The organism is Massilia sp. SYSU DXS3249, assembly GCF_053668055.1.
On record NZ_JBSIPX010000012.1, the window covers coordinates 110,563 to 162,668 of the forward strand.

The 52,106-nt window shown below is 64.7% G+C and carries 50 protein-coding genes and 1 riboswitch (1 of these 51 running past the window's edge); of the genes, 17 read left to right on the forward strand and 33 right to left on the reverse strand.

The window, feature by feature from the left end:
* Together ACWCIA_RS15210 and ACWCIA_RS15215 are read left to right on the forward strand one after the other, a co-directional pair.
* Window positions 1-119 carry the 3' portion of a homoserine kinase gene (locus ACWCIA_RS15210; protein WP_454164608.1) on the forward strand. Its footprint begins 847 nt before the window's first position, so only the last 119 of its 966 coding nucleotides appear in the window; the start codon falls outside the window, past its left edge; the stop codon is at window positions 117-119.
* Window positions 120-124: 5 nt separating this feature from the next.
* Window positions 125-895 (forward strand): BPSS1780 family membrane protein, encoded by a 771-nt coding sequence (locus ACWCIA_RS15215; RefSeq protein ID WP_454164610.1) that lies wholly within the window; start codon window positions 125-127, stop codon window positions 893-895.
* Window positions 896-1,016: 121 nt separating this feature from the next.
* On the opposite strand, the gene ACWCIA_RS15220 is transcribed toward ACWCIA_RS15215, so the two are convergent.
* A complete protein-coding gene (locus ACWCIA_RS15220) occupies window positions 1,017-3,332 on the reverse strand; it encodes a UvrD-helicase domain-containing protein (RefSeq protein WP_454164612.1) in 2,316 nt (771 codons plus the stop codon).
* Between the two features lie 447 nt (window positions 3,333-3,779).
* Between ACWCIA_RS15220 and ACWCIA_RS15225 the strand changes: the two genes are divergently transcribed.
* A complete protein-coding gene (locus ACWCIA_RS15225; RefSeq protein WP_454164614.1) occupies window positions 3,780-4,328 on the forward strand; it encodes an SRPBCC family protein in 549 nt (182 codons plus the stop codon).
* 82 nt (window positions 4,329-4,410) lie between these two features.
* Here ACWCIA_RS15225 and ACWCIA_RS15230 read toward each other — a convergent pair whose 3' ends face one another.
* Complete coding sequence (locus ACWCIA_RS15230; protein WP_454164616.1) at window positions 4,411-6,489, reverse strand: M13 family metallopeptidase; 2,079 nt, start codon at window positions 6,487-6,489, stop codon at window positions 4,411-4,413.
* A 140-nt stretch (window positions 6,490-6,629) separates the two neighbouring features.
* Between ACWCIA_RS15230 and ACWCIA_RS15235 the strand changes: the two genes are divergently transcribed.
* Window positions 6,630-6,965 carry a YnfA family protein gene (locus ACWCIA_RS15235; RefSeq protein ID WP_454164618.1) on the forward strand — a complete coding sequence of 112 codons (336 nt, stop codon included), beginning with the start codon at window positions 6,630-6,632 and terminating at the stop codon, window positions 6,963-6,965.
* 15 nt (window positions 6,966-6,980) lie between these two features.
* Here the strand turns inward: ACWCIA_RS15235 and ACWCIA_RS15240 are convergent, their stop codons facing one another.
* Window positions 6,981-7,187 carry a hypothetical protein gene (locus tag ACWCIA_RS15240; protein ID WP_454164620.1) on the reverse strand — a complete coding sequence of 69 codons (207 nt, stop codon included), beginning with the start codon at window positions 7,185-7,187 and terminating at the stop codon, window positions 6,981-6,983.
* Window positions 7,188-7,391: 204 nt separating this feature from the next.
* Between ACWCIA_RS15240 and ACWCIA_RS15245 the strand changes: the two genes are divergently transcribed.
* On the forward strand, window positions 7,392-7,985 hold the full coding sequence (locus ACWCIA_RS15245; RefSeq protein WP_454164622.1) for a PEP-CTERM sorting domain-containing protein: 594 nt from the start codon (window positions 7,392-7,394) through the stop codon (window positions 7,983-7,985).
* On the opposite strand, the gene yidC is transcribed toward ACWCIA_RS15245, so the two are convergent.
* A complete protein-coding gene (gene yidC, locus ACWCIA_RS15250; protein ID WP_454164624.1) occupies window positions 7,986-8,621 on the reverse strand; it encodes a membrane protein insertase YidC in 636 nt (211 codons plus the stop codon).
* 156 nt (window positions 8,622-8,777) lie between these two features.
* Here yidC and ACWCIA_RS15255 point away from each other — a divergent pair, with 156 nt between their 5' ends.
* Window positions 8,778-10,550: a DUF885 domain-containing protein gene (locus ACWCIA_RS15255; protein ID WP_454164625.1), complete on the forward strand. Its 1,773-nt coding sequence runs from the start codon at window positions 8,778-8,780 to the stop codon at window positions 10,548-10,550.
* 42 nt (window positions 10,551-10,592) lie between these two features.
* On the opposite strand, the gene ACWCIA_RS15260 is transcribed toward ACWCIA_RS15255, so the two are convergent.
* Window positions 10,593-11,246: a hypothetical protein gene (locus tag ACWCIA_RS15260; RefSeq protein ID WP_454164627.1), complete on the reverse strand. Its 654-nt coding sequence runs from the start codon at window positions 11,244-11,246 to the stop codon at window positions 10,593-10,595.
* Window positions 11,247-11,364: 118 nt separating this feature from the next.
* Window positions 11,365-12,471, reverse strand: coding sequence for an S-(hydroxymethyl)glutathione dehydrogenase/class III alcohol dehydrogenase (locus ACWCIA_RS15265; protein WP_454164629.1), 1,107 nt, complete (start codon window positions 12,469-12,471; stop codon window positions 11,365-11,367).
* Window positions 12,472-12,823: 352 nt separating this feature from the next.
* Here ACWCIA_RS15265 and ACWCIA_RS15270 point away from each other — a divergent pair, with 352 nt between their 5' ends.
* On the forward strand, window positions 12,824-14,380 hold the full coding sequence (locus ACWCIA_RS15270; RefSeq protein ID WP_454164631.1) for a S8 family serine peptidase: 1,557 nt from the start codon (window positions 12,824-12,826) through the stop codon (window positions 14,378-14,380).
* Window positions 14,381-14,612: 232 nt separating this feature from the next.
* Here the strand turns inward: ACWCIA_RS15270 and ACWCIA_RS15275 are convergent, their stop codons facing one another.
* The 9 genes from ACWCIA_RS15275 to ACWCIA_RS15315 form a co-directional block, all read right to left on the reverse strand.
* Entirely contained in the window at window positions 14,613-15,275 is a 663-nt protein-coding gene (locus ACWCIA_RS15275; protein WP_454164633.1) for an ion channel, read from the reverse strand.
* Window positions 15,276-15,407: 132 nt separating this feature from the next.
* Window positions 15,408-15,884, reverse strand: a complete 477-nt coding sequence (locus ACWCIA_RS15280; RefSeq protein WP_454164635.1) for a chemotaxis protein CheW — start codon at window positions 15,882-15,884, stop codon at window positions 15,408-15,410.
* Between the two features lie 108 nt (window positions 15,885-15,992).
* Complete coding sequence (gene thiE, locus ACWCIA_RS15285; protein WP_454164637.1) at window positions 15,993-16,610, reverse strand: thiamine phosphate synthase; 618 nt, start codon at window positions 16,608-16,610, stop codon at window positions 15,993-15,995.
* Between the two features lie 9 nt (window positions 16,611-16,619).
* Window positions 16,620-17,366, reverse strand: coding sequence for a bifunctional hydroxymethylpyrimidine kinase/phosphomethylpyrimidine kinase (gene thiD / locus ACWCIA_RS15290; protein ID WP_454164639.1), 747 nt, complete (start codon window positions 17,364-17,366; stop codon window positions 16,620-16,622).
* Window positions 17,363-18,145, reverse strand: a complete 783-nt coding sequence (locus tag ACWCIA_RS15295) for a thiazole synthase (protein ID WP_454164641.1) — start codon at window positions 18,143-18,145, stop codon at window positions 17,363-17,365. The genes thiD and ACWCIA_RS15295 overlap by 4 nt, the downstream gene beginning before the upstream one ends.
* A gap of 13 nt (window positions 18,146-18,158) precedes the next feature.
* Complete coding sequence (gene thiS, locus ACWCIA_RS15300; RefSeq protein ID WP_454164643.1) at window positions 18,159-18,362, reverse strand: sulfur carrier protein ThiS; 204 nt, start codon at window positions 18,360-18,362, stop codon at window positions 18,159-18,161.
* Between the two features lie 2 nt (window positions 18,363-18,364).
* The gene (gene thiC / locus ACWCIA_RS15305) at window positions 18,365-20,278 is read right to left on the reverse strand and encodes a phosphomethylpyrimidine synthase ThiC (RefSeq protein WP_454164645.1); all 1,914 of its coding nucleotides are present in this window, start codon (window positions 20,276-20,278) and stop codon (window positions 18,365-18,367) included.
* Between the two features lie 66 nt (window positions 20,279-20,344).
* Window positions 20,345-20,448, reverse strand: a riboswitch (TPP riboswitch).
* A gap of 92 nt (window positions 20,449-20,540) precedes the next feature.
* Complete coding sequence (locus ACWCIA_RS15310; RefSeq protein WP_454164647.1) at window positions 20,541-20,954, reverse strand: hypothetical protein; 414 nt, start codon at window positions 20,952-20,954, stop codon at window positions 20,541-20,543.
* 7 nt (window positions 20,955-20,961) lie between these two features.
* A complete protein-coding gene (locus ACWCIA_RS15315) occupies window positions 20,962-23,010 on the reverse strand; it encodes a hypothetical protein (protein WP_454164649.1) in 2,049 nt (682 codons plus the stop codon).
* Window positions 23,011-23,398: 388 nt separating this feature from the next.
* On the opposite strand from ACWCIA_RS15315, the gene ACWCIA_RS15320 reads away from it, so the two are divergent.
* Window positions 23,399-26,197, forward strand: coding sequence for a valine--tRNA ligase (locus ACWCIA_RS15320; protein WP_454164651.1), 2,799 nt, complete (start codon window positions 23,399-23,401; stop codon window positions 26,195-26,197).
* Window positions 26,198-26,259: 62 nt separating this feature from the next.
* Here ACWCIA_RS15320 and ACWCIA_RS15325 read toward each other — a convergent pair whose 3' ends face one another.
* Entirely contained in the window at window positions 26,260-26,787 is a 528-nt protein-coding gene (locus ACWCIA_RS15325; protein ID WP_454164653.1) for a PEP-CTERM sorting domain-containing protein, read from the reverse strand.
* A 169-nt stretch (window positions 26,788-26,956) separates the two neighbouring features.
* On the opposite strand from ACWCIA_RS15325, the gene ACWCIA_RS15330 reads away from it, so the two are divergent.
* The 6 genes from ACWCIA_RS15330 to lldD all read left to right on the forward strand — a co-directional run bounded on the left by ACWCIA_RS15330 (window position 26,957) and on the right by lldD (window position 31,283).
* Window positions 26,957-27,325, forward strand: coding sequence for a VOC family protein (locus ACWCIA_RS15330; RefSeq protein ID WP_454164655.1), 369 nt, complete (start codon window positions 26,957-26,959; stop codon window positions 27,323-27,325).
* Between the two features lie 83 nt (window positions 27,326-27,408).
* Window positions 27,409-27,855 carry a DUF2147 domain-containing protein gene (locus ACWCIA_RS15335; protein ID WP_454164656.1) on the forward strand — a complete coding sequence of 149 codons (447 nt, stop codon included), beginning with the start codon at window positions 27,409-27,411 and terminating at the stop codon, window positions 27,853-27,855.
* 59 nt (window positions 27,856-27,914) lie between these two features.
* Entirely contained in the window at window positions 27,915-28,256 is a 342-nt protein-coding gene (locus ACWCIA_RS15340) for an SMR family transporter (RefSeq protein ID WP_454164658.1), read from the forward strand.
* Between the two features lie 164 nt (window positions 28,257-28,420).
* On the forward strand, window positions 28,421-28,882 hold the full coding sequence (locus ACWCIA_RS15345) for a hypothetical protein (protein WP_454164660.1): 462 nt from the start codon (window positions 28,421-28,423) through the stop codon (window positions 28,880-28,882).
* A 14-nt stretch (window positions 28,883-28,896) separates the two neighbouring features.
* Window positions 28,897-29,592: a hypothetical protein gene (locus ACWCIA_RS15350; RefSeq protein ID WP_454164662.1), complete on the forward strand. Its 696-nt coding sequence runs from the start codon at window positions 28,897-28,899 to the stop codon at window positions 29,590-29,592.
* A 545-nt stretch (window positions 29,593-30,137) separates the two neighbouring features.
* Window positions 30,138-31,283 carry an FMN-dependent L-lactate dehydrogenase LldD gene (lldD, locus tag ACWCIA_RS15355; RefSeq protein ID WP_454164664.1) on the forward strand — a complete coding sequence of 382 codons (1,146 nt, stop codon included), beginning with the start codon at window positions 30,138-30,140 and terminating at the stop codon, window positions 31,281-31,283.
* Window positions 31,284-31,331: 48 nt separating this feature from the next.
* On the opposite strand, the gene ACWCIA_RS15360 is transcribed toward lldD, so the two are convergent.
* A complete protein-coding gene (locus ACWCIA_RS15360) occupies window positions 31,332-32,276 on the reverse strand; it encodes a DMT family transporter (protein WP_454164666.1) in 945 nt (314 codons plus the stop codon).
* 59 nt (window positions 32,277-32,335) lie between these two features.
* On the reverse strand, window positions 32,336-33,112 hold the full coding sequence (locus tag ACWCIA_RS15365; RefSeq protein WP_454164667.1) for a helix-turn-helix domain-containing protein: 777 nt from the start codon (window positions 33,110-33,112) through the stop codon (window positions 32,336-32,338).
* A 146-nt stretch (window positions 33,113-33,258) separates the two neighbouring features.
* On the opposite strand from ACWCIA_RS15365, the gene ACWCIA_RS15370 reads away from it, so the two are divergent.
* Entirely contained in the window at window positions 33,259-35,280 is a 2,022-nt protein-coding gene (locus ACWCIA_RS15370) for an ATP-binding protein (protein WP_454164669.1), read from the forward strand.
* A 32-nt stretch (window positions 35,281-35,312) separates the two neighbouring features.
* Here the strand turns inward: ACWCIA_RS15370 and ACWCIA_RS15375 are convergent, their stop codons facing one another.
* The 15 genes from ACWCIA_RS15375 to tyrS form a co-directional block, all read right to left on the reverse strand.
* Window positions 35,313-35,876, reverse strand: coding sequence for an MgtC/SapB family protein (locus ACWCIA_RS15375; RefSeq protein WP_454164700.1), 564 nt, complete (start codon window positions 35,874-35,876; stop codon window positions 35,313-35,315).
* A gap of 161 nt (window positions 35,877-36,037) precedes the next feature.
* On the reverse strand, window positions 36,038-36,643 hold the full coding sequence (locus ACWCIA_RS15380; RefSeq protein WP_454164671.1) for a response regulator: 606 nt from the start codon (window positions 36,641-36,643) through the stop codon (window positions 36,038-36,040).
* Window positions 36,640-37,686 carry a sensor histidine kinase gene (locus ACWCIA_RS15385; protein ID WP_454164673.1) on the reverse strand — a complete coding sequence of 349 codons (1,047 nt, stop codon included), beginning with the start codon at window positions 37,684-37,686 and terminating at the stop codon, window positions 36,640-36,642. Before ACWCIA_RS15385 ends, ACWCIA_RS15380 begins: the two co-directional genes overlap by 4 nt.
* 101 nt (window positions 37,687-37,787) lie before the next feature.
* Window positions 37,788-39,581: a CIA30 family protein gene (locus ACWCIA_RS15390; protein ID WP_454164675.1), complete on the reverse strand. Its 1,794-nt coding sequence runs from the start codon at window positions 39,579-39,581 to the stop codon at window positions 37,788-37,790.
* A gap of 116 nt (window positions 39,582-39,697) precedes the next feature.
* Complete coding sequence (locus ACWCIA_RS15395) at window positions 39,698-40,153, reverse strand: YaiI/YqxD family protein (RefSeq protein WP_454164702.1); 456 nt, start codon at window positions 40,151-40,153, stop codon at window positions 39,698-39,700.
* Window positions 40,154-40,161: 8 nt separating this feature from the next.
* On the reverse strand, window positions 40,162-41,223 hold the full coding sequence (ruvB, locus tag ACWCIA_RS15400; protein WP_454164677.1) for a Holliday junction branch migration DNA helicase RuvB: 1,062 nt from the start codon (window positions 41,221-41,223) through the stop codon (window positions 40,162-40,164).
* A 24-nt stretch (window positions 41,224-41,247) separates the two neighbouring features.
* Window positions 41,248-41,826, reverse strand: coding sequence for a Holliday junction branch migration protein RuvA (gene ruvA / locus ACWCIA_RS15405; protein ID WP_454164679.1), 579 nt, complete (start codon window positions 41,824-41,826; stop codon window positions 41,248-41,250).
* A gap of 15 nt (window positions 41,827-41,841) precedes the next feature.
* Window positions 41,842-42,378, reverse strand: coding sequence for a crossover junction endodeoxyribonuclease RuvC (gene ruvC / locus ACWCIA_RS15410; RefSeq protein WP_454164681.1), 537 nt, complete (start codon window positions 42,376-42,378; stop codon window positions 41,842-41,844).
* Between the two features lie 268 nt (window positions 42,379-42,646).
* On the reverse strand, window positions 42,647-44,233 hold the full coding sequence (purH, locus tag ACWCIA_RS15415) for a bifunctional phosphoribosylaminoimidazolecarboxamide formyltransferase/IMP cyclohydrolase (protein ID WP_454164683.1): 1,587 nt from the start codon (window positions 44,231-44,233) through the stop codon (window positions 42,647-42,649).
* Between the two features lie 87 nt (window positions 44,234-44,320).
* Complete coding sequence (locus ACWCIA_RS15420) at window positions 44,321-44,554, reverse strand: helix-turn-helix domain-containing protein (protein ID WP_379747209.1); 234 nt, start codon at window positions 44,552-44,554, stop codon at window positions 44,321-44,323.
* 99 nt (window positions 44,555-44,653) lie between these two features.
* Window positions 44,654-45,679: a tRNA dihydrouridine synthase DusB gene (gene dusB, locus ACWCIA_RS15425; protein ID WP_454164685.1), complete on the reverse strand. Its 1,026-nt coding sequence runs from the start codon at window positions 45,677-45,679 to the stop codon at window positions 44,654-44,656.
* 363 nt (window positions 45,680-46,042) lie between these two features.
* The gene (locus ACWCIA_RS15430; RefSeq protein ID WP_454164687.1) at window positions 46,043-46,693 is read right to left on the reverse strand and encodes a histidine phosphatase family protein; all 651 of its coding nucleotides are present in this window, start codon (window positions 46,691-46,693) and stop codon (window positions 46,043-46,045) included.
* A gap of 68 nt (window positions 46,694-46,761) precedes the next feature.
* Entirely contained in the window at window positions 46,762-47,427 is a 666-nt protein-coding gene (locus ACWCIA_RS15435; protein ID WP_454164689.1) for a YbhB/YbcL family Raf kinase inhibitor-like protein, read from the reverse strand.
* Window positions 47,428-47,480: 53 nt separating this feature from the next.
* The gene (gene dtd, locus ACWCIA_RS15440) at window positions 47,481-47,939 is read right to left on the reverse strand and encodes a D-aminoacyl-tRNA deacylase (RefSeq protein WP_454164691.1); all 459 of its coding nucleotides are present in this window, start codon (window positions 47,937-47,939) and stop codon (window positions 47,481-47,483) included.
* A complete protein-coding gene (gene tyrS / locus ACWCIA_RS15445; RefSeq protein ID WP_454164692.1) occupies window positions 47,936-49,204 on the reverse strand; it encodes a tyrosine--tRNA ligase in 1,269 nt (422 codons plus the stop codon). Before tyrS ends, dtd begins: the two co-directional genes overlap by 4 nt.
* 150 nt (window positions 49,205-49,354) lie before the next feature.
* Here tyrS and ACWCIA_RS15450 point away from each other — a divergent pair, with 150 nt between their 5' ends.
* Window positions 49,355-50,716 (forward strand): peptidoglycan DD-metalloendopeptidase family protein, encoded by a 1,362-nt coding sequence (locus ACWCIA_RS15450; RefSeq protein ID WP_454164694.1) that lies wholly within the window; start codon window positions 49,355-49,357, stop codon window positions 50,714-50,716.
* 133 nt (window positions 50,717-50,849) lie between these two features.
* Window positions 50,850-51,956: an anhydro-N-acetylmuramic acid kinase gene (locus ACWCIA_RS15455; protein ID WP_454164695.1), complete on the forward strand. Its 1,107-nt coding sequence runs from the start codon at window positions 50,850-50,852 to the stop codon at window positions 51,954-51,956.
* The last annotated feature ends 150 nt before the right edge of the window (window positions 51,957-52,106 follow it).

Genomic DNA, 52,106 nt, shown 5'->3' on the forward strand with positions numbered 1-52,106 from the left:
ACGACCTGCACGTGCCGCGTGCCGCAGAAATGCTCACGCCCCACGATCCGACCCATTTCGAGCGCATCCTGCGCGACCGCATTGCCAACCCGGCGCCGGGCTTGGCCCACCACGAATGAATAACATGCCCGCAATTACCGGCTGGAACTGGCTAAAGGAAGGCACCGGCCTGTTCCGCAAACAGCCTGCCGCGCTGACCACCCTGCTGTTCGCCAATATCCTGATCAGCCTGCTGGTCAGCGCCGTGCCCCTGCTCGGCCCGATGCTCGCCTTCATCCTGATCCCCTCGTTCTCGATGGCCTTCATGAAAGCCTGCCTGATGATCGAGAACGGCGAACGCGTGACGCCGGTCGTGCTGATGACCGGCTTCCGCAAGCCGGTACTGGCGCAATTGTGCAAGATCGGCCTGATCTATCTGGGCGTGTCGGTACTGCTGACCCTACTCGCGCGCGCCTCGATCGACCTCGAACTGATGCGCCAGGTGGCCCAGCCGACCGACCCGAAGAACGTGCCGCAGGTAGCCGGATGGGAATTCGTCAAGATGTTCGCCCTGTCCGCCCTGAACGTGAGCGTGCTGATCGCCCTCTCCTTCGCCGCGCCGCTGATCTACTGGCAGAAAATGGTGCCCGGCAAGGCGATCTTCTACAGCTTCTTCGCCGTCCTGCGCAGCGCGCGTGTGTTCCTGGTGCTCCTGCTGAGCTGGTTCGGCATCCTGCTGGTGCTGGCCATCGTGGTCGCCATGCTGATGGGCGGCTCGGTGCTCGGGCGGGTGCTGGTGATGTGGCTGATCTTCCTGTTCATCCTGCTGCTGCAGTGCGCGATGTATGCGGGGTACAGGCAGATTTTCGGGAAGCCGGTCGAGAATGGAAACGGGCGCGTGAATCTCGAGAAGTGACGTAGGGTGGGGCCATGGATGCTGGGGGCATCCATGGCAACCCCACGCGTTTGCGCCGTGTGCGTAGCGTTGACGCTAACAATGCTCACCATTCCGCGTGGGGTCAGGACCCCACCCTACATCATCGGCTGACTCGCTCGAGTTTGGCGACGGACAAATCCAGCACCTTGATCCCCGCCGGGCCGAAATTGATCTGCGCCCGCGCGGCCCCTGCCCCGCCTTCGATATTCACGATCACGCCCTCGCCGAACTTGGCGTGCGCCACGGTTTCGCCGATGCGCCAGCCGGAGCTGCTACTGGCAGATTTATTGGTGATCTGCTGGGCGATCTTGTTGTCGCTGCCGGCGTTGCGGAAGGCGGCGTCGTCCCAGGCGTTGGGCGCCTTGTTCTTGGCGAACCAGTGGCTCTGCACGCGCGGCGACAGCCATTTCAGGGCTTCCTCGGGCAGTTCGTCGAAGAAGCGCGACTTCATGTTGTAGCGCGTCTGGCCGTGCAGCATGCGCTGCTGGGTAAAGCTCATGTACAGGCGTTTGCGGGCACGGGTGATCGCCACGTACATCAGGCGCCGCTCTTCGTCGACGCCGTCGAGTTCGCGCGCACTGCTTTCGTGCGGGAACAGGCCTTCTTCCAGGCCGGTGATGAAGACGGCGTCGAATTCCAGGCCCTTGGCCGAGTGCACCGTCATCAATTGCATCGCGTCCTGACCGGCCTGGGCTTGCGCGTCGCCCGCTTCCAGCGAGGCATGCGACAGGAAGGCCGACAGCGGCGACATGACCGAGGCCAGCGGCGCGTCGGCGTCCATGATCTCGATGCCGTCCTGGTAGACGACCGCGTCGCCCGCCTGCGCCTGGGACGGCGGGCCCAGATGGGCCGGGGCGAACTGGCCAAAACCTTCTTCCTGCACGAACTGGGTCGCGGCGTTGACCATCTGCTCCAGGTTTTCGATGCGGTCGGCGCCTTCTTTTTCGTTGGCGTAATGCGTCAGCAGGTTGCTGCGCTCGAGCACGACACGCACCATTTCCGGCAGCGCCAGCTGCTGGGTTTCGAAACGCGCGCCTTCGATGAGCTTGACGAAGCCACCCAGCGAGCTGCCGGCCTTGCCGGTCATGTAGGGCACCGCTGCATACAGCGAGACGCCGTAGGTGTCGGCGGCCATTTGCAGCTGCTCGATCGAGCGCACGCCGATGCCGCGCGTCGGGAAATTCACCACGCGCAGGAAGGCCGAATCGTTGTGCGGGTTGTCCATCAACTGCAGGTAGGCGATCGCGTGCTTGACCTCGGCGCGCTGGAAGTAGCGCAGGCCGCCATAGACCGTGTAGGGAATGCCGGCCGAGAACAGCGCATGCTCGATGACGCGGCTTTGCGCGTTCGAGCGGTAGAGGATGGCGATTTCGCTGCGCGGCAGGCCCTCGGCCATCAGGCTCTTGGCTTCCTCGATGATCCACTGCGCTTCCTCGAGGTCGGACGAGGCTTCGTAGACGCGCACCAGCTCGCCCTGCCCCGCATCCGTGCGCAGGTTTTTACCCAGGCGCTTGGTGTTGTTTGCAATCAGGTAGTTCGCGCTGTCGAGGATGTGGCCGTGCGAGCGGTAATTCTGCTCCAGCTTGATCAGGTTTTTCACGCGGAAATCGCGCTCGAAGGCCTGCATGTTGCCGACGTTCGCGCCGCGGAAGGCATAAATGCTCTGGTCGTCGTCGCCGACGGCGAAGATCGCGCCGCCGACCTGCTCGCCATGGCCGGCCAGCAGTTTGAGCAGGTTGTATTGCAGGTCGTTGGTATCCTGGAACTCGTCGACCAGCACGTGCTTGAAGCGCATCTGGTAATGCTGGCGCAGCGGCGCGTTGCGCGACAGCAGTTCGTAGGCGCGCAGCAGCAGTTCGGCGAAATCGACCACGCCTTCGCGCTGGCATTGCTGGTCGTAGAGCTCGTAGAGCTCGACCATCTTGCGCTCGATCGGGTCGTATGCCTCGACCTTGTTGGCCCGTAGCCCCTGGTCCTTGGCATTGTTGATGAAGTACATCAGGTTCTTGGCCGGGTACTTTTCGTCGTCGACATTGGCCGCCTTGAGCATGCGCTTGATCATCGACAGCTGGTCTTGCGAGTCGAGGATCTGGAACGACTGCGGCAGCGCGGCGTCGCGGTAGTGCGTACGCAGCAGGCGGTTGCACAGCCCGTGGAAGGTGCCGATCCACATGCCGCGCGTGTTCACCGGAAGCATCGTCGACAGGCGCGTCAGCATCTCCTTCGCCGCCTTGTTCGTGAACGTGACCGCCATGATGCCGGCCGGCGATACTTGCCCGGTCTGGATCAGCCAGGCGATACGGGTCGTCAGCACACGGGTCTTGCCCGAGCCGGCACCGGCCAGGATGAGGGCGCTTTGCGACGGCAGCGTGACCGCGGCCAATTGTTCGGGATTGAGGTTGTGAAGGAGATTCATGCGGCCATTATACCGCCGTGATTTACTGTATGCCCATCCAGTCTCGTCATCGAACTGGAGAGATGCGACAGAATATTTCATGACGATGCTGCTCCTGAAATATTATTTCACGCCTTGCGATACGCAGATTGCTCAATTCGACGGCCCGACGCCACCGCATCCGCTGTCTGGATGACACGCCAAACCCAAGTCGAATAAAACATTTCCGCCACTAAAAGTTGCGGTCTGGACGACATCTTTCAGCAACTTCGTTTAACTCATCAGTATCAGCGCGCAACTCTCCCGCGCGCCACCTGTCCAGAAATTCGCTTAACTTAACGACAAATACGCGAACCATTGCGTGGCCCGCTTCGACCCAACCATTTTCAAGCCCTCGGGCCTGTACGCGCTCCGGGTCGGGCCTTTTGTTTTAAAGCGTACAGGTCAACATTGCCAAAGGAGAGACACATGATGCTAAATCGCGTGGTTACTGTCGCCGCACTCGCAGTCGGCGGAATGATGCTGTCGAAAAAAATGAAGCAAAAAGGTAACTCGAATGGCGAGTCGTCGGTCATCGAATCGATCGAGGTCAACGTGCCGGTTCGCACTGCCTACAACCAGTTCACCCAGTTCGAAGACTTCCCGCAGTTCATGAAGAGCGTGAAAGAAATTCGCCAGCTCGACGACAAGCGCCTGCACTGGAAAGCCAATGTGGCCGGTGAAGACAAAGAGTGGGACGCGGAAATCACCGAGCAGATTCCGGACAAGCGCATCGCCTGGCGCAGCATCGGCGGCGTGCACAACGCCGGCGTGGTGACCTTCCACAAGATTTCCGACACGGTCACCCGCGTCACGCTGCAGATGGACTACCAGCCTGAAGGCGTGCTGGAAGCCATCGGCGACGCCCTCGGCGCCGTGCGCATGGAAACCCGTTCGAACCTGTCGAACTACAAGGAAATGCTGGAAAAGCGCGGCTCGGAAACGGGTGCATGGCGCGGCAAGATCAACCAGCACTAAGCAGTGCCGCCGGCGGCCTGCCCGTCTGCTTTTACTCCATGCCGCCCGGCCTTCCGGGCGGCATTTTCACGTCAGGAGCTCGTTACCAGACGCGGCAGCGCTTGGCCGCCACCATGGGCTGGCCCTTCTTGCACTGGAAGGCCTGCTCGAACTCCGGCATGTTGATGACGACGCCATTGACCCGGTACTTGCCCGGCGAGTGGGGATCGGTCACAGCCGTCACGCGCAGGTTTTCCGGGCGGTCGTTTTCGCAGGCCCATTGTGCGTAGCCGACGAAGAAACGCTGCTCCGGGGTCAGGCTGTCGCGCTTCGGCTGGGCCTGCTGGGGCATGCTCGCCATCTGCGTCTTCCAGGCCATCCAGCCGAGGATCAGGCCGCCCAGGTCCGCCACGTCCTCGCCCAGGGTCAGCTTGCTGTTGATCTTGATGTCGTCCACCACCGTGTAGCCGGCATACTGGTCGGCGATGCACTGGGCGCGCTCGTTGAAGGCCTGGCCGTCCTTCTTGGTCCACCAATCCTTCAAATTCCCTTTCGCATCGAACTGGCGGCCCTCGTCGTCGAAGGCGTGGGTCAGTTCGTGGCCGATGGTGCCGCCGGTGTTGCCGTAGTTCGGCGCGTCGTCCATCTTCGGGTCGAACAGCGGCGCTTGCAGCACGCCTGCCGGGAAATTGATGTCGTTCATCTGCGGGTTGAAATAGGCGTTCACCGTCGGCGGGCTCATCAGCCATTCGCTGCGGTCGAGCGGCTTGCCGATCTTGGCCAGCTGGCGCCGGTTCTCGAACAGCGTGCCGCGCACGACGTTGCCGGCGAAGTCGTTGGCACGCACTTCATACGCGCTGTAGTCGCGCCAGGTGTCCGGATAGCCAATCTTGTTGACGATGGCGTCGAGCTTTTCGCGCGCACGCTCCTTGGTCGACTGGCTCATCCAGTCCAGCGAGTCGATGTCCTTCGCCATCGCCTCTTCCACCTGGCGCGTCATGTGCAAGGCCTTGGCTTTGAGTTCCGGCGAGAATGTGCGGCTGACGAATTCCTGGCCCAGCGCTTCGCCCAATTGGTGGTCGACCATCTGCACGCAGCGCTTCCAGCGCGGCTGCTGGCGCTCGATGCCGCGCAGGGTCTTGCTGAAGAAGGCGAAATGCGGCTCGTCGAACTGCGGCGACAGGGCCGGCGCCATGGCCTCCAGCACATGCCAGCGCAGGTAGGTCTTGATGGCGGCCAGGTCGTTCGTGCGCAGCTGGCGCGCAAAAGCCGTGAAGAACCTGGGCTCGGTAACGTTGACGGTGTCCAGGCCCGGCTGGCCGATCTCGGCCAGGTAGGCGTTCCAGTCGAAGCCCGGCGTCATCCGCTGCAGGCGCTTCATGTCGACCTTGTTGAACAGTTTATAGGGATCGCGCTTCTCGACCCGGGTCAGGGTGGCGCGCGCCAATGCCGTCTCGATGCGCATCACGGTCGTCGCCGAACGCTTCGCCACCCGCGGCGACTCGCCGGCCAGGCGGAACATGGTCGCCATGTGGGCCAGGTACTTGGCCCGGATGACTTTCGAGCGCGCATCCGTCTTGAGGTAATAGTCACGGTCCGGCAGGCCCAGGCCGCCGCCGCCGGCAAAGGCGATCACGCGGGTCGAGTCGCCGAAGTCCTGGTTCGACGTGAAGCCGAAGAAGAAGTCCTCGCTCGACAAGGTCAGTTGCAGCGCGGCCAGCAGGCGCGGCAATTCGCGCTTCGACTGCATCGCATCGATCTGGTCCAGCCAGGGCTTTAACGGGGCGCCGCCGCGCTGCGCGATCGCGCCCTCGTCCATGCAGGCGCCGAAGTAATCGCCGATCTTTTGCTGGGCGGCGTTGCGGCCTTCCCGCTGCCGCGCCAGGCCATCGAGGATGCCCCACAGGTAGCGCTGGTTGTCCTGCGCCAGCTTGCTGTAGACCGACCAGCGCGCCTGGTCGGCCGGCACCGGATTGTTCTTCATCCAGCCGCCGCAGGCGTACTGGTAGAAATCGACGCAGGGGTCGGCGCTCCTGTCCATCGCGTTCACGTCCAGGCCGGGCGTGTAGGGGAAAGAGGTGGCCGGGCGTTCGGTGGCGGCGGGGACTGGGGTCTGTGCGGAAGCAAGGCTTGCGGCGCCGAACATGGCGGCCGACAGGGCAAGGCGGGCGAATGGAAGCATGGGATGGCGTCTGAAAGTGATTCCTCATGCTGACATACAAATATTGTCGAGGCAATATCGTTCGCCTGGCGCGGCTGCCCTCCCCCTTGCCGGCGGCAAAGGTTTGATAAGCTGCGCCTGTCCTTCAATCCGGAAACACGATGCCTGAACTGATCAAACTCGCCGCCCTGTTCGGCCTCACGGCGCTGGCCGAAATCGTCGGCTGCTACCTGCCCTGGCTGGTACTGAAGGCAGGCAAGCCGCTCTGGCTGCTGCTGCCGGCCGCCCTGTCGCTGGCCCTGTTCGCCTGGTTGCTGACCCTGCACCCGGCCGCGGCCGGCCGCACCTACGCGGCCTACGGCGGCATGTACATCGCCGTGGCCCTGCTGTGGCTGCGCTTCGTCGACGGCATCGAACTGAGCCGCTGGGACCTGGCCGGCGCCGCGCTGGCGCTGGCGGGCATGGCGGTGATTGCCCTGCAGCCGCGCGGCGTTTAGCAGTTCCGTGCAGTCTTAGTCGCCCGGCCCTTCGCCTGGCATCGTATCTGCCATCAGGCGCAATTCTTCCGGGGTCAGGTCTTCCGGTTTCTTGTCCTTCAGGCCGTCCGTCGTGTCATCACTGGAGCGGTCAGGCTGCTGCTGCCCGGCCGCGGGCTGCGCGTTCTGCTGGCTTTGCTGCTGATCCTGCGTTTGCTGTGTCTGCTGCTGGTCGTTTGCCATGTTCTGCTCCTGCTGCGAAATCGGAAATCCAGTGTGACACAGCGCGGTTTTCGGCGGCGTCCGCCATCGGCATGACTGTCGGTACACTTTACATCGAGCACTCCATTTAACATTCAAAAAGGAAACAAACTCTTCCTGTTCAAGTACTTACATTGTTGGCTTGAAACTTGCATAGATTCAAGTGTCAAATCCAGGAGACCAACAATGAATGTCAAATCGTGCCTCGCCGCCCTGAGCCTTTGCCTGCTCCCGCTTGTCAGCCAGGCCGGTGTCATCTACGAATGGCGCGCGTTGAATAACGAAACGCCGCGCGGCATTACCCTGCAACTTGAATTCGAGCAGAGCACGATAGACAGCGGCGCATTCAGCTACGTCTTCCAGCAGGATTTCGATTTCGAAACCCCGCTTCCTGGTTCCGGCCTCCTCGGTCTGCACTATGCCTTTCCCGGCGTGTCCGAAGAAATGCGCTATTCCTGGCAAAAAGGATTCGATAACCAGCTCGGATTCCTCGAAATGGAACTGAGCTTCGACAAGGGCGGTTTTTTGAGCGGGTATATCTACGCGAATAACACCCAGCACCATTTCATGATGAGCTCGACCGGTAATCGCTTCACGGTCCTCGACGCCAACAGCGACGAGGGCATGCCGGGCGCCGAGTGCGGCTGGACGGTCGGCATCGACTGCACCGGCGCAGTGGGCCAGATCCGCCGCGCCGACATTCCCGAGCCGGGTTCGCTGGCCCTGCTGGGCATCGGCCTGCTGGGCGCGGCCAGCCTGCGCCGCAAGACGGTGCGCTGATCAGGCAGCCGTCACAGCGGCCATGCGGCGGCGTTCGTGGCGCACAACAAAGGTCTGGACGGCGCCAACCGCTGACGAGGCCAGCCAGTACAGGCCCATGGCCGCCGACAGTTTCCACAGGATGAAGGCGGTTACCAGCACCTGCACCACGATCATGAACAGCGCCGGGCCGCCGGCCGCCGAAGGGAAGTAATATGCCGAGACGGCGGTGAGCAGGAGGACGATGGCGGTCAGCGCGGCGTCCGGCGTGGCCAGGCTTTTCATCCACAGGAAGGGACCGCTTCCCGAACCGGCGCTGCCGATTGCCTTGTAGAGCAGGCCGAAGACCGGCAACTGCACCAGCAGCCCGGTCAGGCTGGACCGATCCATGATGCGCGCGCCGTTCGCCTTGTATAAAGCCGAGATGGCCGCGAACATCTCTTTCGGATTATCGGCGAGCCGCGCCTTGATGGCGTCGACCTGCGGTTGCAATTGCTGGATTTTCTGCTGGTTCGCCAGCATGCCGCGCGACAGGCGCAGGGTCAGCGGCAATAACACCAGCCGCACCGACAAAGCCAGGACCAGAATCGCCCAGCCCATGCTGCCGTCGAACAGCAGGGAAAACTGCAGCATTGCCGACGCCAATATCTCGTTCATTTCGCTCTCTTTCATTGATTAACAAAGAATTATTGGTCATGATTCTACTTAGGTATTGCTACGTAAAAACATGCAATTCCCGATGAGTTACTTCGGTTTTTCGGAAGTAAATACGGAACTAGCTAAATAAAGCCTCTTTAACTAAAAAGGAATCGAATGCTGCCCGCCCGTCCTTTCGCCCGCACCTTATTGAGCGGCCTGATCGTTGCCGCCCTGTCCCTGCCCGCCGCTGCCGCCGAGCCGGCCTGGGTCACGAAGAGCAATACGAATGCCAAGGTCCTGCTCAACGTCCTCGCCAAGTACTCGCCCGAAAGCGCCAGCAACCTCGGTGTGGAAGGCTATGACGAGCAGATCGTCGACCTGTCGCGCGACCAGTTCGAGGCGACCAACCGCGACATGCGCGCCGCCATCGCCGAACTGCAAAAGCGCCTGCGCGTGGAAACCGACAGCAAGGTCAAGCAGGACCTGCAGATCCTGATCGACAAGGCCCAGGACCAGCTCACCTCGAGCGCCCTCGAGCGCAAGTACTTCATGCCCTACCTCGACCTGACGCGCATGATGTTCGGCGTGGTGCGCTCGACGCTCGACCCGCGCATCCCGAAAGCGCGCCAGCAGGCGCTGCTGGCGCGGCTCGACAAGTACGCGGGGCTGGCCAAGGGCTACCGGCCGGTGACGGAACTGGCGCAGGAGCGCCTGCAGGAACGCCTGAAAGCGAACAAGAACCTGCTCGGCCCCTACAAGGGCGAGGTCGAGCAGGCGCTCAACGACGGCCCGACGCTATTGAAAGGCATGCGCGAGCTGCTGGCCAAGAGCGAGCTGAAAGGCTGGGAGAGCCGCTTCGACGTGCTGGAGAAGCAGCTCACCGCGTATAACGCGCGCATGAAGACCGAGATGCTGCCGCGCGCACGCGCAGACCACCGCCTGCCGCCGGAAGTCTATGCGGACAACCTGAAGAACTTCGGGGTCGACATCAGCCCGCAGGAGCTGATCGCCAAGTCGCTGACCTCGTTCGCGGAAATCCGCAACCAGATGCAGATCACCGCCAACCTGATCGCCCGCGAGCGCGGTTTCAAGGACAGCGACTACCGCGTCGTCATGGCCGAGATCAAGAAGCAGCAGATCCCGACCGAACAGGTGATGCCGCTGTACGCCGAGCGCCTGGCGGCGCTGGAAGCGGCGGCGCGCACGCACAACGTGGTGACCCTTCCGGAGCGTAAAGCCGTGATCCGCCTGGCGACGATGGCCGAGAATGCGGCCCAGCCGGCTCCGCACATGAGCCCACCGCGCCTGATCGGCAATACCGGCGAGTACGGCGAGTTCGTGCTCACCACCGGCATGCCGCCCGACGCCAGCGGCAAGCGCCTGGTGTTCGACGACTTCACCCACCAGGCCGGCACCTGGTCGATCACGGCGCACGAGGCGCGCCCGGGCCATGAGATGCAGTTCGCGAAGATGATCGAGACCGGCGTCTCCACCGCGCGCGCGGTGTTCGCCTTCAACAGCGTCAACGTCGAAGGCTGGGCGCTGTATGCGGAAGCGGAAATGCAGCCCTACGAGCCGCTCGACGGCCAGCTGTTCGCCCTGCAGGCGCGCGGCATGCGCGCGGCGCGCGCCTTCCTCGACCCGATGGTCAACCTGGGGGAAATAACGCCAGAGGGCGTGAAGGCCTTCCTGATGCAGGACGTCGGCCTGTCCGAAGGCATGGCGACGCAAGAGGTGCAGCGCTACACCTTCCGCGCGCCGGGCCAGGCCACTTCCTACTTCTACGGCTACCAGCGATTGATGGAGACGCGCCAGGCCGCCGAAGTCGCCCTCGGCAGCCGCTTCGACCGCCGGAAGTTCAACGACTTCGTGCTGGCGCAGGGGCTGGTGCCCCCAAGCCTGCTGCGCAAGGCGGTGATGGAAGAGTTCGTGAAGGGACAGAAGTAAACCGTAGGGTGGACGGGGAACCCGTCCACCCCACAAGAACGATCACCCGCGCCGTGGCGCCGGCCGCGCCGTCCCGTTCGCGAGCGACTCGGCGATGATGCCGCGCGTCGCCCGGTCGGCAATCGCGTGCTCCGCCTCCATCTGCTTGCCCAGCACTTCCATCTTCTTGCCGACCGCCTCCATCGGCTTGCCGGCTTCCTCCATCTTCTTGCCGATGGCTTCCATCTTGGTGCGGTTCAGGGTCACGGCGGCCAGCGCCATGTCGGTACCGAAGGAGCCCATCGTCTTGCCGTGGCGGCCCATTTCCTCGCCGTGCTTGCCCATCTCGGCGCCCAGTTTGTCGACCGGGGCCCAGGCGTTGCGCACGCGTTCCAGGGTGGCCGCGTCCTGCACGATGTATTCCTTGCCGTCCTTGCGGAACCAGAAGAATTCGCCGCGCACGCTGTCCTTGATCTCGTCCATGTCAGCGCTGCTGACCCGGTTCCCGACGCGCAGGTCGCCGCGCGCGCCGCCACGCACCAGGGCGTAGGGCTCGCCGTTCTCGAAGCGATGCATGTTGCGCACCTGTTCCAGGCCGTCGCCCGGCGGCGACGCGTGGACGGCCAGCAGCGGCGCGGCGCAGGCGGCAGCGGCGGCGCTCAGCAGCAGTGCGTGTTTGATCGTGCGGGATGCGAAAGGAAAGCGGGTCTGCTGCATGATGTCCTCCATGGCGTGAATGGCAATGGAGGCACTGTAGAAGAAGGGAACGCCGCCCGCCCGCGCCGTGCGACAGACGGGCCGTTTTGCGGAACAGGCGGCGAAATACGGCAGTGGATCAGTAAACGACGACCGAGCGGATCGACTCGCCCGACTTCATCAGATCGAACCCTTCGTTGATGCGGTCGAGCGGCAGGTGGTGGGTGATCAGGTCGTCGATGTTGATCTTGTTTTCCATGTACCAGTCGACGATCTTCGGCACGTCGGTACGGCCGCGCGCGCCGCCAAAGGCCGAGCCCTTCCACTCGCGGCCCGTCACCAGCTGGAACGGCCGGGTCGAGATTTCTGCGCCCGCTTCGGCCACGCCGATGATGATCGACTGGCCCCAGCCCTTGTGGCAGCACTCGAGCGCCTGGCGCATGGTCTTGACGTTGCCGATGCATTCGAAACTGTAGTCGGCGCCGCCGTCGGTGATCTGGACGATGCTGTCCACCACGTTCTCGACCTGGGTCGGGTTGACGAAGTGGGTCATGCCGAACTTGCGCGCCATGCTTTCCCTCGCCGGGTTGATGTCGACGCCGATGATTTTATCGGCGCCGACCATCTTCGCCGCCTGGATCACGTTCAGGCCGATGCCGCCCAGGCCGAACACGACGACGTTGGCGCCCGCCTCGACCTTGGCCGTGAAGATCACGGCGCCGATGCCGGTGGTGACGCCGCAGCCGATGTAGCAGATCTTGTCGAAGGGAGCGTCGGAACGCACCTTCGCCAGCGCGATTTCCGGCACCACGATGTAGTTCGAGAAGGTCGACGTGCCCATGTAGTGGTAGATCGGCTGGCCGTCGAGCGAGAAGCGCGACGTCGCGTCAGGCATCAGGCCGCGGCCCTGGGTCGAGCGGATCGCCTGGCACAGGTTGGTCTTCTGCGACAGGCAGAATTTGCACTGGCGGCATTCCGGCGTGTAGAGCGGGATGACGTGGTCGTCGCGCTGGAGCGAAGTGACGCCGGGGCCGACGTCGACCACCACGCCCGCGCCTTCATGGCCGAGGATGGCCGGGAACAGGCCTTCCGGGTCGGCGCCCGAGAGCGTGTAGTAATCGGTATGGCAAATGCCGGTGGCCTTGACTTCGACCAGCACTTCGCCCGCCTTCGGGCCTTCGAGGTCGACTTCTTCGATCGTCAGCGGCTGGCCCGCTTTCCACGCAATCGCTGCCTTGGTTTTCATGAGGATTCCTGTCAATGAGTTGGAGCGGTTGCCATCATACCAAGCCACCGTAAACCGCGCCGCGTCATGCAGGATGCACAGCTTATGCAAGGCGCAAAAATGCTGCATATGCACAAGGCTGAGGGCCAAAAATATAACACCGAAATGAACGAACCATACTGTTTTCAACTGTGCGTATGTGCAACATTGCAACACAGCTGAGCACGATTGATTTGTCAATTGCTTACGGACAGTGTTCGTGCATACACTGAGTTCAGCCGTCAACACGGCGATGAAATCGTTTTTAAAAAAACGTGCACGCGATCAGAGACATCGCGGCATATCGATAGGCTTTTATACGGAGAAGTAAAAAATGACTCGTGCTTCAAAAAAGACGTTCAGCCTGTGCCTGGCCGCTGCTGCGGTCGGGATGCTCTGCAATGCCGCCCAGGCGGCAGCTCCTGACACCACCCGTGTCATCGTCGCATTCAAACCGGGCGCGAAAGCGGCCATGAAGTCCGCCGTCGCCGCAGCCAAGGGCTCGGTGAAGCACGAAATCTTCGGCATGAACGCCATGGCAGTCGAGGTGCCGGTCACCGCCCTCAAAGGCCTGGAAAACAACCCGAACGTCGAATACGTCGAGGAAGACGCGATCCGCAAGCCGCTGGCGCTGACCTCGCCGTCGACCGGCACGCCGTATGCAACCGGCCAGCTGGTCCCTTACGGCATCAAGCTGGTCCAGGCCGACCTGCTGAGCGACTCGGCCGCCGCCAACCGCAAGGTCTGCATCATCGACTCGGGCTATGACCGCAACCACGAAGACCTGTCGACCAACGTCGTCACCGGCGAATACGACAGCGGCACCGGCTGGTGGTACACCGACGAAAACCACCACGGCACCCACGTGGCCGGCACCATCGCCGCCGTCAACAACAGCGGCACCGGCGTGGTCGGCGTCAACTCGAACAAGCAGCTCAAGCTGCACATCGTGAAGGTCTTCGGCGCCGATGCCTGGGCCTACTCGTCGACCCTGTCCTCGGCCGCCAACAAGTGCAAGGCAGCCGGCGCCAACGTGATCTCGATGTCGCTGGGCGGCTCGATCTCGAACAACACCGAGAAGAACACCTTCGCCTCGCTGGAAGCGGCCGGCATCCTGAGCATCGCCGCCTCCGGTAACGACGGCAACACCCGTGCTTCCTACCCTGCCGGCTACGCCAGCGTGGTCTCGGTCGGCGCACTGGACGAGAACAAGCAGTGGGCCACCTTCTCGCAGTACAACAGCAAGGTCGAGCTGTCCGGTCCTGGCGTCGGCGTGCTGTCGACCGTCCCGATGGGCGCCGGCCAGGAAGCCGTCCTGACCGTCGGCTCGAGCACCTACGCTCCGGGCGCGATGGAAGGCTCGCCGGTCAAGACCGCAACCGCACCGCTGGCCGACTTCGGCATCGGCGACGCTGTCAACACCGCCGTGTCGGGCAAGGTCTGCCTGATCCAGCGCGGCAGCGTGGACTTCGCCGTCAAGGTCTCGAACTGCGAGAAGAGCGGCGGCGTCGGTGCCGTGGTGTACAACAACGTGGCAGGCGCCTTCGGCGGCACGCTGGGCACCACCGTGACCAACATCCCGTCGGTCACCGCGACCGACACCGATGGCACCGCGATGAAGGCGCAGCTGGGCCAGAGCGCCACCGTCGGCATCAAGGCTTCGAACTACGCCTACTACGACGGCACCTCGATGGCTACCCCGCACGTGTCGGCCGTCGCCGCCCTGGTGTGGAGCTACTTCCCAACCTGTACCGCTGTCCAGATCCGTTCGTCGCTCGGCAAGAGCGCACTCGACCTGGGCACCGCCGGCCGCGACACCAAGTACGGCTTCGGTCTGGTCCAGGCGAAAGCTGCCTACGACCGCATCAAGTCGCTGGGCTGCGGTAACTAATCCTGCCGCTGCATGAAAAAAGGACGCTTCGGCGTCCTTTTTTTCGTCCGGGGTTTTTGTAGGGTGGGCACTTGTGCCCACGCGGGCTCACCTTGAACAAACCAGCGGCATCGTTCGCAACCATGGAACCGAGGTCAGTCCTGCCTTCGGTATGAACAGAGCGCTATGGTCTCAACCCGTGAGACCGCGTGGGCACAAGTGCCCACCCTACGCACTCTGAAGAGCAACGCTCCTACTTCGGTTGCATGGTCAACCCGATCAGCCTCGCCACCACCGCCGCCAGGTACATCAGGCCGGCGAACATTTCGATGCTGGCCAGCGAGCGTGCGTGCACGGTGAGCGGGATCACGTCGCCGATGCCGGTCGAGGACAGCAGCGCGAAGCTGAGGTAATTCAGTTCGGTCCAGCTGCGCGGCAGCTCGGGGTTGACGGCGGCGGCAAACGACCCCGGCGCCAGCGCCTGCACCACCAGGTACAGGTGGGTGAAGCCCCAGGCCAGCAGGGTGAAGGTAGCGCCGGCGGCGAACAGCTCGTCGGTGGTCACGCGCCGGTCGGACAGCATGTAGAGGATCAGGCTGCCGGCCGCATAAAAATAGAACAGCGCCTCGAGCCCCGAGGACCAGGGCTGCAGGTGGGGCAGCTGGAACAGCATCTGCGCCGACAGCAGCGCGATGATCGGCACCGCCATGGCGACGCTGATCCAGGTGTGGCCCGGCGTGCGCCGCACCATCCGGATGGTGAAGGTCAGGATCACGATGCCGAAGGCGTTGAAGGCGATGTGGCCGTACTTCGTCTGCTCCAGGAAGGGGTACAGGATCATGCCGAGCAGCTGGGCCAGCAGCAGGATGGCGGACGGGTGACGCCGGGTGTGGACGATCAGGCGGAGCAGGCGCATCGTTTTCTCTGGGGTGGATGTCGATGCCGCTATTGTAGGCAAAATCGCCACGAACGCAGCCGCAGCGTGCACGCCGTGCAGGCAATAAAAAACCCGCCTCGCGGGCGGGTCGGGCCGGGACGGCGGCGGCGCTCAGGCGGCGACGCCGTCGATGACGCCCATTTCCTCGGACGACATCAGGCGGTCAATGTCGACCAGGATGATCATGCGTTCGTCGACCGTGCCCAGGCCGACCAGGTAGTCGGTGTTGAGCGCGCCGCCCATGTCCGGCGCCGGCTTGATCTGGTCGGCCGTCAGCGAGATCACGTCCGACACCGAATCGACCACCATGCCGACCACGCGGTCCTGGATGTTCAGGATGATCACGACGGTGAACTGGTTGTAGGTCGGCTCGCCGAGCTTGAACTTGATGCGCATGTCGACGATCGGGACGATCGTGCCGCGCAGGTTGACCACGCCCTTGACGTGCTCGGGGGCGCTGGCGATGCGGGTGACCGATTCGTAGCCGCGGATTTCCTGTACTTTCAGGATCTTGATGCCGTATTCCTCGTTGCCGAGCTTGAAAGCCAGCGCTTCGTACACGCCGTCGTTCATCGAGGTATTGTCCATATGCGTTCCGTTGGGTCAGAAAAAAAAGAATGGCCCATTATATGATTTTGCCGCACGGCAATAAACTATGGCGGCAATTCAGCCGCCCGGACTGTCTCGCCGGCACAACTAGCCCGCCATGCCGAACAGGGCCCGGAAGCGCCAGGCGGCCTCTTCCGGCGCCGGGTCGCCGTAGACCGCGGTGATCGCCGCGACCATGTCCGCCCCGCGTGCGAGCAGCGGCGCGGCGCGGCTTGCGGTCATCCCGCCGATCACGACGACAGGCAGCGACAGCGCCGCCCGCGCCTCTTCCAGCAGCGAGGGCGGCGTGACGAATGCATAGCGCTTGACCGTGGACGGGTAGAAGCCGCCGAAGGCCACATAGCTGGCGCCTGCTGCCTCGGCAGCTTGCGCCAGCTGCATGTCGCCGTAGCAGGACGCGCCAACGATCTTGCCGGCCCCGAGCAGCGCCCGTGCCTCGGCCGGCGCCAGGTCGGTGCCGCCCACATGTACGCCGTCGGCATCGAGCCGGCGGCACAGTTCCACATGGTCGTTGACGATGAGCGGGCGGCGGTGGCGCCGGCACAGCGCCAGCAGCGCGCCGGCCTGCTCGAGGCGCAGCGCCTCGCCGGCCGTCTTGTGGCGATACTGCACCATGGCCGCGCCGCCGCGCAAACCCGCTTCGGTGGCGGCCAGCAGCCGTTCGGTGTCGTCCCAGTCGGGGGTAATCAGGTACAAGCCTCGCATTTTGGCCTTTCAAGTGAAGGGGTGGAACCGATTCGGGATGCGTTGCCCCGGAGCGATCGCGAACGACTGCGCCAGCGCCGCATGGCAATACGCCTGGGCTGCGTCGAGCGCCTGGAACATGCCCTCGCCCAGCGCCAGCCGTCCCGCCAGCGCGGCCGCCAGCGTGCAGCCGCTGCCGTGGAAGGCGCCGGCCAGGCGCGGCCAGTGCCATTCGCGCAGCAGCTGGCCGCCCGCGTGCCAGCGATTGGTGACTTGGGCGCCGCCGCCGTGGCCGCCGGTGACCAGCATCTGGGCGCAGCCCAGGTTCGGGAGGCGCTGTGCCTCCAGCCCGTTCGGCAGCGCGATGGTGGAGAGGGCCAGCAGCGGCGCGAGCGCCTCCAGCGGATCGCCCTCTCCCAAGGCATCGCCATGGCCGCTCGCCAGCACCGGGTCGAGCACCACCGGCAGCCGCGGATCGCGCGCAAGCAGTTGCTCCAGCACGCCGGCGATGGCCAGCGCGTTGGCCCGGCTGCCGGGAGCGCCGATCTTGACCGCCTTGACGGCGCAGCGGGCGACGACGGCCTCGGCCTGGCGCAGCACGAAGGCGGCATCGACCGGTGCCGCCGCATGCACCCGGTCGTTGTCCTGCGCCGTGAGCACGGTCGCCACCGGCAGCGCGTGCGCGCCCTGGGCGGCGATCGCCAGCACGTCGGCGGCCAGGCCCGCGCCGCCGCTGGGATCGAGCCCGGCGAAGACCAGTACCGAGGGCACCGTCATGCCACGCGCCCCTCGGCGGGCGACGAGGGCGAGGCCATGAAACGCTTGGGCATGCGCCCGGCCAGCCAGGCTTCGCGCCCGGCGCGCACCGCCAGCTTCATCGCCCCAGCCATGCGCACCGGATCGCGGGCGCAGGCGATCGCGGAGTTCATCAGCACGCCGTCGCAGCCCAGCTCCATGGCAATGGCCGCATCCGACGCCGTGCCGACGCCCGCGTCGACCAGTACCGGCACCGTGGCCTGTTCGACGATCAGGCCGAGGTTCCAGGGGTTGAGGATGCCCATGCCGGAGCCGATCAGCGAGGCCAGCGGCATCACCGCGACACACCCGATCTCCTGCAGGATTTTGGCCTGCACCGGATCGTCGCTGCAGTAGACCATCACCTCGAAGCCGTCGCGCACCAGGGTCTCGAGCGCCGCGATCGTCTCCGGCATGTGCGGAAACAGGGTCTTTTCGTCTCCCAGCACCTCGAGCTTGACGAGCTTGTGCCCGCCGAGCAGTTCGCGCGCCATCTGCAGCGTGTAGACGGCGTCGCGCGCGTTGTAGCAGCCGGCCGTATTCGGCAGGATCGTGAACCGGTCCGGGGGCAGCACGTCGAGCAGGCTCGGGGCATGCGGGTCCTGGCCGATGTTCACGCGGCGGATCGCCACCGTCACGATCTCGGCCTCGGCCGCCAGCGTGGCTTCCCGGGTTTCGATGAGGTCGCGGTACTTGCCGCTGCCCACCAGCAGGCGCGAGCGGTAGGCCTTGCCCGCGATGGTTAAAAGGTCGTCGTTCATGTCTGTCTCCTGGTTAGCCGCCGCCGATGGCGCGCACGATGTCCACCCGGTCGCGCGGCAGCAGCGCGCGCCCGTTCCATTGCTGGCGCGGCACCACCTCGCGGTTGACCGCCAGCGCCACGGCCTGCTGCCCGATGCCGAGCGCGCGCACCAGGTCGTCGAGCGTCTGCCCGGCCGGCAAGCGGTAGGGTTCGCCGTTGAGTTCGATGTCGAGCATGCTCATACCTCCCGATAGAGCCGGGCGCCGCCGCGCACGAATTCGACGGCCTTTTCCTGCATGCCCTGCGCCAGCGCCTGCCCTTCCCCGACGCCGCGCTCGGCCGCATACGCGCGTACCTCCTGCGTGATCTTCATCGAACAGAAATGCGGGCCGCACATCGAGCAGAAGTGCGCGACCTTGGCCGATTCCTTGGGCAGCGTGGCGTCGTGGAAGGCGCGCGCCTTGTCCGGGTCGAGCCCGAGGTTGAACTGGTCTTCCCAGCGGAACTCGAAGCGCGCCTTGGACAGGGCGTTGTCGCGGATCTGGGCGCCGGGATGGCCCTTGGCCAGGTCGGCGGCATGCGCAGCGATCTTGTAGGTGATGATCCCGTCCTTGACGTCGGCCTTGTCGGGCAGGCCGAGGTGTTCCTTCGGCGTGACGTAGCACAGCATCGCGGTGCCGTACCAGCCAATGGTGGCCGCGCCGATGCCGGACGTGATGTGGTCGTAGCCGGGCGCGATGTCGGTCGTCAGCGGGCCCAGGGTGTAGAACGGCGCCTCCCGGCATTGCGCCAGCTGGAGGTCCATGTTTTCCTTGATCAGGTGCAGCGGCACGTGGCCGGGACCTTCGACCATGGTCTGCACGTCGTGCTGCCATGCGACTTGCGTCAGTTCGCCGAGGGTCTTCAGCTCGGCCAGCTGCGCTTCGTCGTTGGCGTCGTAGATCGAGCCGGGGCGCAGGCCGTCGCCCAGGCTGAAGGCGACATCGTAGGCTTGCATGATGGCGCAGATCTCGTCGAAATGCGTGTACAGGAAGGACTCGCGATGGTGCGCCAGGCACCACTTGGCCATGATCGAGCCGCCGCGCGAGACGATGCCCGTCAGGCGCCTGGCCGTCATCGGCACATGCGCGAGGCGCACGCCGGCGTGGACGGTGAAGTAGTCGACGCCCTGCTCGGCCTGTTCGATCAGGGTGTCGCGGTAGATGTCCCAGGTCAGTTCCTCGGCCTTGCCGTGGACCTTTTCGAGTGCCTGGTACAGGGGCACGGTCCCGATCGGTACCGGGCTGTTACGGATGATCCATTCGCGCGTCTCGTGGATGTGCTTTCCGGTCGAGAGATCCATCACGTTGTCGGCGCCCCAGCGGATCGCCCAGGTCATCTTTTCCACCTCTTCGCCGATCGAGGACGTCACGGCCGAGTTGCCGATGTTGGCGTTGATCTTGACCAGGAAGTTGCGGCCGATGATCATCGGCTCGCTCTCCGGATGGTTGATGTTGGCGGGGATGATGGCGCGCCCGCGCGCGACTTCGGAACGCACGAATTCGGGCGTGATCTCTCCCGGGATCGAAGCACCGAAGGACTGGCCCGGATGCTGGCGGCCCAGCAGCGCGGCCGTGCGCTGCCCCATCGGACCGGACGCCTCCAGCTGCGCCAGGTATTCCCTGCGCTGCAGGTTCTCGCGCAGGGCCACGAATTCCATTTCGGGCGTGACGATGCCCTGGCGCGCGTAATGCATCTGGGTGACGTTGGCCCCGGCTTTCGCGCGGCGCGGCTTTCTCTGCAGCTCGAAGCGCAGCGCGTCCAGGCCGGGATCGAGCAGGCGTGCGGCGCCATAGGTCGAGCTGGGACCGGGCAGCTGCTCGGTGTCGCCGCGCCCGGCGATCCAGCCGGCGCGCAGGGGATGCAAGCCGCGCCGGATGTCGATGCGCGCGGCCGGATCGGTATAGGGGCCGGAGGTGTCGTAGACGAAGACCGGCGGGTTGGCCTCGCCGCCGAAGCTGGCGGACGTGGGGCTTTGCGCGACCGAACGCATCGGCACCCGGATGTCGGGGCGGCTGCCTTCGATGAAGACCTTGGTCGAATTCGGGAAGGGGGCGATCGCCGCCGTGTCCACCGTGGCGGTGGCGGCGTTGAAGTCTAGCGGGGCATTCATGTGGCTCCTTTGCGTGAGGAGCCAGCAAAGGAGGCGAAAGATGTGCAGGCGCGTGCGTGTGCACGACCGGACTCTCGGAAGCTTCCCTTCGCTGGCATTATCCAGATCAGGTTCAGAGGGTATTTCTCACCCGCGCACCGTATCGATGCGCAGGACCCCTAGCGTGTGCTGCCAAATCGGCAACGGACGGATTATAGCCCATCTGTCCTGCGCCATGCGTCCCTGCCCTTGGGCCTCGGCGGGAGCGCCTGCCGCAGCGGCGTCACATCATCGGCGACTCCTCGTTCATCGGGTGCAGTTCCAGCACGCCGCTCACCAGGCGCACCTCGACGAAGGGCGTCTGCCCCGGCACGATCTCCTTGACCGCCGTCGGCCCGCCCTCGACCGCCACTTCCAGCTGCACGGGAGCGGCCGCCTCGGTTTTCACTTCGAGCGAGTCGGCCCGCGAGATGGTCCAGTCGGTGCTGACGCCCGATTTTTGAAAGACCTGCTCGCCGTTGATCCGCACGCTCACGGTATTGTTCTGGAAGCCCTCTCCCAGCCTGACACGTAACATCATGACCCTCCCCGGGTTATCGGTTTTTGCCACAGGAATACCGGACAGGCCGCGGTGTTCGCAAGCCTGCCCGGCCAGTACCAGCACCAGCGCGAGCGCCGTCAGTACCCGCAGCACCATGGGTGCCTCAGGCCTTCCGGATGTCCCGTGCCGGCGACTCCATCAGCGTGGTCTTCGCCCCCTCTTCGTCCCCGATCTCGCGCTGGGCAAAAGCGAGGCAGGACATCGCCTCCCCGGTCGAGACCGGGTCGAGCACCTGGGCCGACTTCACGCTCGAGAGCAGCGCGATGCTGTCCTCGGCTTTCGGCGCCCGCACGCTGACGATTTTTTCGTCCGCGCCGTCGATGCTCTTGAACGCGCGGGCGGCGTTGACCCCCTTGATCATCCTGACATAGGTGGCCATCGGATGCTCCTGGTAGCGGTCCAGCACCTCGTCGAAGGCATCGTTACCCGAGCGCAGGGAGGCGTTGTCGGAGCCCTTCAGGTACAGCAGCGCGCCCTGGTCCGCGCCCATGAAGAGGTCGGCCAGCCTGTCGTCGTCCTCGCTGACCGGGTAGCGCACCCGGATCGTCAGGATATCCGACAGCACCTGCGAGCCGTCCAGCGCGGCATAGGCGGCGCGCACCCGGTATTGGCCCGGCTGGTCGAAATAGAAGCCGCCCTTGCCGTAGCCGATATAGGCGCTGTCCATGATCTCGTCCTTGATGCCGAGGACGGTCTGGCGATCCCCGACCAGGTGGTCGATCAGCGGTTCGTACGCGCACACTTCCCCGCTCGGCTTGCTGATCACGACCTTGACCAGGCCGTAGTTCGGATGCAGCCAGGTATGGGCGCGGCGTCCGCGCGTGTCGGTCGCCTTCAATGTGAGCTCCAGCACGACCGGCTCGCCGAGCGCGAAGCTGCGCTGGTGGGTCGAGATCGCCAGCACCAGGCCCGACTCGTCGGAGATCGGGTCGGCCATCACCTCGCGGCCCAGCGATGCGCCCACGGCGAAATTGCTCCCGCCCATGACGACATCGTTGCGGAAGCCATGGCGCAGGTGGATCAATTCCTCGTCGTCGAAACGGAAATCGAAACTGCTCCAGAAACCCGCCGGCCCGCCGCTCGGATAGGCCCAGGGGTAGTTCATCCAGGACAGCGAGTCCGGGCGGTTCGGCTTCGGCGGCGAGGCATACTGTTTCTGCCACGAGTGCATCAGGTTGAAGCAGTGCCCGAGCTCGTGCACATAGGTGTAGAGCTGGAGGCGCAGCTTTTCGGCCGTGGTCCCGCCGATGCCGCCGTGGAATACCGCACAGCCCTGGCGCTGCCTGCCCTCCTGGTCGAACATGATGCCGTACAGGCTGGGCCCGAGGTCGTGTTTCTGGGCGACCAGCAGCCAGACGCACCATTGCGGCAGGTCGCGCCACAAGGAGAAGTGGTTTTGCATCGCCGCATGCATCTCGGCATTGCTCCAGCTGGCGCCTGTTCCGGCCTCGCTGGCGTCGATGATGTTGTTGCCCGCGGTCGGCACCATGCCGATCCCCGCTTCGGCGAAGGAACTGACCACGCTCAGCGTGCGCGGCGCTCCGCCCGAGGGCAGCGAACCGGTGTTATAGCTGGCGAACGGCGGTGTCGCGAGGTCCGACACGCAGTCCGTTTCGATGCGCACCGTGCGGAAGTGCAGCGAAGTGAAGGGGCAGTGGTAGGAGGCCCCCGGCGTGTTCGAGACGGTAAAGAATTGCAGGGTCGCCGGAGCCTGGGGCTGGAACAGGCTCACCCGCGGTATCGTCACCTGCACCACCGGGGCGCCGGCCGCGAAGGTGAAACGGCCCTTGCCTTTTGCGACAATCTGCGTCGGGCTCGCCGTGATGACCGGGCTGTCCACGATGAAGGAGCCCACGTAGGACACGGTCTTGCCCAGGGTCTGGTAGAAATCCCCGCTGATCCGCTTCATCGCGCGGACGCGGTCGACGTCGACCCGCAGTTCGATCTGGAAGGCGCCCAGCGCGCCCCCGTAGCAGCCGCTGACCGCCTTCTTGATGACGGGGAGCGGCGGGATCGGAATCTTCGGAATCGGCAGTGGCGGCACCTTCGGCACCGGCGCCAGGTCGGGCGCGGCGCCGGTCGGCCCGGCATCATGCGGCTCGGCAATACCGAGCTCGCCGTTGGACAGGCTGGACACTTCTTCGTAACTCATTTGTCCAATCTGCTGTCCATTGTTCTCCACAAGGGGTTCGTCGCTTGCATTCTCGACCCCGGTTGGATCCAGTTGTGACATGTTCTTCTCCCCGAAACGGCCATCGTTGCGCGCAGCCTGTACGGCGGCGCTCCCTGCTTGCGCAGCTGCCCGGATCAATGGAAACAGGCATCCTGGTTAGACCTTCGGGGCGAAATGTTCGATTCGTCGAGGCCGCCGCTATTCGGGACCAAGGCGAACGCGTTTAGAGACAGATCAAGTAAGGAGCAGAAGCCGGGGCGCGCGGGCACAGCGGCGCGGGCCGGCGTTCCGGCGATGCTCGCGGGATATGCTCGCGATTCAAGGTGACCTATAATGGTTCTTTCGCAAATTCAAACGCCATCACATCATGGAATTAGCCAAGTCTTTCGAGCCAGCCGACATCGAACAATACTGGCGTGCCGAGTGGGAACAGCGCGGGTACTTCGCCGCCACCCTCGACGCCGACAAACCGTCGTTCAGCATCCAGCTGCCGCCGCCGAACGTGACTGGCACCCTGCACATGGGCCACGCGTTCAACCAGACCGTGATGGACGGCCTGACCCGCTACTACCGCATGCGCGGCCATAACACGGCCTGGATCCCGGGCACCGACCACGCCGGTATCGCGACCCAGATCGTGGTCGAGCGCCAGCTCGACGCCCAGAAGATTTCGCGCCACGACCTCGGCCGCGACGAATTCATCAAGAAGGTCTGGGAGTGGAAGGAACAGTCGGGCAACACCATCACCGGCCAGATGCGCCGCATGGGCGCCTCCGCCGACTGGCAGCGCGAATACTTCACGATGGACGAGACCCGCTCGAAGACCGTCTCCGAAGTCTTCGTGCGCCTGTACGAGCAGGGCCTGATCTACCGCGGCAAGCGCCTCGTGAACTGGGACCCGAAGCTGGGCACCGCCGTCTCCGACCTGGAAGTCGACTCGGTCGAGGAAGACGGTTCGATGTGGTACATCCGCTATCCGCTGGCCGACGGCAGCGGCAGTCTGACGGTTGCCACCACCCGTCCTGAAACGATGCTGGGCGACGTCGCCGTCGCGGTCGACCCGACCGACGAACGCTATACCCACCTGCACGGCAAGATGCTCAAGCTGCCGTTGACGGGCCGCGAAGTGCCGGTCATCGCCGACAGCTACGTCGACAAGGAATTCGGCACCGGCTGCGTGAAGATCACCCCGGCCCACGATTTCAACGACTACGCGGTCGGCCAGCGCGCCGGCCTCGCCCCGCTCAACATCTTCACGCTCGACGCGAAGATCAACGAGAACGCCCCAAGCCAGTACCAGGGCCTGGACCGCTTCGCGGCGCGCAAGCAGATCGTCGCCGACCTGGAAGCGCAAGGCTTCCTGCAGGAAGTCAAGCCGCACAAGCTGATGGTGCCGCGCGGCGACCGCACCGGCGTCGTCATCGAGCCGATGCTGACCGACCAGTGGTTCGTCGCCATGACGAAACCTGCGCCGGAAGGCACCTTCAATCCGGGCAAATCGATCACCGAAGTCGCACTCGAAAAAGTCGCCAGCGGCGAGATCAAGTTCGTGCCGGAGAACTGGACGACCACCTACAACCAGTGGCTGGGCAACATCCAGGACTGGTGCATCTCGCGCCAGCTGTGGTGGGGCCACCGCATCCCGGCCTGGTTCGACGAAAGCGGCAACATCATCGTCGCCCGCGACGAGGAAGAAGCCAAGGCCAAGGCGGCCGCGCAAGGCATCACCGGCGCACTGCGCCGCGACGAGGACGTGCTCGACACCTGGTTCTCCTCGGCCCTGGTGCCCTTCTCGACCATGGGCTGGCCCGAGCAGACGAAGGAAATGGACATGTTCCTGCCGTCGTCGGTGCTGGTGACCGGCTTCGACATCATCTTCTTCTGGGTCGCGCGCATGGTCATGATGACCGCGCACTTCACGGGCAAGGTGCCCTTCGAGACCGTCTACGTGCACGGCCTGGTGCGCGACTCGCAGGGCCAGAAGATGTCGAAGTCGAAGGGCAATACGCTCGACCCGATCGACCTGATCGACGGCATCGACGTCGAGTCGCTGGTGGCGAAGCGCACCGCCGGCCTGATGGACCCGCGCGCCGCCGAGAAGATCGCGAAAGCCACGCGCAAGGAATTCCCGGCCGGGATCCCGGCCTTCGGCACCGACGCCGTGCGCTTCACGATGGCGAGCTACGCCTCCCTGGGCCGCAACATCAATTTCGATCTCGGCCGCGCCGAGGGCTACCGCAACTTCTGCAACAAGCTGTGGAACGCGACCCGCTTCGTGATGATGAACACGGAAGGGAAAGACTGCGGCGAGCCGAACGAGGCCGACCTGTCGCCGGCCGACCGCTGGATCATCTCGCTGATGAACCGTGTCGAACTGGAAGTGGCGAAAGGCTTCGAGGACTACCGCTTCGACAACATCGCCTCCGCGATCTACAAGTTCGTCTGGGACGAGTACTGCGACTGGTACCTGGAAGTGGCCAAGGTCACGGTCCAGCAAGGCAGCGAGGCGCAGCAGCGCGCGACGCGCCACACCCTGCTGCGCGTACTCGAGGTGATCCTGCGCCTGGCGCATCCGATCATTCCGTTCGTGACCGAAGCGCTGTGGCAGGCGATCGCGCCGATGGCCGGCAAACAGGGCGACTCGATCATGCTGCAGCCCTACCCGGTCGCCAACGAAGCCCTGATCAACGAAGGCGCCGAAGCCTGGATGGCCCAGCTGAAGGACCTGACCAACGCCACCCGCAACCTGCGCGGCGAGATGAAGCTGTCGCCGTCGGTGCGCGTGCCGCTGATCGTCGAGCCGGGTGCCGACGCCGACCGCGCCAGCATGGCCGGCTTCGCCCCCTTCATCCAGTCGCTCGGCAAGCTGGCCGAGGTGCAGATCGTCGACGCGCTGCCGGAGTCCCCTGCGGCCGTGTCGATCGTCGGCACCACCAAGCTGATGCTGAAGGTCGAGATCGACGTCGCCGCCGAACGCGAGCGCCTGTCGAAGGAGATCGCGCGCCTGGAAGGTGAAATTGCGAAAGCCAACGGCAAGCTGTCGAGCGAAAGCTTTGTTGCCCGCGCGCCGGCGGCGGTCGTCGCCCAGGAGAAGGAACGCCTGGCGAACTTCTCGGCGACGCTGGCGAAGATGCAGGAGCAGCTGGGCAAACTGGCTGCATCCTGATGCAGTAAAAACGGTATGGCGCACGCTGCGCCATACCGCCCCTCCCTCTCATTTGCCGGCACTTACTTCGTGCGTGCGCGCCGGGCCGCCACCAGGGCGGCCAATCCCAGTCCCAGCATCCCCGCATGCGCCGGTTCCGGCACCGGCGGCACCCGCGTCACGATATTGTCGATGCGCCCCCATTCCTCGCCATAGATATCGTCCGGATCGGGCGTGGTCATGTACCAGTTGACGTAGTTGATGTTCTGGAAGCTGGCCGGCAGCTCGACAAACGTCAGCGGCACTTCACCCAGGATGTTGAAGGTCGCGCCCGTATCGGCAATGAAGGTCGAATCGCCGCCGAGGTACTCGAAGCCGAGCAGGTCGAAATTCATGCCGTCCTCGCGCCGGATCTGGTAAGGCGAGGAGCCGACCTGGCTGTGCAACCAGAGGTTGCCGCCGCCGGGGTGCAGGTGCGGGCCGCCTTCGGCCGGGGTCGCAAGCGAGGTGAAGACGTAGCCGGACTCGCTGTAGGAGTCGATGTAGATGCCTTCGATGTCGTCGAAGTCGATGACCACGATGGCGCTCGAGGCGGTGGCGGCGGCCAGCATGAAAGCGGATCCAGCGATAAGCTGCCTCATCAATTTGGAAATGTTCATGGTTTTCCTCAATGTTTGGGTTGAGAAAACGCAAAGATTTTGCGTCCCAGGTCCAGCATATGGACGAGCACCGCGTGTATATTGATGTGTTTCAAAGTGCGCACGGGCGCAGGAGAAAACCATGATTCGCGATCACATGTACGTACTGGCCGTGCACGACCTCGAACGCTCGGCCGCCTTCTACCGCGACGCCCTCGGCTTCGCCGTCCACGACATGGGCGACCCGGGCTGGCGCCTGTTCGAGCGCGACGGCTGCCGCATCATGGCCGGCGCCTGTCCCGACGCCATGCCGCCCGCCGACACCGGCGACCATTCGTATTTCGCTTATTTGTCGGTGGACGACGCCGACGCCTGGCATGCGCAGGCGCTGGCCGCCGGCGCCGAGATCACCAAGCCGCTCAGGGACGAACCCTGGGACATGCGCGAGTTCGGCCTGCGCACGGTGGACGGCCACCGGCTGATGGTCGGACACGAGTTGCCGCGTACTTGAAACATCCAGCAACTTTTTTATCGCCAACTTTCGTACCGGGTTTGCTACACTGCCCCCAGCGTAACTACAACAACGGAGACCCCATGCGTACCCTGATCAAAACCGGCCTGCTGGCCACCATGCTGCTCACCTCCGCCGCCTGGGCGCAGAACAACTCGGCCGTCGGCCTGTGGAAGACCATCGACGACGAGACCGGCAAACCGAAGGCGCTGGTGCGCGTCACCGAGGAAAACGGCGCCCTGCAGGGCAAGATCGAAAAGCTGTTCCGCGGCCCGAACGAAGACCAGAACCCGAAATGCACCGAGTGCACCGACTCGCGCAAGAACCAGCCGATCATCGGCATGACGATCGTCTCGGGCCTGAAGAAGGAAGGCGACGAGTACACCGGCGGCGAAATCCTCGACCCGGCCAAGGGCAAGGTCTACAAGAGCAAGGCCACCCTGCGCGACGGAGGCCGCAAACTGGAAGTGCGCGGCTACATCGGCGCACCGATGTTCGGCCGTTCGCAGGTGTGGCAGCGCGAAGGCTGATACTGTCCTGTTTCACCCGAAGCGGCCCGCAGGGCCGCTTTTTTATTCCCTGATCCACCATGACCCTTACCCAGAGCTACCTCTTCCTCGGCCTCGCCATCATCGTCGAAGTGATCGGCACCACGGCCCTGAAGGCCACCGACAACTTCACCCGCCTGTGGCCGAGCGTGCTCACTGTCGTGTGCTACGCCGCCTCCTTCTACCTGCTCACCTTCAGCCTGCGCGTGCTGCCGACGGGGATCGCGTATGCGATCTGGTCGGGCGTCGGGATCGTGCTGATTTCGGCGGTGAGCTGGGTGGTGTACAAGCAGAGCCTGGATTTGCCGGCGCTGATCGGGCTGGGAATGATCATTGGCGGGGTGCTGGTGATTAATCTGTTTTCGAAGAGCGTGGGGCATTAGACGCTGGTTTGGTGACAGTACACCCTTCTAGCAGCTCTGCTAGTATTAAACGAGAAACTTTATGTTCCAATAATGCGTCATCAGATCAATTTCCTTACCTAATGCCACTTCACGACTGCCCCCATACGTTCCAAGAGCTTGCTGCAGCCGTGCTTCCGGCGAAAATGACCAGCATGTACGCTGCCAAGGCGAATCCGCTCGATATGAGCCTCTTTGCCAGACCTAGGGTCGGAACAGGCCGGCTGCTGAAGGAACTTCACTTTCGCCAAGACTTCTCCGGTTGCTACGTCTTGATCGACGCGGGCACGCCAATTTATGTCGGCATTTCACGAAAAGTTATTGGCCGGCTTCGGCAACACGTCTTTGGAAAAACACATTTCGATGCAAGTTTGGCATTTCGCATAGCGATGGCTAGGCACCCGGACAGGGCCATCGCCCGTGTAACTAGGGAAAAGGCGATGCAAGACCCCCTCTTCGGTACGTCGTTTGCGGAGGCCCAAGCCTACTTATGTTCATTGCAGGTTGCATTTATCGCGATTGAGAACCCACTTGAACTTTATGTTTTCGAGGCCTACTGCGCGCTGGAGTTAGATACACAGCAATGGAACTCGTTTGAGACACACTGAAATAATTTTTTAAAATGAAAAATCTTTTCGCGAAGAAAAATAGAGGGGAATTTAAAGATGAGCCTTTGTACCCGCATCTACATGCAGATGGAACTTATGTAGCCACGAACTCGAAGTTCAAAGCGGATTACATCAGGGTTGACTCGCTGTCGGAACTGGCGGCACTCGTCAGCGCTGGATATGGCGCAAGGATGTCTAACCCCGCGACCGGACAGGCGCCTTCCTATATTTCTCACAAAAACATTACGATTGCTGGACAAGAAAAACTAGGAATATCATTAAAGCAGTTTCTCTCATCGTTTGTAGAAGGCAACGAGCTCGACCGAACGACAATGGCTAGATATAGAAAGGAACAAACATTCTTGCGGACTTACCTACTAAAGGGAAAACAAAATGGCCAGTGTACGCTGTGTGGATGGGATCTCCCGGCAGAACTTTTAATTGCTGCCCACATTAAACCTCGCTCGACATGCAGTCATGCGGAGAAACTGGATTTTGATAATGTCGCGACCCTGATGTGCGCGCTGGGCTGCGATAGTCTCTTCGAAGAAGGTTTTATTCTTGTACAGGACGGTGTGATAAATAAAAACTCAAAAAGAAAAAACACATTGGCGCTTAGTGCATCCATTGATCGAATTGCTGGAAGAACAGTCCCTAACTGGCCAGCCAGTTCTGTGTATTACCAAGCTCATGCTAAAGCGTTCAGTTAAAGAGCTAATCATTACATTCAAAGGATAGCGGTTAAGCCTGCTTAGGCGTCTTGTGCACCGCCGCGTAGGACGCCACCCCGGCCACCAGCAGCACCAGCGCCCCGTCTCGACCCCACGTCGGTCAGCGCGCCTCCCACAGGAAGCCGTACAGCGCGGCGAACAGCGTCTCGAACACGATACATCTGCCCCATCAGCGTCAGCGGCAGCGCGCGGCTGGACGTTCCACAGGCCGTTGCCGACGATCGAACACAAGATGGCGATGCCGGTCACGATGGCGGCGAAATAGCCTCAGTCCCAGGCGACTTGATGCGAGGCCGTGAACACGCAACTTGGGATCAGGTCTGGCATTCAGACACGGCCTCGACAATTCGCTTGAACTAAAGTAGAGCTCGTGTCCGAATGTCAGACCTGACCCCAGCTTTTTCTTGGTGCGGGACACCGTCCTGCTAGCCAGCCAGTTCGCAAATAGTGCACCCTGCACTATTCGGCCAATCAAATGTTCCGCTGGTGCATACTGATCACCCGACCATTGCCGATCCGTCGCCGTGCTCATTTCCTCCGCCACCGATTTCCGCGCTGCGGCGCAGCGCGTCCTGCCACCCTTCCTGTTCCATTACATCGACGGCGGCGCCGGCGCGGAGGGCACGATGCGTGCGAACGTCGATGACCTGCAAGCCGTCAAGCTGCGCCAGCGCGTACTGCGCGGCTCGGAGGCGCTCGACCTGGGCGTCGAGTGGTTCGGCCAGCGTTATGATTTGCCGATCGCACTCGCCCCGGTCGGGCTGACCGGCATGTATGCGCGGCGCGGCGAAGTGCAGGCCGTGCGTGCCGCGGACCGCTGCAACATTCCCTTTATTCAGTCGACAATGTCGGTGTGTTCGCTGGCCGAAGTCGCGGCCCAGGCCTCGAAGCGGCAGTGGTTCCAGCTCTACGTGCTGAAGGACCGCGGCTTCATGCGCGACGTCATGCAGCGCGCCAGCGACCTGGGGGCATCGACCCTCGTGTTCACGGTCGACACGCCGTTGCCGGGCGCGCGTTACCGCGATGCGCACAGCGGCATGAGCGGCCCGAACGCCGGCATGCGGCGGATGCTCCAGGCCATGCTGCGTCCGCGATGGGCTATCGACGTGGGTCTGTTCGGCCGCCCCCACGATCTCGGCAATATTTCGGCCTACCTCGGCGGCGCAACCGGGCTCCAGGACTTCATGGGCTGGATCGGCGCGAATTTCGATCCCGGGATCAGTTGGCAGGATCTCCAATGGATCCGCGACGAGTGGAAGGGAAACCTGGTCATCAAGGGCATTCTCGATGAGGACGATGCGCGGGATGCGCTGGCGTTCGGCGCCGACGGTATCGTCGTGTCGAACCATGGCGGACGGCAGCTCGATGGAGCGCTGTCGACAGCCCGGGCGCTGCCATCGATCGCCGCCGCCGTCAAAGGCCGGATGACGGTCTTCGTCGACGGTGGCGTCCGTACCGGCACCGATGTATTCCGCATGCTCGCGCTGGGCGCCGACGGTGTCCTGATCGGCCGTGCCTTCGTGTACGCCCTGGCGGCGCAAGGGCAGGCCGGCGTCGAACGCCTGCTGGCGATCATGGAGAAGGACATCCGCACGAACATGGTGCTGACCGGCGTGAAGTCGCTACGGGATGTCGGGCCCGATGTGCTGGCCGTATCTGCTGGCGCCTGAACCGTCCCGACAGACTTGGGGTCAGGTCTGGCATTCGGGCACGGCTTCTTATGCGATAGCGTTACGAGCAGCCTCCTTTGGCACCCTGTGCACCGCCGCGCAGGACGCCACCCCAGCCACCAGCAGCACCAGCGCCGCCGTCTCGAGCCCCGTCGGCCAGCGCGCCTCCCACAGGAAGCCGTACAGCGCGGCGAACAGCGTCTCGAACACGATCATCTGCCCCATCAGCGTCAGCGGCAGCGCGCGGCTGGCGACGTTCCACAGGCCGTTGCCGACGATCGAACACAGGATGGCGATGCCGGTCACGATGGCGGCGAAATAGCCCCAGTCCGATGCGGCGTGGTTCGAGGCCGTGAACAGGAAGGCGGGCAGCGCCAGCACCAGGGCCTGGGCGCCGGTGACGACGCCGGTCAACAGGCTCCATTCGTGGGCCGAGACGGTGTGCAGTTTCGCCAGCCAGCGGCTGTTGCCGACCGCGTAGACCGTCCATGACACGAGGGCGCCGATCGCGCACAGCAGGCCGAAGAGCGAGCCCTGCCCCTGCCCTGTCCCGGCCAGCGATTGCCAGCTGATGCACAGCAGGCCCGCCACGCCGAAGGCGAGCGACGGAACCAGCCGCCGCAGCGGCACCGCGTGCCGCTCGCGGCTGCCGACCAGGGTCACGGCCAGCGGCAAGAGGCCGATCACGAGCGAGGCCATGGCCATCCCGCCGGCCTGCACGGCGCTGGCGAGGAAGACGTAGTAGACGATGTTGCCGCACAAGCTCAGCCAGATCAGGCCGCGCCACTCCTTCCAGGTCAGCGTGCTCGATACCCGCTTCCAGGCCGGCGCGATCAGGATGGCGGCCACCAGGCCGTAGGCCAGGTAGCGGCCCGCCGACAGCTGCAGCGAGGTGAAGCCGGACGTGAGTTCGGGCGCGAGGAAGACGAGGCCCCAGCAGGCGCCCGCGAGGACGCCGGCGCCGAGCCCGAGCCAGGAATGTTGGACCACCATGTTCAGCCTCCAGAAAACATCGATTCTGGAGGAGCCGGCGCGTAAATTCTTGGCGCGGATTACTGCGTTTTTGGCGGAGTCTCTTGCAGGTGCTGCCTGCTGCGGCGCCGGTAGGCGGCCGGCGTCGTGTCGAGCTGCTGGCGCATCGCGCGCGTCAGGGCGCTCTGGTCGGAGAAGCCGGCCTGCAGCGCCACCTCGGCGATCGCCTGGTTCGTCCCGGCGAGGCGGCGGCAGGCGTACTCGATTCGCTGCCGCTGCAGCCAGGCATGCGGGCTGGTGTCCAGCTCCGCGCGAAACAGGGCGTGCAGCCGGCTCGCGCTGAGGCAGGCGTAGCGGGCCATCGATTCGCTGTTCCAGGGATGGCCGGGCTGTGCCCGGACCTGCGCCAGCAGGGCGGCCAGGCGCGAGCGCTCCTGGGGCGCGTCCAGCACCAGCGTATCGAGCAGCAGCGGCACCCAGCCCTGGACCAGCGCCGGCGGGAGCGCCGGCTGGGTGCGCATGAGTTCCATGTAGTCGATCAGCTTGCGCGCGGCCGGGCCGATGGCGGTGAAGGGGCGTTCCGCCAGCCGGGCCAGGGCATCGTGCGCCATGGCGGCCTCGTCGAGGTCGAGGATGAAGGAGCGGTTCATGCGCTCGCTGTACTGGGAGTGCCAGGCGCCGGGCACGACCAGGGCGCCGTGCAGCGGATCGAGGCGGCCCGTTTCGCCTTCGATCTCGAGCTGCAGTTCGCCGGACAGGGGCAGCACGAGCTGGGCCCAGGCATGCCGGTCCCCTTCCGGCTGTTGCGGATAGGTGCGGATGTCGAGGTCGACGAACAGGGTCTCGAAGCTGGGCACGGGGAAGTCCGGGAAGGATGGCACTGAAAGTCTAGCATGCCTGCCCTGCGCGGGTTGCCGCGTCGGCCATCCGCTTGCTGGCGAAAACACGGGCAATCGTGCTACGTGTTACATTCCCCGAAAGCAACCAGACGCCCCACCCCAGAATGCCTGAATCACCTCCCAGCCCGCTCGGCGAACTCGACATGTACCGATTCCTGCTGGCGCTGGACGACGCGATGCGTCCCCTGTTCGCCCCTCAGGACATCACCCAGACCGCCGCCGCCATGCTGGGCGACTTCCTCGGGGTCAACCGCTGCGCCTACGCCCACGTCGACGACCAGATGGGGATATTTGCCGTCACCGGCGATTACACGGCGGGCGTGCACAGCATCGTCGGCCGCTACCGCACCGAGGACTTCGGCGCCGAATTCGTGCGCCTGAGCCGGCTCGGCATCACTTATGTCGTGGAGGACGCCGAGACCGATCCGCGCGCCGCCGAGGTGCTCGGCGCCTACCGGCAGGCGCAGATCCGCGCCGTGATCAGCGTGCCCGTGCTCAAGGCCGGGCGCTTCGTCGCCGGGATGGCCTTGCACCAGGCCCGGCCGCGCGCCTGGCAGCCGCAGGAAATCAAGCTGGTCGAGCTGGTCGCCAACCGCTGCTGGGAATCGATCGAGCGCAACCGGGTCACCCTGGCGTCGATCGAGAGCGAGGCCAAGTTCCGCACCATCGCCAACGCCATGCCGCAGATGGTGTGGTCGACCCTGGCCGACGGCTTCCACGATTACTTCAACCAGCAGTGGTACGACTTCACCGGCGTGCCGCAGGGCTCGACCGACGGCGCGGGATGGAACGGCCTGTTCCATCCGGACGACCAGGAGGAAGCCTGGGAGCGCTGGCGCCATTCGCTGGCGACCGGCGAGACCTATGAAATCCAGTACCGGCTGCGCCACCGTTCCGGCCAATACCGCTGGGTGCTTGGGCGGGCGCTGCCCGTGCACGACGAGGGCGGCGCCATCGTGCGCTGGATGGGCACCTGCACCGACATCCACGCGCAGAAGCAGGCCGAAGAGGAGCTGCGCGGCATGAACGCGCGCAAGGACGAGTTCCTCGCCATGCTGGCGCACGAGCTGCGCAATCCGCTGGCGCCGATCGCCTCGGCCGCCCACCTGCTCAAGCTGGCAGCAACCAGCCCGGCGCGCATCGAGCACGCCAGCGACATCATCACGCGCCAGGTGCGCCACATGACGGCCCTGGTCGACGACCTGCTGGACGTCTCGCGCGTCACGCGCGGCCTGATCGAACTCGACAAGTACCCGGTCGACCTGAAGGCGATCGTCGCGAGCGCCATCGAGCAGGCGCGCCCCCTGATCAAGTCGCGCGGGCACGCCCTGAACCTGCGCATGCAGGCGTCCGACCCGGTCGTGCAGGGCGACCGCACCCGGCTGGTGCAGGTGGTGGCCAACCTGCTCAACAACGCCGCCAAGTACACGGCGCAAGGCGGCGAAATCACCCTCGCCGTCGATCTGCACGCGGACCGGGCGCGCATTGCGGTGACCGACAACGGCATCGGCATCGAGGACAAGCTGCTGCCCCACGTGTTCGATCTGTTCACCCAGGGCGCGCGCACGCCGGACCGCGCACAGGGAGGACTCGGGCTCGGGCTGGCGCTGGTCAAGAGCATCGTCACGCTGCACGGCGGCACGGTGCAGGCCGAGAGCGCGGGCCTGGGCAAGGGCAGCCGCTTCACGATCTGCCTGCCGGTGCTGGCCGAGGATGCCCCGGTGCGCGAGCACCCGGGACAGGCCGCGCCGGCGGTGCGTCCGGCGCGGCTGCTGGTGGTCGACGACAACGTCGACGCGGCCGAATCGCTTGCCGTGCTGCTGCAGGCCGAGGGGCACGCCGTGCGCGTGGCAAGCGACCCGTTCCAGGCACTCGGGATGGCGCTCGCGGAGCCGCCCGACCTGTATGTGCTCGATATCGGCCTGCCGAACATGGATGGCTATGAACTGTCGCGCCGCCTGCATGCGCAGGCGCCGGATTCAAACGCGGTGTTCGTGGCGCTGACCGGCTACGGACAGGCGCACGACCTGGTGCTGTCGAAAGCGGCGGGCTTCGACCACCATTTCGTGAAGCCGCTGGACATGGTTCGGTTCCGCGCGATCCTGGCGGCACTGCCGCCGGGCTGAGTCGCGGCGCCGGGCGCAAGGCGAAGGCGCTGCTAGCGCCCGGCTGCCTCCCGCCCTGACTCGGTGTCGGAGTTGACGCGCTGCTCGTCCGACCGGCCTTTCGGCTCGCCGTGCTGCAGCTCTTTGCCGCTCGGCGTGATGCGCAGGATCGACAGCACCGCGAGCGCGAACAGCGCGCTCAATACCGCGGTCGCCTCGCGCCCCATGCCGGCGGCGATGCCGACGGCGGCGGTCAGCCACACGCTGGCCGCCGTGGTCAGGCCCTTGATGTCGTTCTTGTCGGTCTGCTTGAGGATAGCGCCCGCGCCGAGGAAGCCAATGCCGGCCGTGACGCCCTGCAGCACGCGCGACAGGTCGCTCACTTCCATGCCCGCCTGCAGCGGGATCAGCACGAACAGGGCCGAGCCGAGCGACACCAGCATGTGGGTGCGCAGGCCGGCCGAGGCGCCGACCGATTCGCGTTCATAACCGAGCATCCCGCCGAGCACCAGCGCCACCATCAGGCGCACGACGATGCGCGTGATGTCCTCCACATTGCCCAGGTCCGAAAATTCCTGCTGTATCGTGATCCAACTTTGCTCCAGCCACACGTCGATGCTCCTCTCGCGAATTCAGGAGCATGATGGCAGATAAGCAAACTGAGCGGCGCGAGGCTTGGAGCCGGTAAACGCGTGGAGTCAGGACTCCACCCTACGCATCGCGCCAGATGTAGGGTGTGAGGGGGGCGCCGAGCCTCCCGACTCCACGCGTTTGGAACCTACAACCATCCTGCGTCGCGCGCCATGCGATACGCCTCGATCCGGTTCGCCGCCCCCAGCTTGCTGATTGCCTCCGACAGGTAATTGCGCACCGTGCCTTCCGACAGGTGCACCTGGCGCGCGATGTCGGCGCTGCTGCGCCCTTCCCCCGCCAGACGCAGCACCTGGCGTTCGCGTTCGGACAGCGGGTCCTGGGCGCCGCCCCAGCTTTCCAGCGCCAGTTCCGGTGCGACCGCGCGCCCGCCCGCGTGGACGGTGCGGATCGCGGCGGCCAGGGTGTCGGCCGGCGCGTCCTTGAGCAGGTAGCCGCGCACGCCCGCCGCCAGCGCGCGCCGCAGGTAGCCGCTGCGCCCGAAGGTGGTCACGATCATGACCCGGCTGGCCGCGCCCCGTTCGGCCAGGCAGGTGGCCAGCTCCAGGCCCGTCATGTGCGGCATCTCGATATCGGTCAGCACGATGTCGGGCGCGTGCTCGGTGCACAGCGCCAGCGCTTCCCTGCCGTCGGCGGCCAGGCCCACCACGGCGAAGTCGCTTTCGAGCCCGAGCAGCGCCGCCAGCGCGCCGCGCACCAGGGCCTGGTCTTCGGCGATCAGGATGCGGATCATGCCGGCACCCGCAGTTCGAGCGCCAGCCCGGCGCCGACGCGCAGGGCCAGCTTGCCGCCGAGCGCCGCCACCCGCTCCTGCATGCCGGACAGTCCGTTACCGTGGCGCAGCGCCGTTTCGCTGCGCAGGCGCTCGCCGTCGTCCGCCACGCGCAGCACCACGTTGCCGCCCTCCAGCACCAGCGAGAGGCGGCAGCGGCGCGCGCCGGCATGGCGTACGACATTGGTGACCGCTTCGCGCAGCGCCAGCGCCAGCACGTGCTCGGTGGCCGGCGCCAGATCGAGGCGTTCGACCTGCTCGTCGAGCGCGACATCGGCCGCGGCCAGGCTGGCGCGGGCGCTGGCCAGCGCGTGGGCCAGGCCGCTCTCGCGGTAGCCGCTGACGGCGGCCCGCACTTCGGCCAGTGCCTGGCGCGCGCTGGCCTCGATGTCGCCGATCTCGCGCTCGCAGGCATGAGCATCGCGGTGCACCAGCTTGCGCGCCAGGTCGGCCTTCAGGGCGATCAGCGACAGCGAATGGCCCAGCAGGTCGTGCAGGTCGCGCGAGATGCGTTCGCGCTCGGCGATAGTGGCCATGTGCTCGACCTCTTCCTGCTTGCGCACCAGCGCCTGGTGCGAGCGGCGCAGGCGCGCATCCATCAGGGCCCCGAGGCCTACGGGCAGGCTGATGGTCAAGATCGGCATCAGGAACAGGAAGCGCATCTGCCCGTAAGGGACCAGCAGGGAGGTCAGCAGTCCCAGCATGATCACGCCGACGATCGCCAGCACCGCGCGCCGCACGTGCTCGATGCGGGCCGCCATCGCGCAGGCGAAGATGAAGAAGGTGGCGGCGCCGATGTTCCAGCGCGCCCAGGCGGCGCCGATCAGGCAGCCCGCCAGCATGCAGGCGAGGACCTGCCGGCCGTGCGTCCAGAAGCTGGCGCAGTACAGCGGGATGAAGATGGCGATGGTCAGCGCCAGCAGCGCCACCTCGAGGGCGCTGGGCGCCACGTAGGCGTACTTCCAGAACATGTAGCCCAGGCTGAGCAGCCAGAAGTACGGCATCCTGCCCAGCTCCGGTGGGATCCACGGCCCCGTCCGCACTCGCTCAGTTGCCTGCCCCACCGCCTGCCTGATCCTGTTCATCGCGCTTGTCGTTATTCTGGTTATTGGGTCAGCAGGCGCACATCGGCGATCTCGAAGCGGTAGTCGCCCGGCTGTGGACCGGCGTTGAATCCTAACATGGTGACGGCTGCCGGATCGATGCCTTTGAGCTCGCTGAAAGGAACGCTGACCTCGGTCCATTCCGGCCCTGCGGTAAACCCTTTCATGCCTGGGATCTGCACGCCCTGCGACATCGCGATCACCTGGTACTGCTTGCCGTCGCCGCGTACCCGGAAGCGCACCGTTTTCACCGCGGAGAGATTCACCGACTGCATCGGCTGGGCGCCCGGCATGAAGGCCACGCCGGCCCAGGCGTAGGGCAGCCCCGGCGCCACGTTCGCCGCGATCGCGAGCGGCACCTGGCCGTCTGCCAGCGGCGCTTGCGCCGCCAGCACGACGGTCGACTTGCCGCCCACGAAGCCGTCGGTCGACGGTCCCCATCCCATGCCGAAGGGGCTGGCCAGGCGCTGTGCGCTGAACTGGCTGATGCGGCCGTCCGCCGGCAGCGCCAGGGCCTTGCCGCCCTCCTGCCCTGCCTTGGCCACCCGCTGGCGCTGGCCGTCGCGCAGGCCGCTTGCGCTCTCGCCATCCTTCCAGACCTCGACGATGCGGCGCGTGGCCAGGATGTCCGCCGCCGGGTTGCCCTCGACCAGCAGCAGGTCGGCCTTGTAGCCCTTCTCGATGCGGCCGCGCCGGCCCAGCTTGAAGACCTGCGCCGGTGCGCTGGTGGCCGCCGCCAGCGCCTGCACCGGAGTCAGTCCGGCTTCGACCAATGCCGCCAGTTCGCGGTGCATGCTCACCCCGTACTGCGTGCCCGGGTTGCCGGCGTCGGTCCCGGCCAGGACCGGCACGCCGGCCTTGATCATCGCCGCAGCGACCGCCTTCGGCGCCACCAGCATCGCCGGGCGCGCCTGGTTGCCGTAGCGCGCTTTCAGCGGGGCCTGCGCATCTTTGTCGAGCATGGCGGCCAGCGCAGGATCTGCCAGCAGGTCGTCGCCGCGCACGCCGGCCATGCTCTCGAGCACGGTGAAGGTCGGGATCACGAAGGCCTTCCTGCTGCGCGCCAGTTGCGCCAGTCCTGCAGCATCGGCGGAGGCACCGGGGAACAGGTGCACCAGGCCGTCGGCGCCGGCGTCGAGCACGGCGCGCGCATCCTTCTCGTTGCCGATGTGGACCACGGCCAGCTTGCCTCGCAGGTGGGCCGCCGCGATGAGGGCCTTGACCGTGGCCAGGTCGAGCGTGGGGAAGCCGTAGCCGCTTTCCATGACGATCTTGATGAAATCGGAACCTTCGGCAATGCGCGCGTCGACAAAGGCCTGCGCCTGTTCGGGTTGGGTGATGGTGGGGATGGCGATGCCGAACTGGGTGCCGTGGCCGTTCGGCGCGGTGACCAGGGTGCCGGCCGAGAACAGGTCCGCGTGCTGGTGGTTGCGGCCCTGCGCCATGTCCTGCTTCGCCTGCTTCATCAGTGTCAGGTCGGTGAACATGTCGACCTGGGTCGTCACGCCGAACAGCACCGGCAGCTCCTGGTGGCGGAAGGCGTGGGTGTGGGCGTCGATCAGGCCGGGCAGCAGCGTGCGGCCCTTGCCTTCGACCACCCGGCTGCCGCCTGGCGCCGCGCCACGGAAATCTGCGTCGACGATGACGCCGTTCTCGAACAGCACGGAGCGGCGCTCGTGCACGGCGTTGCCGTCGAAGACGCGCACGTCGCGCACCAGGGTGGCGGCAGCCAGGGCGTTGGACGCGGCGGCGACGCCGGCGGCGAGCAGCAGGGTGTGAAGGACGGTCGGTTTCATCAGGCTCTCCCAGTGGGTTGGTATGAGCCGAGTATCTGCTTCAGGCGCGCGTGGCGACAGAAGCAGCTGCCATCAGATTGACATGACAAGTGTCATGAACGTATTGAGATGCGTTGTCAGGCGCGCGGGCGCTGCCGGGCCAGGTGGCGGTCGAGGGCGTTGGCGAAATGTTGGCGGTCGGCCTGGCTGAAGGCGGCCGGGCCGCCGGTGTCGACGCCGCCGCTCCTGAGTTCTTCCATGAAGGCGCGCATCGTCAGTTGCTGGGCGATGGTGTCCTTCGTATAAAAGTCGCCGCGCGGGTTGAGGGCGTAGCCGCCCTTCTCCAGCACGTGGGCCGCCAGCGGAATGTCGCCGGTGACGACCAGGTCGCCGGGCTGCATGCGCTCGACGATCTCGGCGTCGGCCACGTCGGGCCCGCTGGGCACCTGCAGCGCGCGGATGAACTTCGAGCCGGGCACGCGCATCAGCTGGTTCGCCACCAGCGTGACGGGAATTTGGGTGCGCTCGGCAACCCGGTACAGGATGTCCTTGATGACGGCGGGGCAGGCGTCGGCGTCGACCCAGATCTGCATCGGGGTGGTCAACGCAAGTTATCCCAGAGGTCGCCGGTCGGGCTGATGCGCGGCGCGGCTACGCCGAAGTGCTGGTAGGCCGCCGGAGTCGCGATGCGTCCGCGCGGCGTGCGCTGCAGGTAGCCCTGCTGGATCAGGTAGGGTTCGAGCACGTCCTCGATGGTGTCGGCCGCTTCGCCAATGGCCGCCGCCAGGTTGCCGATGCCGACCGGGCCGCCGCCAAATTTGAACAGCACCGCTTCGAGCAGCTTGCGGTCCATGACGTCGAAGCCGACCGAGTCGACGTCGAGCATCTTCAACGCGCGGTCGGCCATGTCCTTGGTGATCTCGCCATTGCCCTTCACTTCCGCATAGTCGCGCACGCGGCGCAGCAGGCGGTTGGCGATACGCGGAGTGCCGCGCGCGCGCATGGCCACCTCGCGTGCGCCCTCTTCCTTGATCGGGGCTTCCAGCAAGGCCGCGCTGCGGGTGACGATCTTGGTTAGTTCCTCGACGTTATAAAACTCGAGGCGGGCGACGATGCCGAAGCGGTCGCGCAGCGGATTGGTCAGCATGCCGGCGCGGGTGGTGGCGCCGACCAGCGTGAACGGCTGCAGGTCGAGTTTTACCGAACGCGCGGCCGGGCCTTCGCCGATCACGATGTCGATCTGGTAGTCCTCGAGCGCCGGGTACAGGATCTCCTCGACCACCGGCGACAGGCGGTGGATCTCGTCGATGAACAGCACGTCGTTCGGCTCGAGGTTGGTCAGGATGGCCGCCAGGTCGCCCGGACGCTCCAGCACCGGGCCGGAAGTCTGGCGCAGGTTCACGCCCATCTCGCGCGCGATGATGTGGGCCAGCGTGGTTTTACCCAGGCCCGGCGGGCCGAACAGCAACGTGTGATCGAGCGCCTCGCGCCGTTTGCGGGCAGCGGAAATGAAAATTTCGAGCTGGTCGCGGATCTTTTCCTGGCCGACGTATTCGTCGAGCTGCTTCGGGCGCAAGGCGCGCTCGATCGCCTCCTCGTTGGGCGAGGCCGGCGCGGCGTCGATGACCCGCTGCTCGGTGAAATTGTCGGTCTGGATGCTCATTGCTTATCTTATTAAAACGGAGTGTTACGCTTTCGACAGCGCCTTGAGCGCAAACTTGATGCCGTCGGAAACGCTCGAGCCGGCCGGCAGGTTCTTGGTCGCCAGCAGGGCTTCCTTGTCAGAATACCCCAAAGCCAGCAGCGCGTTGAGCACGTCCGATTGGGTGTCGTCGCGCGGGGCGCCGCCGACCACGCCGATGTCGGCGCCGATCTTTCCCTTCAGTTCGAGCAACAGCCGCTCGGCCGTCTTCTTGCCGATGCCGGGGATTTTCACCAGCCGCCCTGCTTCCTGCAGCGTGACCGCCTGCGACAGGTCCGCCACCGTCATGCCCGACAAAATCGACAAGGCCGTACGCGCGCCGACGCCGGTGATCTTGATCAGCTGGCGGAACAGGGCCCGCTCGCTGGCCGTGCCGAAGCCGAACAGCAGGTGGGCATCCTCGCGGATCGCCTGGTGGGTGAACAGCACCACCTTCTCGCCCGTGTGCGGCAGGTTGTAGAAGGTGCTCATCGGCACGTCGACTTCGTAGCCGACGCCGTTGCAATCCACCAGCAGTTGCGGTGGAGTCTTTTCCAGCAAAATTCCGGAAATGCGACCAATCATGGTTGACCTTTCTTTTTATACAAGGCGGCCGTTTTTCATGCGCAGCGTGGCCGTCTGCGGAGCCAGCGCACCGACCAGCGCCAGCGTATCGTAGGTATGGGCATGGCAGATCGCCACGCCCAGGGCATCGGCGGCATCGCTGCCCGGCAAGCCGGGTAACATCAGCAGGCGCGACACCATGTCCTGCACCTGCGGTTTGGCCGCCTTGCCGGTGCCGACCACCGACTGCTTGATCTGCGTGGGAGAGTACTCGGCCACGTCGAGGTCGGCGCCGACCAGGGCGCTGATGGCCGCGCCGCGCGCCTGGCCCAGCAGCAGGGTCGACTGCGGGTTGACGTTCACGAACACTTTTTCGATGGCCGCACAGCTCGGCTGGTAGGTAGCGACGATCTCGCGCACCCCTTGCAGGATGATCTTCAGGCGGGGAGGCAAGGCACCCTCCAGGCCGGTCTTGATGGTGCCCGACGCAATGTAGCGCAGCTTGCTGCCGTGTTTTTCAATAACCCCAAAGCCGGTCGTGCGCAGGCCTGGGTCGATGCCGAGAATAATCATTATCGAATGTTATACCGGCCAGCAAGGATCGTGGGAAAAATACTGTGCAAAAACACAGGTTGGCTGGCGTTTATACAACCGTATGGTATGCCGAAGCGACGTAGGGTGGACGGCTATGCCGTCCACGCGTTCAACGCACGGTGCTAATTCGAAACGCGAATATGCAGGCGCTGTTGAACGCGTGGACGGGAAACCCGTCCACCCTACGTCCCTTCGTTTTGCGGTTCGATGGCACGACGGAAATGCGCCGGTGCCGAACCGCGGCGAATCAATGCCGGAAGTGACGCGTCCCCGTGTACAGCATCACTACGCCGCGCTCGTCGGCCGCGTCGATCACTTCCTGGTCGCGCATCGAGCCGCCCGGGTGGATCACGCAGGTCGCGCCCGCGTCAACCACGACATCGAGGCCGTCACGGAACGGGAAGAAGGCATCCGAGGCCACGGCCGAACCGGCGAGCGACAGCCCGGCGTTCTGCGCCTTGATCGAGGCGATGCGGGCCGAGTCGATGCGGCTCATCTGGCCGGCGCCGACGCCCAGCGTCATGCCGTTGCCGCAGAAGACGATCGCGTTCGACTTGACGAACTTGGCCACGCGCCAGGCGAACATCAGGTCTTGCAGCTGCTGCGGGGTCGGCTGCTTCTTCGACACCACGCGCAGGTCAGGCATGCCGACGTTCTTCGCGTCCGGCGCCTGCACCAGCAGGCCGCCGCCGACGCGCTTGACGTCGTACCCGTTCTGGCCGGCGCCCAGCGGAATTTCCAGAAGGCGCACGTTCTGCTTGGCCGCCATGATCTGGCGTGCCTCGGCGGTGAACGAAGGCGCGATCAGCACTTCGACGAACAGCTTCGCCAGCGCTTCGGCCGCACGGCCGTCGACTTCCACGTTGAAAGCGATGATGCCGCCGAAGGCCGAGGTCGGGTCGGTCTGCAGGGCGCGGGTGTAGGCGTCGAGCGCGTCCGCGCCGATTGCCACGCCGCACGGGTTGGCGTGCTTGACGATGACGCAGCCGGCCGGGTGCTGGAAGCCGCCCAGCGACTTCACGCATTCCCAGGCCGCATCGGCGTCGGCGATGTTGTTGTACGACAGTTCCTTACCCTGCAGCTGGCGGTAGTTGGCCAGCGCGCCGTCGACCGACGCGATATCGCGGTAGAAGGCGGCGCCCTGATGCGGGTTCTCGCCGTAGCGCATGTCCTGCACCTTCTCGAAGGCCATGTTGATGGTCTGCGGGTAGCTCGAGCGCGTCGCGTGCTGCTTGTCTTCGCCCAGGCTGGTCAGATAGTTGGTGATGGCGCCGTCGTATTGCGCGGTGTGCGCGAACACTTTCTTGGCCAGGCGGAACTTGGTGTCGTAACCGACCACGCCGGCTACTTCGCCAGTGCCCTTCATTTCCGCCAGCACCACGCCGTAGTCGCTCGGGTCGCAAATGACGACCACGTCGCGGTGGTTCTTGGCCGCCGAGCGCAGCATGGTCGGGCCGCCGATGTCGATGTTCTCGATCGCGTCTTCCAGCGAGCAGTCGTCTTTCGCGACCGTCGCCTGGAAGGGGTAGAGGTTGACGACGACCATGTCGATCTGCGGAATGCCGTGCTCTTCCAGCTTGGACACGTGCTCAGGGAAATCGCGGCGGGCGAGGATGCCGCCGTGGACTTTCGGGTGCAGGGTCTTGACGCGGCCGTCGAGCATTTCCGGGAAGCCGGTGTAGTCGGCGACTTCGGTCACCGGCACGCCGTTCTCCTGCAACAGCTTGGCGGTGCCGCCGGTGGACAGGATGTTCACCCCGAGCGAAGACAGGGCGCGCGCGAAATCGAGCACGCCGGTCTTGTCGGAGACGGAAATGAGAGCTTGTTTGATCATGGGAGTGGCCACTGTTGATAGAAATCTGTGCGGAATCCGGCGCGCTTGAAAGAGCCGCGCCCGCGCACGGCCACTCGCCGGCTGAGATTAGAGCAGTCCGTGCTCTTGCAGTTTCTTGCGCAAAGTATTGCGGTTGATGCCCAGCATCTGGGCCGCGTGCGACTGGTTGCCGTCGGCGCGCGTCATCACCACTTCGAGGATCGGCTTTTCGACCGTCATGACCATCATGTCGTAGATGTTCGACGGCTTTTGCTCGCCCAGGTCATTGAAATAGTCCTCGAGGCTTTTCTGGACAACTTCCTGGATACTCTCTTTGCTCATGTCTGCTGCTTCATCCTGGTTAGTGATTGCTCCGCCGATTGTGTCGGCGGCGTCCCCATATCGTTTTTATAATTGTTACTGCTGTTTTTTTACTACTTTTTATGCCGCAATTGCTTCAATGACATGCTGTGCGGGTCGGTATTGTAACCGCTCGCCATGGCGAAGTTGCGATTGGAAAAAATTATCGACAGCGGCCAATTGTTCAGCCGTCGATTCCAGCAGATTCATCCGCTGGCGGAATTCCTCGCCCCCCGGCAAGTCCTCGACATACCAGCCGATGTGCTTGCGCGCGCTGCGTACGCCGATGTGCTCGCCATAGAAGGCGTAGTGCGCCGGCAGGTGTTCGTTCATCAGCGCCCTCACCTCTTCCACCAGGGGCGGCGGCAGGTGCTCGCCGGTGCGCAGGTAATGGTCGATCTCGCGGCAGATCCAGGGCCGGCCCTGGGCCGCGCGGCCGATCATGACCGCGTCCGCGCCCGTGTAGTCGAGCACAAATTTCGCCTTCTCGGGCGTGGTGATGTCGCCATTGGCCACCACGGGAATGCCGACCGCGGCCTTGACGGCGCGGATGGTGTCGTATTCGGCCTCGCCCTTGTAGCCGTCGGCGCGGGTGCGGCCGTGCAGGGTCAGCATCTGGATGCCGGCCTGTTCCGCCATGCGCGCGATGCGCAGCGCATTCTTGTTCTGGCGATCCCAGCCGGTACGGAATTTCAGGGTCACCGGCACGTCCACCGCTTCCACGACGGCGTGCAGGATGCGTTCGACCAGGTCTTCGTGCTGCAGCAGCGCGGAGCCGCACCAGCTGTTGCACACCTTCTTGACCGGGCAGCCCATGTTGATGTCGATGATCTGGGCGCCTCGCTCGACGTTGTGGCGGGCGCAATCGGCCAGGTCCTGCGGGTCGGCGCCGGCGATCTGCACCGCCTTCGGCTCCATCTCTCCCGCGTGGTCGGTGCGGCGGCTGGTCTTTTCGCTGGCCCACAGGCGCGGGTTCGAGGCTGCCATTTCCGACACGGCATAGCCCGCCCCCAGCTGCTTGCACAGCTGGCGGAACGGACGGTCCGTCACACCCGCCATGGGTGCAACAAAGACATTATTGCGCAGTGTATAAGGGCCGATTTGCACAGCGGGAACACGATCAGAATGGATGGGAACCCGCTATTTTACCCGAACTGCTGCTCAATTAAGCGGCAAAATTTTTTCCGGACTGTAGCGAACGGGATAATCAGGTCTGGACAAGCGGAAAGAAATCGTGGAGAGAGCCGGAATCGGTGAAGCCAGGCAGCACGGTGTGCAACGGTTCCAAAACGCGTGGAGTCGGGAGGCTTGGCGCCCCCCTCACACCCTACATCTGGCGCGATGCGTAGGGGTGGAGGAGGCCAATGGCCTCCTCCACGGCTTCACCGGAGTCCTGACTCCACGCGTTTACAAAGTAGCCCATTCGGTAACGTGGATTGGTGCCACAGCCCCGACCTGATCACCGATCCATCACACGTCGTCGAGCACCGCCGGCTGCAGGTGCGCCACTTCGCCCCAGCTTTCCAGTACTAGCTTGCCGTCCTGCACCGTAAAACGGTTGACGCTGGCGTTGAGCACCTTGAAATTGCGCGGCGTGTCCAGCGCCAGGCCGAGGGCGGCGCGGTAGGCGCATTCGAGCACGCCGCCGTGGGCGACCAGGGCCAGCGACTTGCCGGGGTTGTCGGCGGCCCAGCCGAGGATGGCGGGGATCACGCGGTCGTAGAACTGGCGGAAGGTTTCGCCCTGATTCTGGCCTGGCGGCAGGGTGCCGTCGATGTCGCGCCCTTGCCAGGCGGCGAATTCGCGCGGGTAGCGATCGGCGATCTCCGCGTACAGCAAGCCTTCGAAGCCGCCGTAGCAGCGCTCGCGCAGCCGCGCATCGATGAACAAGGGCAGTTCCAGGACCTCGCCGATGGCCTTGGCGGTGTTCGCGGCGCGTGCCAGGTCGCTCGACACGAGCACATCGATGCTGCCGGGGGCCAGCGCGGCAGCCAGGGCTTGCGCCTGGCGCCGGCCTTCGTCGTTCAAGTCGATGTCGAGGTGACCCTGCAGGCGGCGCTCGGCGTTCCAGGCGGTTTCGCCGTGACGGATCAGGGCGATACGGGTAGTGTTGTTATGCATGAGGTCCAAAAACGCCCCAAACCTCGGGGCGGTATGAAAAAGCGTCTGCCAAAGCACTGGCAAACGCTTCAGGTAGACAACGTCGGCGCGATTTCCGGATTCAAAGAATACACGCCGAAGATCTGCGCTTCGTCGAGGATATGGCCCATCAGCGCCAGCCGTGCTTCCTGTCCGCTGAAGCGCCCCTCCAGCGGGAACTCGGGGATATCGAGTGCGTAGATCGTAAACACATAAGTATGCACGCGTTCGTCGTTCCATGGCGGGCAGGGGCCATCGTAGCCGAAGTATTCGCCGGCCATGGAGGGATCGCCCGCGAACCAGCCGGTGTAGTCGTTGACGCCCTGGCGCAGCTGGTGCTCGGTGCCGTTCTTGACGAGGAAGGAGACGTTCGGGCCGGACTTGCCGTGCGGCGTGACCATGTCGGAAAACTGGCCTTCACCGATCGCCTTCAGGCTGGGCGGGATATCGACCAGGCTCCAGTGGTAGAAATCGGTGCGCTTGAGCCCATCCGGGACGGTGCGGCCTTCCTTGTTGACGTCGGTGCCATCGGCGGGCACGTCGCCGTCGACGCACAGGATCACCAGCGACTGGGTACCGGCCGGCACCTCGTCCCACGCGAGGTGGGGATTGCGGTTGTTCGACAAGCGCACGTGCGTGTTCGGGTCGATGACCGCGAACGCGCACTCAGGCGGGATCAGCCCGCCTTCGGTAAACGAATCACTCCAGATATTCATCGCAGACTCCCGGTGGGCCTCCATGTTATTGACCGCAGGGCGCGGTACGGGTTTCAACGTGAAATATCGACCGGATCAACACGTAGCCAGATCGTGACCGGGCCGTCGTTGGTCAGCGAGACTTTCATGTCGGCGCCAAATTGACCGGTCTCAACTTTGCCATGCAGGGCGCATGCCTGGCGCACGAAATGGTCGAACAGGCGCCGGCCGTCGTCAGGGCTGGCGGCCGGCGAGAACGAGGGACGGGTACCGGAGCGGGTGTCGGCCGCCAGCGTGAACTGCGGCACCAGCAGCAGCGCGCCGCCGGTGTCCTTCACGCTGCGGTTCATCTTGCCGGCCTCGTCGGAAAAGACGCGGTAGCCGAGCAGCTTGGCCAGCAAGGCGTCGGCCTCGCGCTCGGTGTCGCCCTTCTCGGCGCAGACCAGCACCATCAGACCGGCCTCGATGGCCCCGACCGTGGCCCCGTCCACCACGACGCTGGCGTGGCTGACGCGTTGCAGCAGCCCGATCATGCGTTAGTAAAATTGACGCGTGCGAACTTGCGCTTTCCGACCTGGAGCACGAAACTGCCGGCCTCGACCTGCAGGCCCTTGTCGCTGACGACGGCGCCATCGATGCGCACGCCGCCCTGGTCGACCATGCGCATCGCTTCCGAAGTCGAGGCGCACAGGCCGGCCGCCTTGAGCAGCTGGGCCACGCCCAGCGGTGCACCCGACACCGCCACTTCCGGCACGTCGTCCGGGATGCCGCCCTTGGAGCGGTTGACGAAGTCGGCCAGCGCATCGGTGGCGGCCTGGCTCGAGTGGAAGCGGGTGACGATTTCCTGCGCCAGCGCGACCTTGGCGTCGCGCGGGTTGGCGCCGCCCTCGACGGCCGCCTTCAGGGCCGCCAGTTCGCTCATCGGACGGAAGGACAGCAGCTCGAAGTAACGCCACATCATGACGTCGGAAATGCTCATCAGCTTGGCGAACATGGTGTTCGGCGCTTCGGTGATGCCGATGTAGTTGTTCTTCGACTTCGACATCTTCTCGACGCCGTCGAGGCCTTCCAGCAGCGGCATGGTGAGAATGCACTGCGGCTCTTGCCCGTAGTCTTTTTGCAGTTCGCGGCCAACCAGCAGGTTGAATTTCTGGTCCGTTCCACCTAGCTCAAGGTCTGCTTTCAAAGCGACCGAATCGTAGCCCTGCATCAGCGGATACAGGAACTCGTGGACGGCGATCGGTGTCCCACTCTTGTAGCGCTTGGTGAAGTCGTCGCGCTCCATCATGCGTGCCACGGTGTAGCGCGAGGCCAGCTGGATCATGCCGCGCGCACCCAGCGGGTCGCACCACTCCGAGTTGTAGCGCATTTCGGTGCGCGACTCGTCGAGGATCAGCGCAACCTGGCGGAAATAGGTGTTCGCGTTTTCTTCCACCTGCTCGCGGGTGAGCGGCGGACGCGTGGCGTTGCGGCCCGACGGGTCGCCAATCATCGACGTGAAATCGCCGATCAGGAAGATCACCTGGTGGCCGAGGTCTTGCAGCTGGCGCAGCTTGTTCAGCACCACGGTGTGGCCCAGGTGCAGGTCCGGGGCGGTCGGGTCGGCGCCTAATTTAATACGCAGCGGTACGCCGGTCGCTTCCGAGCGGGCCAGCTTTTGTGCAAATTCGCTTTCGATCAGGAGTTCATCGACACCACGTTTCGTGATGGCAAGGGCTTCTTGAACCTTGTCAGAGAGAACCAGTTTAGGGGAAGCAGAAACAGAGTTGTTACTACTACAAGACGCGGAGTCTGTCATAAATTTTTTGTAGGAAATTGGCTAAAGCGTGTGTAGGAGTGCATATTTTGGTACAATGGCCGATCCCATCAATCTTGCCGTAAGAAAACTTTTCAAAACAACAAGAAAAATAGCACTCAAGTTCAAGCGGTAAATTTTAACTGAGATTGCATGCATCCTATTTATAAAATCACCGGTAAGCTCTCGACCAGCCTGGCAAATACGAGCCGCAAAGCCCGTATCGTTGGCGCGGGCGCCCTCGGCCTGGCACTGTGCGCTTTCGGCGCTGTTGCTACCGCGCCGATCGCGCAAGACGACGCCAACGTGCCGGTCAAGTCGGTCGCCGAGGACCTGGCCCTGCCCAACCTCTCCGACCAGATCGCCGCCCTGCAGCAGGACGAGCAGCAATTCATCCACGAAGAGCGCGTCCGTTCCGGCGACTCGATCGGCACGATGCTGGGCCGCCTGGGTGTAGAAGACGCCGAAGCGCAAAAGTTCATCCGCACGAACAAGGTTGCCCGCCGCCTCCTCTCGCTCAAGAACGGCAAGCGCCTGCAGGCCGAGACCGACGAGAACGGCCTGCTGCTGTCGCTGCGCGCCACCCTCGCCGACAAGAACAAGGCGCCGACCACGCTGACCATCGCCCGCGACGGCGACGGCTTCACCGCCAGCGAGGCTCCTGCCAAGCTCGAGCGTCGCGTCGAAATGCGTTCGCGCGAAATCACCAGCTCCTCCCTCTACTCGGCCACCGACGCCAACGTCGACGGCGGCTCGATCCCTGATTCGATCGTCGGCGAAATCGTCAAGATGTTCTCGACCAACATCGACTTCCGCGGCGACCTGAAGCGCGGCGACCGTTTCAACGTCGTGTACGAAACCTTCTGGCTCGACGGCGAGCTGGTGAAAACCGGCCGCATCCTGGCAGGCGAATTCATCAACCGCGGGGTCAGCCACCAGGCCGTGTGGTTCGAAGACCCGGTCACCAAGGACGGCGGCTACTACAGCCTCGACGGCAAATCGCTAAAAAAGGCCTTCCTGAAGTCGCCGCTGGAATTCTCGCGCGTCTCGTCGGGCTTCTCGAACCGCATCCACCCGATCTCGGGCAAGTGGAAAGCGCATAAGGGCATCGACTACGCCGCCTCGACCGGCACCCCGATCCGCGCCTCGGGCGACGGCGTCGTCGATTTCGCCGGCAACTCCGGCGGCTACGGCAACATGGTCGTCCTCAAGCACTGGTCGAATTACACCACCGCCTATGCCCACATGAGCCGCATCGCCGGCCTGCGCAAGGGCGCCAAGGTCAGCCAGGGCCAGGTCATCGGCTACGTCGGCTCGACCGGCTGGTCGACCGGCGCCCACCTGCACTACGAATTCCGTATCGGCGGCGTCGCACGCGACCCGAACTCCCTGAAGAACCTGATGGCCGCTCCTCTGGACGCCGGCGAAATGGCCCGCTTCCGCATGGCTGCCGCGGACATGAAGCACCGCTTCTCGCTGCTGACTCCTGGCGGCAACGCCATGGCCGCCCGCTAACCCGGACGCAACACCAGATCAACGCCTTCCGCGCAGCGATGCACGGAAGGCGTTTTTCATTGTGGAGCCGGTTTCGGCGGCAGCCGGGATCGCCCGGCTTCCGGCGCCCCTGCGGATGCTTTAAGATGCGGGCATGACGACCTCCTCCCCTACCTCCCTGATTATCGGCCTGATGTCGGGCACCAGCCTCGATGGCGTGGACGGCGTGCTGGCCGACTTCGCCGGCGGCGCCATCCGCACCCTGGAAGCCGCCTTCGTGCCCTTCCCCGCCGCCCTGCGCGCCGAACTGATGGCGCTGCAGGCAAACGGCGAGAACGAAATCGAGCGCGAAGCCATCGCCGCGAACGGGCTGGCGCAGGTCTATGCGGCCTGCGTCGGCGAACTCGTGGAGCTGGCGCCAGGGCCGGTCGCCGCGGTCGCAGTACACGGCCAGACCATCCGCCACCGCCCCGAGCTCGGCTTTACGCGCCAGACCAACAACCCTTCGCTGCTGGCGGAACTGAGCGGCATCGACGTCATCGCGGACTTCCGCAGCCGCGACATCGCCGCCGGCGGCCAGGGCGCGCCGCTGGTGCCGGCCTTCCACGCGGCCGTGTTCGGCAAGCCCGGCACGACGCGCGTGGTGGTCAATATCGGCGGCATCGGCAACATCAGCGTGCTGCACGCGGACGGCCGCGTGACCGGCTACGACACCGGCCCGGGCAATGTGCTGCTGGACGGCTGGGTCAAGCGCCACCAGGGCAAGGAATACGACGAGGACGGCGCCTGGGGTGCAAGCGGAACGGCCCATGGCGAATTGCTGGCCGTGCTGCTGGACGAGCCCTACTTCCACCAGCCGGCGCCGAAGAGCACGGGGCGCGACCTGTTCCACCTGGAATGGCTGGATGCGCGGCTGGCGCGGTTCGCAGGTCTCGCGCCGGCCGACGTGCAGGCGACCCTGGTCGAACTGACGGCGCAGTCGATCGCGCGCGCCATCCTCGGCGAGGGCGTGACGGCCGATGCGGTGTATGTGTGCGGCGGCGGCGCCTACAACGGTGCCCTGCTGCGCAGCCTGGCGGCGGCGCTGGGCGGAAAGGTGCCGGTCGAGTCGACGGCCGCGCTCGGGATTGCGCCGAACCGGGTCGAGGCGCTGGCGTTTGCCTGGCTGGGGTATCGGTTCAACGAGCGGCTGCCGGGCAACATGCCGGCGGTGACCGGGGCCAAGGGGCCGCGGATTTTGGGGGCGTTGTACCCGGCGTGATAGAGACACGTAGGGTGGGCTCTCTGTATAGCACAGACACATAGGTAACAGGTGTCTAGACACATAGGTAACACTGCCGGGTTAAATTTTAGCGGCTTTTGAGGTCGATTTGCGTCACCTCGCGGTCGCAGAAAATGACCTGGAAGATGC

Excerpts from the sequence above, each read along its gene's own strand:
- ACWCIA_RS15265 (WP_454164629.1), bottom strand. The coding sequence starts at position 12,471 with ATGAAAACCAAGGCAGCGATTGCGTGGAAAGCGGGCCAGCCGCTGACG.
- yidC (WP_454164624.1), bottom strand. The coding sequence starts at position 8,621 with ATGAACGAGATATTGGCGTCGGCAATGCTGCAGTTTTCCCTGCTGTTC.
- ACWCIA_RS15330 (WP_454164655.1), top strand. The coding sequence starts at position 26,957 with ATGATTCGCGATCACATGTACGTACTGGCCGTGCACGACCTCGAACGC.
- ACWCIA_RS15225 (WP_454164614.1), top strand. The coding sequence starts at position 3,780 with ATGATGCTAAATCGCGTGGTTACTGTCGCCGCACTCGCAGTCGGCGGA.
- ACWCIA_RS15420 (WP_379747209.1), bottom strand. The coding sequence starts at position 44,554 with ATGAGCAAAGAGAGTATCCAGGAAGTTGTCCAGAAAAGCCTCGAGGAC.
- ACWCIA_RS15240 (WP_454164620.1), bottom strand. The coding sequence starts at position 7,187 with ATGGCAAACGACCAGCAGCAGACACAGCAAACGCAGGATCAGCAGCAA.
- ACWCIA_RS15385 (WP_454164673.1), bottom strand. The coding sequence starts at position 37,686 with ATGCCGTACTTCTGGCTGCTCAGCCTGGGCTACATGTTCTGGAAGTAC.
- ACWCIA_RS15345 (WP_454164660.1), top strand. The coding sequence starts at position 28,421 with ATGACCAGCATGTACGCTGCCAAGGCGAATCCGCTCGATATGAGCCTC.
- ACWCIA_RS15435 (WP_454164689.1), bottom strand. The coding sequence starts at position 47,427 with ATGAATATCTGGAGTGATTCGTTTACCGAAGGCGGGCTGATCCCGCCT.
- ACWCIA_RS15430 (WP_454164687.1), bottom strand. The coding sequence starts at position 46,693 with ATGCATAACAACACTACCCGTATCGCCCTGATCCGTCACGGCGAAACC.
- thiD (WP_454164639.1), bottom strand. The coding sequence starts at position 17,366 with ATGACGGTGCCCTCGGTACTGGTCTTCGCCGGGCTCGATCCCAGCGGC.
- ACWCIA_RS15360 (WP_454164666.1), bottom strand. The coding sequence starts at position 32,276 with ATGGTGGTCCAACATTCCTGGCTCGGGCTCGGCGCCGGCGTCCTCGCG.
- ACWCIA_RS15315 (WP_454164649.1), bottom strand. The coding sequence starts at position 23,010 with ATGAGTTACGAAGAAGTGTCCAGCCTGTCCAACGGCGAGCTCGGTATT.
- dtd (WP_454164691.1), bottom strand. The coding sequence starts at position 47,939 with ATGATCGGGCTGCTGCAACGCGTCAGCCACGCCAGCGTCGTGGTGGAC.
- ACWCIA_RS15395 (WP_454164702.1), bottom strand. The coding sequence starts at position 40,153 with ATGCAGATCTGGGTCGACGCCGACGCCTGCCCCGCCGTCATCAAGGAC.
- thiC (WP_454164645.1), bottom strand. The coding sequence starts at position 20,278 with ATGAATGCCCCGCTAGACTTCAACGCCGCCACCGCCACGGTGGACACG.
- ACWCIA_RS15455 (WP_454164695.1), top strand. The coding sequence starts at position 50,850 with ATGACGACCTCCTCCCCTACCTCCCTGATTATCGGCCTGATGTCGGGC.
- ACWCIA_RS15340 (WP_454164658.1), top strand. The coding sequence starts at position 27,915 with ATGACCCTTACCCAGAGCTACCTCTTCCTCGGCCTCGCCATCATCGTC.
- ACWCIA_RS15275 (WP_454164633.1), bottom strand. The coding sequence starts at position 15,275 with ATGCGCCTGCTCCGCCTGATCGTCCACACCCGGCGTCACCCGTCCGCC.
- ruvB (WP_454164677.1), bottom strand. The coding sequence starts at position 41,223 with ATGAGCATCCAGACCGACAATTTCACCGAGCAGCGGGTCATCGACGCC.
- ACWCIA_RS15280 (WP_454164635.1), bottom strand. The coding sequence starts at position 15,884 with ATGGACAATACCTCGATGAACGACGGCGTGTACGAAGCGCTGGCTTTC.
- ruvC (WP_454164681.1), bottom strand. The coding sequence starts at position 42,378 with ATGATTATTCTCGGCATCGACCCAGGCCTGCGCACGACCGGCTTTGGG.
- thiE (WP_454164637.1), bottom strand. The coding sequence starts at position 16,610 with ATGCGAGGCTTGTACCTGATTACCCCCGACTGGGACGACACCGAACGG.
- ACWCIA_RS15215 (WP_454164610.1), top strand. The coding sequence starts at position 125 with ATGCCCGCAATTACCGGCTGGAACTGGCTAAAGGAAGGCACCGGCCTG.
- ACWCIA_RS15320 (WP_454164651.1), top strand. The coding sequence starts at position 23,399 with ATGGAATTAGCCAAGTCTTTCGAGCCAGCCGACATCGAACAATACTGG.
- ACWCIA_RS15230 (WP_454164616.1), bottom strand. The coding sequence starts at position 6,489 with ATGCTTCCATTCGCCCGCCTTGCCCTGTCGGCCGCCATGTTCGGCGCC.
- ACWCIA_RS15260 (WP_454164627.1), bottom strand. The coding sequence starts at position 11,246 with ATGCAGCAGACCCGCTTTCCTTTCGCATCCCGCACGATCAAACACGCA.
- ACWCIA_RS15350 (WP_454164662.1), top strand. The coding sequence starts at position 28,897 with ATGAAAAATCTTTTCGCGAAGAAAAATAGAGGGGAATTTAAAGATGAG.
- tyrS (WP_454164692.1), bottom strand. The coding sequence starts at position 49,204 with ATGACAGACTCCGCGTCTTGTAGTAGTAACAACTCTGTTTCTGCTTCC.
- ACWCIA_RS15295 (WP_454164641.1), bottom strand. The coding sequence starts at position 18,145 with ATGAACGACGACCTTTTAACCATCGCGGGCAAGGCCTACCGCTCGCGC.
- ACWCIA_RS15370 (WP_454164669.1), top strand. The coding sequence starts at position 33,259 with ATGCCTGAATCACCTCCCAGCCCGCTCGGCGAACTCGACATGTACCGA.
- ACWCIA_RS15380 (WP_454164671.1), bottom strand. The coding sequence starts at position 36,643 with ATGATCCGCATCCTGATCGCCGAAGACCAGGCCCTGGTGCGCGGCGCG.
- thiS (WP_454164643.1), bottom strand. The coding sequence starts at position 18,362 with ATGCTCGACATCGAACTCAACGGCGAACCCTACCGCTTGCCGGCCGGG.
- ACWCIA_RS15220 (WP_454164612.1), bottom strand. The coding sequence starts at position 3,332 with ATGAATCTCCTTCACAACCTCAATCCCGAACAATTGGCCGCGGTCACG.
- ACWCIA_RS15390 (WP_454164675.1), bottom strand. The coding sequence starts at position 39,581 with ATGAAACCGACCGTCCTTCACACCCTGCTGCTCGCCGCCGGCGTCGCC.
- ACWCIA_RS15235 (WP_454164618.1), top strand. The coding sequence starts at position 6,630 with ATGCCTGAACTGATCAAACTCGCCGCCCTGTTCGGCCTCACGGCGCTG.
- ACWCIA_RS15255 (WP_454164625.1), top strand. The coding sequence starts at position 8,778 with ATGCTGCCCGCCCGTCCTTTCGCCCGCACCTTATTGAGCGGCCTGATC.
- ruvA (WP_454164679.1), bottom strand. The coding sequence starts at position 41,826 with ATGATTGGTCGCATTTCCGGAATTTTGCTGGAAAAGACTCCACCGCAA.
- ACWCIA_RS15310 (WP_454164647.1), bottom strand. The coding sequence starts at position 20,954 with ATGGTGCTGCGGGTACTGACGGCGCTCGCGCTGGTGCTGGTACTGGCC.
- ACWCIA_RS15450 (WP_454164694.1), top strand. The coding sequence starts at position 49,355 with ATGCATCCTATTTATAAAATCACCGGTAAGCTCTCGACCAGCCTGGCA.
- ACWCIA_RS15325 (WP_454164653.1), bottom strand. The coding sequence starts at position 26,787 with ATGCTGGCCGCCGCCACCGCCTCGAGCGCCATCGTGGTCATCGACTTC.
- ACWCIA_RS15270 (WP_454164631.1), top strand. The coding sequence starts at position 12,824 with ATGACTCGTGCTTCAAAAAAGACGTTCAGCCTGTGCCTGGCCGCTGCT.
- ACWCIA_RS15335 (WP_454164656.1), top strand. The coding sequence starts at position 27,409 with ATGCGTACCCTGATCAAAACCGGCCTGCTGGCCACCATGCTGCTCACC.
- ACWCIA_RS15245 (WP_454164622.1), top strand. The coding sequence starts at position 7,392 with ATGAATGTCAAATCGTGCCTCGCCGCCCTGAGCCTTTGCCTGCTCCCG.
- purH (WP_454164683.1), bottom strand. The coding sequence starts at position 44,233 with ATGATCAAACAAGCTCTCATTTCCGTCTCCGACAAGACCGGCGTGCTC.